Consider the following 55468-nt stretch of genomic DNA (forward strand, 5'->3'; position numbering starts at 1 on the left):
GAGCGGCACCGGCCGCCCAGGTGGGAGACCGTCAGGTTCCGGCCGAAGCCTCCGGCACCGCTTGTCCATCGGGGAGTCGGCAGAGAACAGTTGTACTCGACCGGCCGGTGATCGCGTCCCACTCCTTGTGAACGAGAGGACATCGTCATGACCGACGTGTACGAGCCCCCGACGCTGGACGTGTACGAGCCCCCGATGCTGATCGAACTCGGTGACTTCGCGGACCTCACCCGGGGCTTCGACATCGGCAACCAGTCCGATGTCCACGGCTACTACCTCGCCCCCTGAGGAACCGGCCGATGAGCGGTCACCCGCGGACCTGGTTCGTGGTCCTTCCGGACACCGAAGCCGGGGCCGCGACGGCCGCGGTGTGGGGCACGGCCGAGTGCCGTGCCCTGCACCACCCCAGCGGGCGTCCCTGGATCCTCGGCCACTGGCCGGCCGACGAGCCGGTCACCGCCCAGGCCGGACCGGTCGCGCTGGCCGTGTTCGGCACCTCCGACGCCGACCCGCACCGCCTGCGCCGCCACGCCGAACGCGTTCGCGACCCGCGGGACGTGCTCGCCCTCGGCGGCGACCTCGCAGGCAGCTTCCACCTCCTCGCCACCGTGCACGGCACCGTGGCCGCGCGCGGCTCGCTGTCCGGACTGCGCCGACTCCACCTGGCCGAGGTCGACGGCGTCCCCGTGCTGTCCGACCGGGCCGACGTCCTGGCCGCCGCCGCCGGCCTCAGCCCGTCCCTCGACCGGCTCGCCCTCAGGCTCGCCGAGCCGCTGCCGCACCCCGTCGACGCGCTGCCCCTGTGGCCGGGACTCGCCGCCGTGCCGCCGAACCACGCGGCCGTGCTCGCCCCCGGACGCCCCGCCCGCACCCTCGCCCACTGGCACCCGCCGGCCCCGCAGCGAGCCCGGCCCGAAGCCGCGACGGCGCTCGGCCAGGCCCTGCGCCGGGCCGTCGACACCCGGACCAGGGACGGCGGGCTCATCGCCGCCGACCTCTCCGGCGGGCTGGACTCCACACCCCTGTGCTTCCTGGCCGCCACGGGCCCGGCCGAACTGCTCACCGTCACCATCGGCTCCGTCGACCCCCACCACGAGGACGCCGCCTGGGCGCAGCGAGCCGCGCACCACCTGCCCGGCCGACGACTCGTGCTGGCGGCCGAGGACATTCCCGCGATGTTCGCCGACATCGACACACCCGGACCGCAGGGCGACGAACCGTTCGCCTGGACCCGGACCAGAGCCCGCGACGAAGCCGTCGCCCGGCTGCTCGCGACGCACGGCGCCCGGCTGCGGATCAGCGGCGAAGGCGGCGACGAGGTGCTGCAGGCCCTGCCCGCCTACCTGCGCACCGTCCTGCCACGGCACCCGGCCACCGCCGCCCGCCACCTGCGCGGACACCGGGCCCGCCTGCGCTGGACGCTGCCGGACGCCCTGAGCGCCCTCAGCGACCCCCGGCCGTATTCGGCCTGGCTCGCCCGCGCCGCCGACCGCCTCACCCACCCCGACCCGCCGCGCACCACCCAACTGCTCGGCTGGGGGATGGCACCCCGGCTGCCGCCCTGGGCCACCGCCCGGACCGCCGAACTGGTACGCGAACAGCTGCGGGCCGGCCAGGGCTCGGAACCGCTGGCGCCGGAGCACGCCCAGCACCAGGCGCTGCGCATGGTCCGGCACAGCGCGGCGGCCATGCGGCAGCTGATCGACGCCACCGCCCGCGCGGGAACGCCGTACAGCGTGCCCTTCCTGGACGACCAGGTCCTGGACGCCTGCCTGGCCGCCGACCCCGCCACCCGCGGAACGCCCTTCGCGTACAAGCCGCTGCTCACCGCGGCCGTCGCTCCCGACGTGCCGGCCGACCTCCTCCGGCGCACCGGCAAGGGCGACTTCAGTCCGGACACCTACCAGGGGCTCGCCCGCCACCGCGCCGAACTCGCCGCGCTCATCGACGACAGCGCCCTGGCCCGCGCCGGACTGGTCGACCCCGCCGTCCTCCGGCAGGCCTGCCTCGGGCTGTACCCGCCCGGCACCTCCTACGCGGCCCTGGACGCGACGCTCGCCTGCGAGCACTGGCTGCGCGCCCACGGGACGAGCCGGCACCCCGCCTCCCCGACCACCGCCCAAGGAGCTTGAATGGCCACTCGGTTGCGCCCCGACGTGACGCTCACCCCGACCGACGACGGCGCCGTCGTCCTGGACGAACGCTCCGGCCGCTACTTCCAGTTGAACCGCACCGGGCTGCTCATCCTGCGGTCCCTGCTGGAGGACCGGACCGCCGACGAGATCGCCGCCGACCTCGGCGGCCGGTTCCCGGTCACGGCGGCCCGGGCACGTTCCGACGTCGACCGGCTGCACGAGAGCCTGCGCACCGCCGGGCTGGTCACCGGATGAGCCTGCACGCGCACGCCGACCACGTGGGCCGGCCGCCCTGGCACCTGCGGCCGGCCGTGCTCGCGGCGATCGGCGCGGCGCGGCTGGTCGAACGGCTCCCCCCGGCCCGGATCCGTCGGCTGATGAGCGCACTGCGGCGCGGCGCCCGCCCCGCCGGCCGGGCCGAGGCGCTGGCCGCCCGGCAGGCCGTGGTCGCCCTCAGCATGCGCTGCGCCGGCCAGGGATGTCTCCAACGCTCGATCGCCGCAGCGCTGTTGTGCCGCACGCGCGGCACCTGGCCGACCTGGCGCACGGGCGTGCGAACCGCCCCGTTCCGCGCCCACGCGTGGATCGAGGCCGACGGCGAACCCGTCGACGAGCCCGCCGAACTCGCCCACTTCCACCCGCTGATCACCGTCGCACCGGAACACCGACCGGGCCCGTGACCTCGTCGCCTCGCCCGGGTCCGGCCGTGGGTGGGTGCCGGTGGTGTGGTCGGGGTTACTTGCCTGCGGCCGTCATGGAGGTGACGGCGTCGGTGACGGTGGCGCGGTAGTTGCCCAGGTGGGGGTTGAGGACGCGGGTGTCGCTGGTGAGCGGGAAGTTGTGGGTGGCGGCGAGGGGCATGTTGGTGTCGTCCTGGTCGGCGAGGACGTTGAGTTCGTTGATGTCGGGGGTGGTGCCGGTGGTGGCGCCGCCGGGGTTGAGGTCGATGACGGCGTAGGCGTTCTGGCCGGCGGGGACGGGGAAGCGCTGGGTGCCGCTGGCGAGTACGGGCCGGATGTTGTTGCTCTGGTCGCGGGCGGTGGAGTTGCCGAGGTTGACGCCGGGGGAGGAGCTGAGGCTGCAGGCCTTGGTGCCGGTGTTGTGGACTTCGATGACCCGCTGGCTGGGTGCTCCGGGGCGTGCGGTGACGTGGATGGAGAGGTCGTTGATGTCGCAGGGGGTGGCGTCGGTGGGGGCGGGTGCGTTGCCGGTGCCGGGTCGGGCGCTGGTGGAGGGGCTGGTGCCGGACGGTGTGCGGGGTGCGCCCGTGGGGGTGTGCGAGGCCGCGCCCGTGGTCGGTGCGGTCGGTGCCCCGGTTGCGGGGGCCGCGCCGGTGGGGGCGGGTGTGACGGCCGCGGTGGTGGGGGAGGCCTTCGGGCCGGCGGCCGGGTCGGTGTTGTCGGGCCCGCAGGCGGTCAGGACGAGTCCGGCGCCGACGGCGAGGACGGCGGTGACGAGCAGCGGGCGACGGCGGCGGACGGACATGGTGGCTCCCCGATGACGGTGCGTGCTGGCTTGCTGGACACCCACCATGACGGTCGGTCAGTGGCTTTCGGTGGCATGCGCGGCGTCACAATCGCCAGGACATCGCGAGGATCGGACTGTGACAATCGGTCGGGGCGCCGCGGGTTGACACGGCGTACTTCGGGCCGGTCAGAGCCAGCCGTTCTGGGCGGCCTTGATGCCGGCCTCGAAGCGGCTGCTGGCGTTGAGCCGCTCCATGATGGAGGCCATGTGGCGGCCGACGGTGCGGGAGGAGATGCCCAGGCGCTGGCCGGCGGTGTCGTCGGTGAGACCGTTACCGAGCAGGCGCAGCAGTTCGCGCTCGGTGGCGGTGAGTCCGGTGGTGGGGTCGCCGGGGGAGGCGGCGCCGAGCGGGACGGCGGTGTTCCAGGCCTGCTCGTAGAGGTCGAGCAGGGCGGTGAGGATGCCGGGTTCGGTGACGTGAAGTGCGCCCTTGCGGTGGTCCTCGGGGTCGATGGGGACGAGGGCCTCGCGGCGGTCGGCGATGACGATGCGCTGGGGGATCGTGGGGGCGGTGCGGACTTCGCCGCCCTGGCTGAGCAGCCAGTGGGCGTATCCGGTGACGTGCGGCTGGTGGCGGGTGGAGTCCTGGTAGAGAGTGCGGATGGTGATGCCGCGGGCGAGCGCGCCGGCGTCGCCGGGGCGGGAGGAGTCGAGGTCCTCGGGGTGCTGGTTTCCGGGCTGGCTGCTGAGGGCTTCCGTGGTGGTGGTGCGGCTCATCTGTTCCAGGCGGTGGTGGACGGCGTCCATGCCCAGCAGGCGTTCGCCGTGGGCGGCGTGGTGTTCGGCGCGCTCGGCGACCATGCGGGTGACGGCGGCGCGGGACGCGGCGAGGGCGGCCTGGCGGGCGGCGAGGTCGGCTTCCTGACGGGCGAGCATCTCGGCGAGGCCGACGGCCGGGTCGACGGCGCGCATCCGGCCGGGGTGGTCGGCGGAGGCGCGCACGAGCATGAGGGCGCCGAGTTCGTCGAGGCAGTCGTGGACCTGGGTGGCGGTGGTCGCGCAGCGCCCGGCTATCGCTTCGACGTCGTCGGCGGGGTGGTCGAGCAGGGCTTGGTAGACCTGTTCGGCGCGGGCCGATAGTCCAAGCGCCTGCAACATGGTGTCCCCCTTGTGTGATGATCCGTGAGCTCTCGTGGCTGTGACAGCACACGAAGCTTCATGATCCTTTCATGGGATGACACGGCCCTCAAGGTCGAATATCCGGCCTCGACGGCAGGCCGCCCCACCCGGTTCTGGTCATGTCCATGACGGCCTGTCCGGAGTCGGACAGGCCGGTTGGCGACACCCGCAAGGCCTTCCGAGCCGCCCCCCGACCGGCAAAGCTAGTGATCGCCGCCAGGAAGACAGCCCGGACGGCAGCCGGACGGAGCGTCAACCGCGGGACGCACCGATCGGAGAAATCCCTTCGTGTCAGCAACAGTTGAGGACAGCCGATCGTGATCCAGAACCGTATCGCCAAGGCCGCCGCGGCCATCGCCATCTCGCTGGGCGCGCTGCTCGCCGCCCCCGCCGTCCTGTCGGTGAGCACCCCGGACACCGCCGTCAACGCCAGCTTCGGCTGGGGCGGCTGACCCGCGGATGGACGTCATCTACGCCGCCCTGCACCGCAGGCAGAGCGCCGGGCCGGTCCCGTCCGGCGAGGCGGCTGGGGCGGCTGAGGCGGCCGAGGTGGACAAAGCGGGCGAGGCGGCCGAGGTCCGCGCCGTCCTGTGGGCCCACGCCCGCCCCGACGACGGCCTCCAGCACATCACTGTCCGAAGCGAGGCCGACCGCGTCGACCTGCTCGTCTACCTCGCCAGCCGTGACCTCGCCGTCGACCAGGACACCCTGAGCCGGGCCCACGTCCTGATCGCCCGAGGCCACCAGGCCTCACCCCTGATGCGCCGGCGCTACCAGCCACCGGCGCCCCCCGGCTGCTGAACCCACGCCGCCGCTGAACCCGCAGTACCGCTGCGCCCGCACGACGCTGTCCGGCATCCGACGCCGTCTCGACCTCGCAACCCGCAACCAGCAAGAGGAGTTCCGCCATGCCTTCGTCCACGCTGTCCAGGCTCGCCCACGTCGCCCTCGCCGCCTCCCTCGCCGCTTCCGGTGCGATAGCCGCGACGGCCGTCACCACCACCGCGGCTCACGCGGCCACCGCCGCTGTCTCCGCCTTGTCCTCGATCGACGGCAAGGTCACCCGCAGTGAGGTCATCCAGCGGGCGCAGTACTGGCTGGGCAAGTCGATCCCCTACAACCAGGGCGGCTCCTACCCGGACTCCAGCGGCCGCAACTACCGTACGGACTGCTCGGGTTACGTCTCCATGGCCTGGCACCTGGGCGCGAGCCCCAACACCCAAGGCATCGCGGACTCCTACACCTACGAGATCCCGCGCAGCGAGCTCAAGGCCGGCGACGTCCTCAACAGCTACTACAACCACGTCCTCCTCTTCGAGAAGTGGGACGACGCCGCGCACACCACCTTCTCGTACTACTCCTTCGGTTCCACCCCGGTGAAGCACGTCACCGGCGCGTCCATCAACGGCACCCTCGACTCGCACCCCAACAGCGAGTACAAGGCCCTGCGCTACAAGAACATCGTCGACGACGTCCAGACCCGGGCCACGAAGGCCGGCGTGTACCACTCGTCCACGCAGACCTTCTACGAAGGCGACAACGCGGGTTCCACGCTGGGCTCGGCGAAGTTCGGTAACGCGGGCTGGACCCCGCTGGTGGGCGACTGGAACAACGACGGCGTCGCCAGCGTCGGCGCGTACGACCCGGCCACCGCGACGTTCTACCTCAGCAACGACAACAGCACCGCTGCCGTGACCGCGAAGTTCGGCAACCCCGGTTGGATCCCGCTGGTCGGTGACTGGAACGGCTCCGGCAAGGACAGCGTCGGCGCGTACGACCCCGCCACTGCCACGTTCTACCTCAGCAATGACAACAGCACCGCCGCAGTGACCGCGAAGTTCGGCAACCCGGGTTGGATCCCGCTGGTCGGCGACTGGAACAAGGACGGCAAGGACAGCATCGGTGCCTACGACCCGGCGACCCAGACCTTCTACGAGAGCAACGACAACAGCACCGTCGCGGGCTCGGTGAAGTTCGGTAACGCGGGCTGGACCCCGCTGGTCGGCGACTGGAACAACGACGGCGTCACCAGCATCGGTGCCTACGACCCGAACACCCAGACCTTCTACCTCAGCAACGACAACAGCACCACCGCCACCAGCTTCGTCTACGGCAGCCCCGGCGACGTCCCGATCGCCGGCCGCTGGTAGTCCGCCCCCAACCGACACGAGAGGAAGTCAGTCGAGCATGCCCGAGAACAAGTCGACCGCCCGTCAGACCGGTCACACCCGTCGCACCCGCTCGCTCGCCGCTGTCGCCCTGGGGGCGGCCGTCCTGTCCGTCGCCTCCCAGGCACCGGCCCAAGCCGCCTCGGTGGCCACCTGGGACAAGGTCGCCCAGTGCGAGAGCACCGGAAACTGGAGCATCAACACCAACAACGGCAACTACGGCGGCCTGCAGATCACACTGCCCACCTGGAAGGCCTACGGCGGCGTGGCCTACGCCTCCCGGCCCGACCTCGCCTCCAAGAAGCAGCAGATCCTCGTAGCGGAGAAGATCCTCGCCGGCCAGGGCCCGGGTGCCTGGCCCAACTGCAACGCGGGCCTGAGCACCGACCACGCCAAGCCGTACTCGGACCGGATCGGCGCGTACGACCCGGCGACCCAGACCTTCTACGAGAGCAACGACAACAGCACGGTTGCGGGCTCGGTGAAGTTCGGTAACGCGGGCTGGATCCCGCTGGTCGGCGACTGGAACGGCGACGGCGTCGCCAGTGTCGGCGCGTACGACCCCAGCACCGCCACGTTCTACCTCAGCAACGACAACAGCACCACCGCCGTGACCGCGAAGTTCGGCAACCCCGGCTGGATCCCGTTGGTCGGCGACTGGAACAAGGACGGCAAGGACAGCATCGGCGCGTACGACCCGGCCACCGCCACCTTCTACGAGAGCAACGACAACAGCACCGTCGTGGGCTCGGCGAAGTTCGGCAACCCGGGGTGGACCCCGCTGGTCGGCGACTGGAACGGCGACGGCGTCACCAGCATCGGCGCCTACGACCCGAACACCCAGACCTTCTACCTCAGCAACGACAACAGCACCACCGCCGTGACCATCAAGTTCGGCAACCCCGGCTGGAAGCCCCTCGTCGGAGACTGGAACGGCTCCGGCAAGGACAGCGTCGGCGGCTACGACCCGGCCACCGCGACGTTCTACCTCACCAACGACAACAGCACCGCCGCCGTGACCACGACGTTCGGCAACCCGGGCTGGATCCCCCTCAAGGGAAGCTGGTAACCGCTCACCGACCGGCTCACCTGGACGCGAACCGGGGCCGACGGCGGGACTTGAGGACCGCGGCCTGACAACGCCGCGCACACCGGGCGGCGGCCTGCACCACGAGGTGCAGGCCGCCGCTTTTGGCGCGAGACTGGACGGTCAGACAAGGGAGGGCACCGATGTTGACCGATACGTCGACCAGCGCCGGCAGGGCGGTCCTGCTTCATGACCGGTACCCCACGCTGGAAGAACTCGCCGACACAGCACACCTGCTGGCCGCCAGACACCCGGAACTCTGCCGCGTGCGCACCGTCGGGACATCCCGCGCCGGCCGGCCGCTGGTGCTCCTGACGATCGGCCACGCCGCCGCCACCGCCAACGTGCTGATCGTGACGGGTGCGCACGCCGACGAGTTCTCCGGCCGCGTCGGCATCGTGGAACTGGCCCACCGCGTCCTCGCGCAGCCGTCTCTGCACCAGGCGGTGACCTGGAACTTCCTGCTCTGCCTCGACCCCGACGGAGCACGCCTCGCAGAAGCCGGCGCCGGCACCCGAAGCCTGCCCGAGTACTTCGAGCACTACTTCCGCCCCGCCGCCGAGGAACAGCCCGAGTGGGCGCCGGCGATCGGCGGGAGACTTCCCGAGAGCCGGATCCTCCTCGACCTGATCGACGACCTCCGGCCGTCCCTCCAGTTCTCCCTCCACAGCGCCGACGTCGGCGGGACCTTCCTCCAGTCGACCTGCGATCCGGCCGGCCTCGCCGAGCCGTTCGCAAACTCCGCCGCCGGACTGGGGATCCCGGTCGAGACCGGCCCCTACGACGCCTTCTGGCTGCGCGAAGCGGGCCCGGGCGTCTTCATGATGGCGCCGCACCACATCGACCAGCAGGAAAGCAGCACCGGAATGCTGGCGCCACCTCGCCCCGGCCAACCTCGCCCCGGCCAACCTCACACCGCCCAGCCCCAGCAGGAGACAGGAGGCGTCCGCGCCACCACCTGGTTCGCCCCCCAGCGCTACGGCGGCGAGACGGTCATCGTCGAGACGCCGGCCTGGGCCGGCGCCCACCTCGGGGACACCCGCCCGGCCGACGACCCCTACGCGCGCCTGACCGCCTGCGCCGGCCAGGTCCGGGAGCGAGGGCGCCTGCTCACCGACCTGATGGACGAAGCTCTGCCCCACCTGGACGACACCGCCCTGCTCCGGGCCGCGCGCACGCCGCTGACGGCAGCGCGACAACTGGCCCACGCATGGGACCCGCGGGCCGCCGGACAGCGCCTCCTCCACCCGACGCCCATGACGGAGGCGAAACTCGCCGGCATCGAACTGTGGGCCCACCGGATCCCGGTCCGCGCGGCGGCGCTGCTCCGCCGCGCCGCCGAGGCGGCCAAGGCACCCACCACACCGGCCACCGCCCGACTCGACCACCTCCTCCAGGACTGGTGCGCCCAGTACCAGCGGCGCTTCCAGCCGACCTGGCTGCCCGTCGCCCGCCAGGCCGAGCACCAGGCGAACACCGTCCAGGCAGCCGTGGCACTCAGCCGCCCGACGACGCCCGGCCCTCGGCGCGACCGGTAGAGCACTCCGCTGCCTCGGCACCGTGGTTGCGGCCGCCGGTCGAAGCCGTCTCAGTGTGCTGAGGGGCGGTCGGCTCCCAATGCCCGTCGCGTGGCGGCGGCGAGGAGTGTGAGGGGGGCCGGGGCGGCGTGGGCGGTGCGCCAGGCGATCACGTGGTCGGGACGGACCAGCAGGGCGCCGTGGTCGCCGATGCCGCAGGTGTCGGCGGGCCGTTCCGTTGCCGGGGCGGCCCGGCGGGGCAGGAGTGCCGTGTCAAGGAAGGCGTTGTGCGGATCCAGCTCGCGTGCGGCCCGGATCCAGGGGTGTCCTTCGGGTCCGGCGAGAACCAGGTAGCGGCCGGCGTGGACCAGGTCGAGCGTGGAGCGGGGCCGGTCCGTGTCGGGGAGTGGCAGGTGCGGCAGCCGGGTGCCGGGCTCGCCGTGCCAGCGTTCCGGCTCGTCGGCCGCCGGGAGGGCGGCGGCCGGGTCGTCGCCGGGGACGGGGTAGCGGTAGCCGATGGCCACTGCCGCCTCGCTGAGCAGCGGGCGGAACTCGATCGGGACCCGGGCGCGGTCGCGGGCGCGCAGGAGTGCCTGGTCCACGGTGATCCGGCCCACTGCGCGGCGCTCGGTTTCGTAGTCGTCCAGCAGCCGCGGGTCGGCGTGGCCGCGCAGGACCGAGACGAGTTTGGTGGTGAGGTTCCAGGCGTCCTGGATGCCGGTGTTGGCCCCGAATCCGCCGGTCGGCGGGGTGACGTGGGCCGCGTCGCCGAGCAGGAAGACGCGGCCGGCGCGGTAGGAGTCGGCCAGCCAGCCGCCCATCTGCCAGGGCCGGTGTCCGGTGAGCGTGAAGTGCGATGGCGCCAGGCCGAGCGCGCGCGAGACGATGCCGCGGCAGCGCTGGACGTCGAACGCGGCTGGATCCGTGGTGTCGGGGTCGTAGGTCACCGACACCGTCCCGCGGTCCTGCGCCGTGTTCCAACTCAGGAACGCGTGCTCGGGTGGGCCGGTGAAGGCGAGGGCGAGCCGGCGGCCGTCGAGCACCTGACGCAGGTCGGCTTCGAAGCCGATCTCCATGACGTGCGCGACCACCTCGGTGCCGCTGCGGCCGATGCCCAGGTGCTCGCGGACGGCGCTGCCGTTGCCGTCCGCGGCCAGCAGGTAGTCGGCGGCCACGGTGTAGGTGGCGCCGTCGGCGCCGCGGATCCGGGCCACGGTGTGGTCGTCGTGGCGGCGCAGTTCGAGAAGGCGGTGGCCGAGGCGCAGGTCGGCGCCGGCCGCAAGGGCGTGGGCGCGGACGACCTCCTCCAGGTCGGCCTGTTTGACGAAGGCGCTGGGGCAGGGCGAGAGGCGGCTGAAGTCCGTTGCGGCCGGTAGCCGCCAGCGTCGCAGCTCCGGGCCGTTGAGCGAGGTGACCACCGCGGCGTGGTCGGCCGGTGGGAGTCGGTGCTGGACGGCGTAGACGTCCTGGTCGGCCCCGACCGAGCGGTAGGCCTCCATCGTTCGCGGATAGAACAGCTTGGCGCGCAGCCTGGTCGAGACCGCGGAGTGCTTCTCGACCAGGACGGGGGTGATGCCCCGGGCCGCGAGGAACAGGGCGGCCGAAGCCCCGACGATGCTGCCGCCCACGATCAGGACGGGGACGCGTGCGGGCGGTGGCGTCGGGGCGGCAGCGGACGAAGCGGTCTTGCTGTCGGCCCTGGTGGCGGGAGCGATGGGACCTGGCACGGGCATGGACCCTCCAAAAGAAACAGAACAGCTCTGTTCCATTATTGCCCGCTGGCGGCCCCCTAACGCAACAGGCCTGTATCGTTACTGGCGTGACCACGGAACTCCCCGGCCGCCGCGGGGGCCGACAGCGTGACCCCGCCACCGACACGGCCATCATCGATGCGGTTCTCGGCATGGTCGCCTCGGGCGCCACCCTCACCGGCCTGTCGCTGGTGACGATCGCCAAGCAGGCCGGGGTCTCGCGCAACAGCGTCTACCGGCGCTGGAAGACCAAGGACGAGCTCTACCTCGACGTGCTGGAGACGATCAACGAACCGCGGCCCTTGCCGGCCGGCGCCGACACCCGCGCCGACACCCGCGCCGACCTCGCGGTCCTTCTCCAGGCCCTGGCCGAGCGCGTCGTCGACGAACGGGCCAGCAGCATGCTGCGCGCTCTCAACGCCGAGGCGGCAACCTTCCCGCGGCTGCACAGCCGTTACTTCGAAGAGATCGTCACTCCCCGCCGGAATGCCATGAACCATGTCCTGCGACGCGGCGTGGAACGAGGAGAGATCCGCCCCGACATCGACCTCGACCTGGTCTCCGAACTCCTCGTGTCCCCCCTCCTCGCCCGCATGGCATCGGGCAGCACCGACCAGCTGGACCCGGAACGGGCAAGCCGGCGGATCATCGACCTCGTCCTCGACGGTGCGGCGCCCGCGCCGAGCTGAGGAGAAGAGCGGACTGGGCCGCGGCCTCCGCCGCGCCGACACCGCCTCCACGTGCGCACGGGCGCGCCCGTCCGGCACCGCGTCGTTCACCGGCATCGGGTGTCGCCGGGCCCGGGTGGGGCATTGCGTGTCAACTGCCTTGCTGACATCCTCAGTTGGCCGTACCGGTCCCGGCGGTCGGGCAGGCCCTGCATCGCGGGCGCGGCTCGTGCGGCTCGTACGGCTCGTGCGGCTTCGTGGCGGGGGCGGTGGGCGCAGCAGCAACAACGGTGGGCGGCGGTCGTGGTGCGTGCGCGGGGAGGCGGCGTGTGGGGTGTGGCAGCGCGTGCGGCGGTGCGTGTGGCGGCGGGGATGCTGGCGGTGGCGCTCCTGACCGGGGCGGTGTGGCTGGCCTGGTGGCTGAGCGCGGAGCGGATGGGCGCGGCCATGGGGCTGGGCCCGCCGGACGGCGTGGTGCTGGTGGACCGCTGTTACGAGGTGTCCGACAGCGAGGGCAACAGCGACGGCACCGACTGCCAGGGGCGGTTCACGCCGGCCGGCGCCTCCGCGGGCGAGGCCCGCCCGATCGTGGTGAACGGCACGACCGGCAAGCACCGGGGCGGCACCCGGCTCCCGGTGCGGCTGGTGCGGGGCGTGGCCTACGAGCCGTCGTCGGCGCCCGCCGTGAAGTACGGCATCGGCGCGGGCATGATTCTCGTACTGGGCGCGGTGCCGGCCGGCTGGCTGCTGGTCGGAGTCCGGCGTGGTGAGGCCCCGGAGGCCATGACCCTGGTGGTCGGCCTCCTCATCGGGCTTACGGCCGTGGCGGTCCTGGGCATCGTCGTCGGCTTGCTCGCAGGCCTCGTCGAACTGGCGCTCTGAGTGGGACCGGCGGGTGCCCCGTCCCGCCGAAGGCCGGGCCCGCGCCCCGGTGGTCGGTGCCCCGTCGGTTCGTTCTCCTCAGGGGCTATGGTGCGCGGGCCGTGGTCATTCCCCCCGTGTACGGGGCAGGGCCGTCGACGCGGTGCTCACCTGGTGATGTCGCCGTCCGGCACGTCCCGGACGGTGACCTCCTTGCCCTGTCGGCCCAGGATCTTGGCCACCACGTCACCGATCCCCTTCGCGTCGCCCGTCGGCTCGGGGACCGACCCGTCGGTGTACCGCTCGATGGCCTTCTGAAAGTAGGAGGGGTTCCAGGCCCCGACGGCCCCGCTGACGTCGACGGCCGCCACCCGTCGGCCACCGACGGCACGCTTGATGGCCGGCAGGACCTCGTCCGAGTAGTACTTCCCCGGGACCTGGAACAGGCTGGCATGGCCGCCGACCTTGCCGCCGTCCCACAGGTAGACGGTGACGACCAGGCAGCTGGTCACCGACGGGTAGGTGATCGTCCCGTGCGGACCCACCTCGCCGACCTCGCCCTCCGTGATCGAGAGGGTGGTCGCGGGCGCGTCGGCCTGCCGGACCTCGGCCACCGGGCCGGACGCAGCGCCGGGCCCGGTGAGGTCCATGGTCCCGGTAGCCCTGCCGAACGCGGCCCTGACGGCCCTGACGGAGCCGACGGAGCCGACGGAGTTGAGGGAGCCGACGGAGTTGAGGGAGTCGACCGCCTCGGTGGGGGCCGGGCCGTACGCCTGCTTGCCGGCCCCCGGCCAACCGGCCGACGCTCCATCGCCCCCGCCTGCCGCGCAGGCCGCCAACACCAGCACCGCGCCGACGGCCAGCCCGATCCTTCCCACGCACCGCTCGGACACCACGAACCTCATGACCCCACACCCCACGAATCCGGTCTGCACACACCCGCGCACGCACGCGGCGACACATGCTCCCGGGCACGAACGATCTCGTCAACCCAACACCCAAGACCCAACACCCAACAACCGACGGCCGACGGCCGGGGGTCACCGCCGCCGGTCGTGCAGCCGCCGGCAGCGGTCGCCGTGGTCGACCCGGCCGGGGGAAGGGAATCGGCTCCGATCGTCGCCGGGTCAGGCGTTGGGGGAGTCGGTGATCCACCGCAGGATGTCCTCGGCGACCTCCACCGGGGCACGGTCGGAGCTGGTGAAGGCCGTGGGGACGAGTTCGCGCAGTTCGTCGGCGTCCTGGACGGCTTCCTCGACCTGCTCCGCGCTCCAGCCGCGGGCGGCCAAACGGACGCGGCGGTCGTGGTCCGCGCAGTCCAGCCGCGCCCAGACGACCTCCGGGGCGTCCGGCACATCGGCCGCGGCGGCCTCCCACTCGGCCGGGGTGATGGGGCAGGACACCAGGACGGGCCCGCCTCCCCGCGCGAGCATGCCCGCGATCCGCACCCACAGGCGGTTGTAGTCGGGCCAGATGCCGGACGCGTCCGGGGAGGTGATGTCGATACCGAGCAACCGACCGTCGTCGTCGGGCAGTTCGTCGAAGTCGACCACCGTGACCGGCCGTTCCCGCAGCCGACCCAGAAGTGTCGACTTGCCCGCCCCCGGTGCCCCGGTGATCAACCGCACCACAGACCTGACCATGACGATTCCAGCCCCGCTTCCGTCGATGACCGGTACCCCGGATCCCGAGTGCCCAGCCGACCATAGCGGGACACCTGCCCCTCGTTCCTCAGGGTCCGGCCGCAAGCCGCCCTCCGGCGCCGCAACATCCGTGTTCTGTCGGCGAGTTCGCGCTGATCCGGTGACGAACCGGTCGGGGGCAAATCACCGATCGGGCTGCGCGTCCCGGCCGGGCTGGCGGAGACTGGTGCGCGGCACGGGGGCGGGGAAGCGGCGTGCCATCGGCTCGACGGTGCCTCCGTGACGTCAACGAGAGACAGGAGCTGCACATCCCATGAGCAAGCGCACCTCTCGCACAGTCGCGGCGGCCGTCGCCGCCGCCACGGCCGCGGCCCTGGCCGTGGGTTCGGCACCGGCGGCGGCCGCCAACCCTTACCCCGGGGGTATCTCGGTCGGGTCGCCGCCCATCGAGCCCGGTACCTACTCCAGTGAGCTCAAGGCCGCCAACGGCAACGGGGACAGCGTCTCCTTCGTCATCGTGGGGGACCTCACCCGTAACGAGAACATCAGGACGTACATGTTGCTCTGGAGGGCGGACTGGTCGACCGAACCACTCGCGCTGCTGCCGGGGGACGCCGGTGGTAGTCCGGTCGGGATCAACAACGCCCGTACCGTGGTGGGGACTTCCGCCGCGCAGGTCGGGGGCCGGCAGCACGCGGTGCGATGGACTTCCCCGTCCACACCGACCGAACTGCTTCCGCTGCCCGGCGACACGACGGCGGCCCCCGCCGCGATCGGTGACAACGGCACCGCGGTGGGGTCCTCCTGGGGCGCGGCGACCGCGAAGCACGCCGTTGCGTGGCCGCCGAGCGGTGCCCCCGTCGTACTGCCGCCGCTGCCGGGTGACACCGAGAGCGAGGCCGTCGCCGTCAACAGCTCGGGTACGGCGGTCGGCTACTCGTACCCGGTCGGCGGTATCGTCTCCCGGCGGGCGGTGGCGTGGAGCCCCGACGGGACCGTCACCGCGCTCGACGTGCCGGCGGGCTACGTGACCAGCAGCGCGGCCCGCATCACCGACTCCGGCGTCGTGATCGGGGCCGGCCGGCCGGGCGGTGAGCCGGGCGCGGACCACGCCCTCGTCTGGAACGCCGCCGGCGCCGTCTCCGACCTGGGCGCGGGCAGCCAGGCGAAGGCCGTGAACAACGCGGGCACGGTGGTGGGCAGCCTGGGAGGACAGGCAGCGCGCTGGGCCGTCGACGGCACGCCTTTGCCGCTCGCGCCGACCACGCTCACGAGCGTCGCCACCGGTATCAACGACCAGGGCGTCATCGTCGGGTACACCAGTGACCCGTGGCCGGCCCGCGCCCAGCTCTACGCGCAGCGCTGGAACCCCGACGGGTCCGTCATCGCGCTTCCCGAGTGGTCGAAGGACTTCCCGTACTCCATGCCGTTCTTCGTCACCGACAGCGGAATCGTCCTGGGTGAGCTGCTCCTTCGAGGCCTCGCGGGCTACGGCAAGCCGTTGACCATCCGCTGGACCATGTAGCCCCTGCAACGGCCCCGCCCTGACCCGTGGGGTGTCACCCCGCTACCGGAGGAGCGTGTATCGGTGGGATGACCGATGTGCGAGGGACGGGTGCGCGGACATAGTCCTCGGGAGAGCGTTTCCGGGCGGCCGTGGTGCGCCCGGTCTTCGAAAGGGGCCTTTCTGTGCACACGTATGCGGACCTGGTGTTTCTCGACGGGCAGGTGGTCACGGTCGATGCGGAGTTCTCCGTCGCCTCGGCCCTGGCGGTGACCGGCGGGCTCATCAGTGCCGTCGGCGGGCGCGACGACGTCGCACCGTTCATCGGACCGGGCACCCGGGTCGTCGATCTGCGGGGGGCGACGCTGCTTCCCGGTATCAACGATTCGCATCTGCACGGATGCGCCTTCGGCATGGCGTCGCCGCCGCTCTCCCTCCACCTCGGCCACCCCGCCGTGCCCTCCCTCGCGGACGTGGCCGAGGCGGTGCGGGAGGCCGTCGGCCGGGTCCCGGACGGGCAGTGGATCACGGGGCACGGCTGGGACACCGGCTACCTCGACGAGTGCGTCGCCGATCCGTCGCGGCTGCCCTCGCGGCTCGATCTCGACGCCGTGAGCCCGGACCACCCGGTCGTCCTGTACTCCTTCTCCGGGCACGCCACCTGGGTCAACTCCAAGGCGCTGGAGCTGATCGGGATCGACCGGCACACCGTCGCGCCGCCCGGCGGGGCCATCGTCGTGGACGAGGCGGGGGAGCCCACCGGGCTGCTCCACGAGGGCGCCCAGGACCTCGTCCAGAACGCGCTGCCGGCGCTCAGCCGACAGGAACGGACCGACGCGGTCAGGTCGGCCCTCGCCACGCTCGCCCGGCTCGGCGTGACCAGCTACACCGAGCCCGGGCTCGGCCCCGGCGGCGACGGCATCATGCGGGGCGCGCTCGGCACGGAGACCCTCGACGTCTACCGCCGGCTGCTGGCCGACGGTGAACTGACCGCCCGCGTCGGCGTCCTGCTCCTGCCCACCGGAATGGCCAGTACCACCGAGGAGTTCACCCGCGGCCTCGCCGTGCTCACGGCCCTCGGCGAACCCGGCGGGTCCGGTGGGTCAGGCGGGTCCGGCGAACCCTTCGAACCCGCCGCCCCCGGCGGCGCCGATCCGCGCCGCCTCGCGATCCACGGCGTCAAGGTCTTCGCCGACGGTGTCGTGCCCAACAAGACGGCCTGGATGCACGAGCCGTACGTCGGCGGCGGCTGCGGCTCGCTGTGCGTCGGCGGCCGGAGCGACACCGAGCGCAGTGCCGAGATCGCCGCCATCATCCGACACGCCCACGCCGCCGGGCACCAGGTGGGCGTCCACGTCACCGGCGACCGGGCCATCGACACCGTCGCGGACGCCTTCGCCGCGGCCATGGCCGAGCACCCGCGGCCAGATGCCCGCCACTACGTCATCCACGGCGACTTCCTCACCGCGTACGGCATGAAGGTGCTGGCCGCGCACGGCTTCGGCGTCAACATGAACCCCACCATCAAGTGGACCGTCGCCGACATGGAGGAGGACTTCGTCGGCGCCGAGCGAGCCGCCTACGCCTGGCCCTACCGCGACGCCATCGACGCCGGGGTGCGGGTCGCGAGCGGGTCGGACGCCCCGGTCACGTTCCCGGACTGGCGCCAGGGCGTGGCGACCATGGTGCTGCGCGAGTCGAAGGCCGACGGCCGGGTCAGCGGTCCCGAGCAGCGCATCGGTCTGGCCGAGGCGATCCGCACCTACACCATCGACGCGGCCTGGCAGGACTTCGCCGACGACTGGAAGGGCTCCCTGGAGGTGGGCAAGGTCGCCGACCTCTGCGTGCTGGACGGGGACCTGCTCGCCGCCGATGCCCACGACATCCCGGCGATGCCCGTCGTCCTGACCGTCATGGACGGGCACATCGTGCACGACACCCTGCGCGATTGACGCAACCCGGGCACATGATCATCCTTGGATGATGGCAACACAGCGCGGCGGTGCGGACATCCTGGAGGCGGCCCTGCGCGTGCGCGAGGCCGCCAGGAGCGCCACGAGCGGTGCGAGCGGCGTCGACGCGGTCCTGGCGGCGCTGTCGGAGGTGGTGGAGTACGACCACGCCTCCCTGACCAGGTGGGATCCGCTGCGCCGGCGCCACACCACCCTGGCCGGGAGCTACCCGGACGACGCCACGGCCTACATCGAGACCCGCCTGCACCGCGACCCGGTGTTCCCGGTGCTCCGCAGGCCGGCCCGGGGCGCTCTGTGGCTCGGGGACGTTCCCGGGCGGCTCCTGGCGGCATCCCCGGGCTTCCGGGAGGTGCTGTGCCCCCTCGGTATCGAGGACGGCGTGGCCCAGTGCCTCTTCGCCGCCGACGGCCGGTACGTCGGCATGCTGAACGTCAGCACCCGCGGGCCGCGGCGCGCGCCCGATCCGGCGCGCGCCGTGGTCACCCTCCTCACCGAGGCCCTCGCGGCGGCCGTCACCGCCCACGCGGGCCCGCCACCCGAGGCGTTCGCCGCGCCCGGCCCGGCCGCGAACGCGCCCCGGCCCGGCGGGCTCTCGCCACGCGAACTCCAGGTGCTGGCCGAACTGACCGCCGGCCGCACCAACCGGCAGATCGCCGAGCGCCTGCACATCACGCCCCGCACGGTGGGAACCCACATCGAGCACATCCTCGCCAAGCTCGACCTGCCCAACCGCGCGGCCGCGGCCGCCCGGGCCGCCGCCTGGGGCATCGGCCCCTCCCGCTGACACGGCCCCACCAGCACGAACCGCCTCACCGGCCCCGCAGACGCACGCCCGCCCCAGCCGGGCCAGGCCGGGCGGACGTGTGCCTACGGCCGGTACTGCTCGGCGAGGTCGCCGTAGCCGCCGGCCGTTCAGACCGCCTTGCGGAAGTCCGCGAGGACGAGTGCCTGGGTGCCCTGCCCGGCGGTGGGCGGGAAGTGAGCGGTGCCGCACCGGGCGCAGTACCAGGCCTGGTTCCAGAGCCGCTCGGCCTGCGGCCGGCCCTCCAGACGCCGCCGTCGGCTGAGGAGGAGCGCGGTCGCGCCCGCCAGCAGGGCGATCGCGGCGGCTAGGATCACGACCCCCAAAGCGGGACCAGGGCGTCGTTCGCGTCGGCGAGCGGGGCCGTCCTGGTCGACCGCGCGACACCTCAGCCCGAAAGAGCCGTTCTTGAGTGCCGCTCACCCCCTGACGCGCCTTGCCGTGACCGCAGCGACCCTCGCCGTCCTGGCCAGTTGTTCGTCCTCGCACGGCAAGGAGCCGCACCGGCCCGGAGTCGAAGCCGCCACTCGGCTCGGCCCAGGCGAAGGCCCGGACCTACCGCCCCCGGCTGGCACGGCAGCACCCTCCAGCGCCGCCCCGAGCGTGGGGAGTCCGGCGGACTGGCCCACCGAGCCGGTGGCCGCCGCCGAGGCTCCGACGGTCAGGAGCCAGGTGATCGAGCCCGGGTACACCGGCGAGTCGTATCTGAACCACCTGGCCACCACCTGGGGCATCACCATGAAGGCCCGGGAGAAGGTCGACTTCCCCGGCCGGCCGACGGTCTGGCACGCCTCGGGCGTCAAGCAGGACGGGAACACCGCGATGTGGATCGCCGCGGCGTGGACCATCGACGGCGACTTGACGACCTGGTCCTGCCACGTGACGGCCACCGCCGCGAAGCCAAGCCGATTTCCTCCATGATTGCGCCGGCCTGGATCACCCAGGAGCGGAACCGGAGTCCACCAAGACCTGGCTGGACGCCATGAAGCCCCGAGTGGACACCGCCTTCGCCGCCGGCCGGGCCCCCATCGACAGCCCGCTCCACCGCTCCGGCCCGGTGGCCTTCATGCTCCAGAAGGGACCCGACGGCACGTACAGCGGCGACTACTACGAACTGCGGACCTTCGGCGTCGGTTCGAGCTGATCGGTTGACTCGGTGTGGAGGAAGCGGGTGTACCGGGGATCGGAGGCACTCTCCATTGAGCGGAGCGCGCGCGGCGTCGGGCCTGCGGGGAACCGCCCGGGCAGGACGCCGTTCTGGTGCCCGGCGCCGTGCCCGCCTGCTGTTTTGCGGTCTGCGCGGTCTGCTCACGAGTGGCGTGCCGCCCCTGGTGTTTCGGTGGTGGGTCACTTGCATGAGGCGCCCTCGTGTTTGGTCGAAGGGGATGGGTGGAGAACCCGTGCTGGCGCCGCGTCGGCCACTGCCACCTGGAAGGGCGACATCAAGTCTCAGATGTTGAAAAGGCGTTCAGCGTTGGTGTGCGCGATCTTGTCGCGGTCCTCGGGGCTGAGCGGAGCGGTTTGCAGGAACGTGGCGTGTTGGACGGGGTCTCCGAAGGGATAGTCCGTGGAGAACATCAGCCGGTCGGCTCCGAACACCGTCAGCGCACATTGCAGGGGAGCGACGGTGGTGTACCCGCTGATCGTGAGGTGGACGTGGGAGCGCACCGTGTCGGCGACGGACTCGTGCCCCGGCCGCAGACGGCTGAGAACCTCATCGGCACGCAGCAGGGAGAACGGCAGGTTCTCCCCCATGTGCCCGACAATGACCTGCAGACGCGGGTGCCGGTCGAACACACCGCCCAGCACCATGCGCAGGACGTGCATCCCGGTCTCGGCGTGCCAGCCCCACCCTGCTGTCACCAACAACGCAGCGACAGTCGGGTCGAGACCTGCTCCGTATGCCTTGATGACAGCAGCCGGCGGATATGTCGGGTGCAGGTATACGGGGACCCCGAGCTCCTCCGCCGCCGCGAGGACCGGTTCGAACTCGGCGCTGTCGAGGAATCGGCCACCGGTATGGCCGTTGATGATGACTCCGCAGAACCCCAGATCGCGCACCGCACGGAAGGCTTCGGCTGCGGCGGCTTCAGGGACGGGCATGGGCAGACTCGCCAGCGCGCGGAATCGCCCCGGGTACTGCCGGACCGCCTCTGCCGCCCGGTCGTTCAGCGCCCGCGCCAGGTCAACCGCACGCGGACGAGGTACTTCCTGAGCGGCCGGAGCGACCACCGACAGCACCTGGACATCGATGCCGGCCGCATCCATGACCGCTATCCGACCCGCGCCGAGATCCGCCAACGGGCCCGCCGCAGCGGGTGGCAGGCCATACCCGGCCATCACCTCCTTTCCGTGCTCGGACGGCAGGAAGTGCTCTTCGACAGCGATCAGTCGCATGCGTTCCTCGTTTCCTCGACGGCGGCGGCCGCGCAGGCCCGCGCCGGCTTGCGCACCGAGTATCCGGATCGGCCCGGATCGGTCGCAACGAGTCCGCGGGCGTATGCCGGATACCGCGCGAGAGAGAGCCCGGATGCATGGAATCCATCGACTCCACCCGCGCACTCGCCGCCGACCCCGGCCCGGACCTCGAACTGCGCGCCGAGCTGCTTCGGGAACTGGCCTCCTGCACCTCGCCCGCGCCGGGCTCTCCTCTCCCGGCCCCCGGACCGTCCCCAAGCGATCCCCCCTGCCGCTGACCACCGCCCCCTCGCAGTGCGGCGACGAGCTCGCCCACGGACACGGCACGCGTCACCGCCGCTGCCACGGCTACGGCCCAGCCCGGCCCGGGCCTCGGCCACTCAGCGGGACCGGGAGAACCCGCCGGATGCCGCACGGTTCTGCGGCACGGCCTCCGGGGCACGATCGTCACATGCGAATCCTCGTTCTCGGCGGGTCGGTGTTCCTCGGCCGCGCCTTCGTCACGGAGGCCCTGGCCCGGGGCCACGAGGTCACCGTGTTCAACCGAGGCCGTTCCGGACCCGACCTGCCGGGCACCGTGACGGTGCGCGGCGACCGCCACAATGCCGGTGACCTGGCCGCGCTGGTCGAGCGGGCGCCGGGCCCCGACCGGGCCTGGGAGGCGGTGATCGACACCAGCGGCCAGCAGCCGCACGCCGTCGCCACCTCGGCCCGGTTGCTGCGCGAGCACGCGAGCCACTACGTCTTCGTCTCCTCGGTCCACGCCTTCGCCCGCTGGCCCGACCGGCCGGTCGACGAGGACTCGCCGCTGCACGACTGCCCGGCCGACTCGCCACCCGGCCTGCCATTCAGCACCGCGCTCAAGGCGGGCTGCGAGCGGTCTGTGCTCGAACAGTTCGGCACCGATCGATCGACCGTCCTCAACTGCGGTCTGCTGATCGGCCCGCACGAGAGCATCGGGCGGCTGCCCTGGTGGTTGGAGCGGACGGCGCGCGGCGGGCGCGTGCTGGCCCCCGGCAGGCCGGACCTGCCGATCCAACTGGTCGATGCCAGGGACTTCGCCGCCTTCGGGCTGGACCTGGGGGAACGCGGCGTCGGCGGCCGGTTCGTGACCACCTCGCTGCCGGGGTCGAGCACCTACGGCGAACTGCTCACGGCCTGTGCGGCGGCCAGCGGTTCGAACGCCGAACTGGTCTGGGTTGAGGACCAGCGGCTGCGCGCGGCCGGCGTCCGGCCGTGGAGCGAACTCCCACTCTGGTACCCGGAGTTCGATGACAACGGGAGCGCCGGCGCGATCTGGCGGGCGGACTCCCGGGCAGCTGCGGCGGCCGGGCTGCGCTGTCGCCCGCTCGCCGAGACGGTGCATGACACCTGGGCCTGGCTGCAGGAACGCGGCCCGCGCGAGGAGCCCTACACCCAGGGTCTACAGGGCGACGTGCTCGGCATCGATCCGCAGAAGGAGCGCCGGATCCTGGCGGGCGAACTCTGACGGCGAACCCTGGCGGGCCCGCCGAATTCCCATCGCGGCGGCGGCCCGGGCCTGCCATGACGGCCCGCCATGGCCTACGAACTGTTGCTCATCGGTGGTGGTGCGGGCGTCGGAAAGACGACGGTCGGCTGGGAGGTGTCGGCAGTGCTGCAGGAGACGAGCACGGCGCACTGCCTGATCGAGGGCGACTTCATGGACCAGATCCACCCCGCCCCCGTCGGCGACCCTCACCGCTCGGCGATCACCGAACGGAACATCGCCGCGCTCTGGTCGAACTACGCGGCGCTCGGCTAGCACCGCCTCATCTACACCGACACGGTGAGCATCCTCGAAGCGCCGATGATCAGCCGGGCCATGGGCGGCCGGGGGACCAGAGCCACCTGCGTGCTGCTCACTGCCGAGGAGGCGACCGTGCGCGGGCGTCTCGCCCAACGGGAGATCGGGTCCCAACTGAGCGCCCACATCGAGCGCAGCCTGCGGATGGCACGGCAGTTGGACGAGCAGGCCCCGGCCGGTACGGTCCGCATCCCGACCGACGGCCGATCGGTTCAGGACATCGCCGCGCACGTCCTCCGGACCGCCGCCTGGTAGCCGGGGACGGGCGTCCTCTCGGTGCTGCCGTTCGAAGGCCGCACCCGGTGCCGAGAACGGACACCGGGCACCCCGCTACGACGTCGGCAGGACCGTCCGGCGCCCCGAGGTGCTGAGACGTCGGCGGCCCCGGAAGATCCTGACGGACGGAGAACGCGCTCAGTTCGGGCAGATGCCGCGGGTGTGGTCGACCGTGGCGGCGGCCTGCGAGTAGCGCCACTCGGGTGCCAGCAGGTTCGCGTCGAGCTGGGCGGCCGCGTCCGGGCTCTCCACCAGGTAGCCGAAGTCCTGCAGCCAGGCGGGGTAGAGGTTCTTCGAGCCGACGAAGAACGCCGAGCCGTCGACCGCGACGACCTTGTGGTGCAGTGCGTACGGGTGACCGTCGGCCCAGGTCGCGGTCGGCGCCGCGCGGAAGGAGGCGAGCTGGAGGTTCCGGCACATGGTGGCCCTCGCGCCGGACGCGTCGCCGGTCCGGGCCGCCAGCCGGGCCTGGAGCGCGTCGCTGATCTCGGAGAGGGATTTGATCTGCGAGTAGCCGCCGCTGCCGACCGTGCCGCGGTTGGCCGGGTCGCTCACCACGATGCGCACCTTCACGTCGGCGGCGAGCTTGGCGGCGAGCAGGTCGTAGAGGCGCAGGTCGTAGCGCGGCAGCGGCGGGCAGGTGCCGTTCGGGTCCTGCTGGGAGATCTCGATGTGGCTGGTGGCGCCGGCCACCAGGGCCCGGAGCGCGCTCTCCTCGGGGTTGACCGTCTCGTAGTCGCGGTCGCCGTTGGTGTTGTCGTGCAGGGCGACCAGGCCGCACTTGGCGTCGGAGGCGGCCGGCAGGTCCGGCTGGTGGGTGGAGGCCGGGTCTGCGCTCCGGATGCCGACGCCGAGGCCGCCGATCGCGATCACCGGCAGGTTGCCGGTGGCCGGCACGGGGCCGGGGTTGGCGTCCTTCTCCAGGTTCGGCAGGCAGGGCGCGCCGTTGCTGGAGGCGAACCAGGCGCTCGACAGCACTCCGGTGTTCTTGCAGGTCCAGCCCCACAGGGTGTCGAGGTAGGAGCCGGCCGAGGCGGCGGCGGGGCCGGTCAGCGCGAGGTCGACGTCGGACACCGGGTGGGTGGTGTCGATGTAGTCGTCCTTCCAGTTGTTGATGCCGCCGGTGATCACGCTGCGGCCGTCCACCACCAGCAGCTTGGAGTGGTTCCAGGACAGGGCGGTCCTCGAGGTGGTCATCGAGGCGACGTTCAGCGTGACGCCGGCGGCGGCCGGGCCGAGCCGGGCCAGCAGGTCGTCCCGGTAACTGGTCGGCAGCGCGGTGATGTTGTAAAGGGGGGCGGCCCCCACCAGGACCCGCACGGTCAGCTTGTTGCCCGCCGCCACCGAGGCCTTCAGGCCCGAGACGATCGCGTCCTGGAACGCGCCGTCGGGGAACGGCGCGAGGGTGGAGATGTGAGGCCCCTTAAAAATACCCGATAGTAACTTGAGGGTGTGTCAGGGGCCTGTCGGGATCCGCCCGCTGGGGCTGACGGCCCGGCTGCGCCGAGATCGCTCGTCGTCGGCAGGTGTCCGGAGATGGGGAGGAATTTCTTTCCGACCGCCTGCAACCTTTGGCCGGGCTCCACGTCTATGACAGTGAGAAGCGGGGCCGTGGTCGCCCCCCGGCCGCACACAAACCTGCTGCGGCCCGCTCGCCATCAGTCATTCAGTCATCAGTCATCAGCGCGCTGCTGCGGCCTGCCCGCAGAACGGTTTCAGGGGAGAACTGTGTCCGCCATCGTTCATGTTCGTCGTACCCGTCGTGCCATCGTCGTCGCCGCCGCCCTCGGTGTGGCCGCAGTCTGCGGATCGGTCGTGGCCGCCGCCCCGGTGGCCTTCGCGGGAGAGCCGTCGCACACCTCGCTCTCCGTCCAGGCCCCGGCCTCGGTCGGATTCGCCGGTGGGCCGGTCGAGTTCACCGAGGACATCACCAACTCGGGCCAGGAGAGCACCGGTTACAACCTGGAGCTGCAGACCGTCACCGAGGTCGGAACGCCGCCGGACGCGATCGTCATCGACTACAGGGACCCGGCCGACGGTACGTGGAAGTCGGTGCCGCTGGTGATGACCGGCACCTCCGGAGGCGTCGTGTACGACGGGACGGTGCCCGGGCTCACCGTCCCGGCCGGGGGGACTCTCAGGGTCGACCTGCGGATCGGCGCGCCGATGGGCCTGCCCCACAACGGCGCCACCAACGGTGGCTTCCGGTCCATCGCCCTGCGTTCCGCCGTCGTCGTCGACCCCCACGAGGCGGCGCAGGCCGAGGTGACCCGCACGATCAAGGTCACCTCGATCACGAGCTCGCTCGACCACGTGCCCGCGACCGTCGTCGCGGGCGGCGCGCCGGTCGAGTTCGACGCCACCCTCGACAACCCCACGCCGTCCGACTACACCAACCTCGGCAACGTCCTGTTCGTGGACCGGTACGCGACCGTGCAGGTGCGTACGGCGGACGGGGCCTGGCGGACGCTGGACAAGGTGGCCGGAATCGCGCCCGACGACCCCTACGGCGTGTACCTCCAGGGCCGTGACTCCAGCCTCCGGTCGGGTGGCAAGGCCGTCGCCCGGGTGCGGGTGTCGTACGACGCGAAGACTCCGGCGGGCACCACCACGCTCGGCCCGTGCGTGTTCGTCAACGAGGGCCAGCCGTTCCGGGGAACCACGAACTGCGGTACCCGCTCGACGATTCAGGTGCTGCCCGCCGCCACGAAGGCGCCCGAGCCGAGCCCGTCCTCCTCCTCGGCGCCGTCGGCCCCGGCCGGCGCCGCCGTGCCGGTCTCCGCGTCCTCCCCGAGCGCCCCGAGCGCCCCGGCTCCGGCGGAGCCGTCCACCACCTCCACCGCGCCATCCACCCACCAGGCCCGCGTCGCCGACGCCGCGCAGCCTGCCGCGCCGTCATCCGTGCAGCTCGCCTCCACCGGGGCCGACCACACCGCGGGCCTCGCCTTCGGCGGCCTTGCCCTGACGGCCGCCGGGGCCGGCGCCCTCTGGCTGCGCGGGGTGCTGCGCCGGGCCTGAGCACGCGCGGCGAGACCGAACGCGAAGGAGCCCGCCATCCTCCCCGGGTGGCGGGCTCCAGCCGCGGGCGGCACGTCGGGCGCGCGGCGTCAGCGCCGGCGCGCGGATGCTGGCCAGTACCCGCCCACCGAGGAGGCCCAGCCGGAGCTGCGGGCCGCTCTCTCCCGCCCGGACGCCGACGACCGGTCCGCCGCCTGGGCGGCCCTGTTCCGCGGGAACGGGGCCGCCCGGGGGAGCCGGTCAGCGTCAGTCGCAGTGCGGCAGGGACTCCTGGCTGCTGTCGTAGCTTCCGTTGGAGAAGTTCCACGTGACGGTCTGACCGTTGCAGTTGTGGCCGCCGGCGGTGAAGTTCCAGTTGCCGTGGTAGAGGCGGGTGTTCGAAACACCGGTCACCGGAATGTATCCGGAGTCCCACCACCACGAGCCGACGTTCGGCTGGGGCGAGCCCGTGTTCGAGTTGTAGTTCGAGCTGGACTTCACGTCGATCAGTCCGCCGTGCCAGTTGCCGTTGACGTAGTTGGTGTTCCAGAGGTTGATCTCGGTGTAGGCCTGCTTGCTGCAGGAGTTCCAGGCGAGGTAGGCCCGACCGATCGACTGGCCGCCGGCCACGATGGTGCGGGCAGGTCCGAGCACCTGGCCGCAGTCGGCCGCGCTGGCGGTTCCCGCTCCGACCGTGGCGAACGTGAGGCTGCCCGCGCTGGCGGTTCCCGCTCCGACCGTGGCGAACGTGAGGCTGCCCGCGATGACGGTGAGCACAGCCGAGGCGGCGCGCATACGCGTGCTGATCCGCATGACTCTCCTTGGGGAGAACTTCGAGGTGACTGTAGGTCACCCGTTGGCACCAATGCTTCCACCGGACGCGCACGCGGTCTATACGGATGACGTCAAGGGCCCGCTGGGGCGAGTTCACCCGGACGCCGCGACGAGGATGACGCCGGGCCGGGGCGCCGGGACGCAGAGTGGAAAGTCTGAAAATAATCTCGCGAAAGGGACGTGGCAGTGTGCGCAAGAGCCGGAGCGGGCCTCAGGGTGGGATCCGTCCTGGGCGGCCTGATGCTGACGGCGTGTTCGACCCCCGCCCCGCATGCCGTGGACGGCAGCGGCGGAGAGCCCCGCGGCAGTGCGGTGGTCATCGCGGCTGATCAGGAGGCCGGGCGGGCACCCGTGCCGGGTGGTCCGCCGCTCGCTGCGGCCGACCCGGGGCCCGGGCAGACCGACCCGGGGTCCGGGCAGGCCGGCGTTCGGGGCAGTGCGCTGATCGTCGCGGTCGATCAGGCGTCCCGGCAGGTTCTCGTCCTGGACGGCGAGACGGCGCGGGAGGCCGAACCCGAGGCCGACCGGTTGCCGGTGGTGTGGTCGTGGACCGCTGACGGCGACGATCGGCTGGCCGACCTGGAGCCGGCCCGCAGCTGGGCCAGGCCCACCGAGGCCAGGGACGTGGTGCTCGACGGTGAAGGCTCCCTCCTGGTCACCGCCTCGGGTGGCCTGGCAGCCCTGGTCGACACGGCGACCGGCACGCCGATCTGGGCCACGGACCTCGGCACCGCCGTCAACCCCCACAGCGCGGAGCTCCTACCGGACGGCAACGTCGCCGTGGTCGCCAGCACCGGTGGATGGGTGCGGCTGTACGCGGCCTCGGAGGGGCCTCGCAGCACCACCTATACCGAGCAGGAACTCGACGGGGCCCACGCCGTGCAGTGGGACGAGGGCGCGGAGCTGCTCTGGGTGCTCGGGGACGACACCCTGCTGGCCCTCCGGGTCGGTGGCACGCCCGACATCCCCTCCCTCACCCCCGAACGCAGCGTCCCCCTTCCGGAAGTCGGGGGACACGACCTCGCACCTGTGCGCTCCGCGCCGGGGACGTTCTGGCTCAGCACCGGCGACCGCCTGTGGCGCTACGACTCACACCTCGACCGCTTCGAAGCCGTCGGGCTGGGCGCGGAGGACTCGGCCCGCGGGATCAAGAGCGTGGGCAGTGAGCCCGTCACCGGTCGCCTGCTCACCGTCACGCCCGATCACGCGGGGCCCTGCTCCTGGTGCACCTCCGCCGTCACCTTCCACCACCCCGACGGGACGCTCGCCCTGACCGGAACCGAGCTGTACAAGGCCCGCTGGTGGACCACGCCGCTTCCTGGTCTGGGCCCGACGAACCGACCCCGGTAGCGCGGTCCTCCGGCAGCCGCGGGCCACGCTCGACGCCGAGGCGGGGCCTGCGGCGTCCTCGCCGGCGCGGCGGCCGGCGCGGGCGTCCGACCTGGCGGCAGTCCGACCCGCGGCAGTCGCCGTGGTCGTGCCGCGGGTGTGCGGGTCCTCAGCTCCGCGGCTCCTCAGCTGATGTACACGGCGGCCCCGCCCCGGCTTGCCACGTCTCGCCCGTGTCAGCGGGGGAGAGCGGACTTCACCAGGTCGTTCGCTGAAATGAGCCCCAGCCCCGGGACGGCGTCCCGCAGCACCTTCACGGCCCGGACCGGGTCCAGCACGGGGTCGACGTCCGCCGCGGACAGGATCCGGCTCGCCCACCGGCGGACACGCTCCTCGTCCGCCACGATCATCTGGCGATCCACCACACGCAGGGCTGCCTCCAACCCGGGTCGCTCCGCCGCGCCCGCCGTCTGTATTTCCGCCAGGAGCTCGGCGCGGACGTCGTCCAGGTCGTGCAGGACCACGACGGGGTGTGTGTTGTTGGTGAACACGCGAGTTCTCCGATCAGAGCACGAAGCTGAGCACGAAGCAGGGCAGGAGGCGGGCGACTGCTTGGTGGGCTCTCGTGTCAGACCTGTCGCCGGCTTCCCGTGGATTCCAACCTAAACCACCATGCGAACCTCCCGCTGCTGCGCCAGTGGCAGACTCCCTCGCCACGGAAACGGCCAGATCATCCGCACCACCGCGAGGTCGGTCCCGGCGAACTGATGTTCCCTCAGTCCGCGAGTCCCATATCCTCGCGTACGAGGGGAGGCCAACGGACCGTCATGACCGCCTCCCGCCTCCGCACACCGCCGTCGCACCGCTGCGCGACACGAATCCACTCGAACGAACCACGCCGTCAGCCGTGCAGGCCTTGGTCCGGCGTGCGTCGTGCGACGCCTCGTCCCGCCGCCGTCACCTTCGTCGACCACGTCGCCGACGTCCTGGGCGAGTCCTCCACCAGCGATGAGCCCGCGACCCCGGATGCCGCCACGCTGTCGCCCGGGCGCCTCGCCGAGCCTCTGCGACCACCATGTACTGGAGATTCCGATGCCCGCCCCCGGACCGACGACCAACGCCCCGCCGGTGAACGGGATACCGCCCGGGCGTCCGTTCTCCTGGCGATTCACCACCCCGTTGTTCGTCGGTTCGGCGCTCAACCCGATCAACAGCTCGCTGATCGCCACGGCCCTCGTACCGATCGCCCACGGACTCGGCGTGTCGATCGGGCAGACCGCCGCGCTGGTGACGGCCCTGTACCTGGCCAGCGCGATCGCCCAGCCCACCGCGGGCAAGGCCGCCGAGGTGTTCGGCCCACGACGGGTGTTCCTGGCCGGAATCGGACTCGTCATCGTCGGAGGACTCATGGGCGGCGCCGCCGACAGTCTTCCGATCCTCCTGATCAGCCGAGTACTGATCGGGTCGGGCACCTCGTGCGCCTATCCGACGGCCATGCTGCTGATCCGCCGCCGCGCCGAGGACGCCGGTCTGGACAAGCCGCCGGGCGGAGTGCTGGGCGGCCTGCAGATCGCCGGCATCGCCACCGCCTCGCTCGGGCTGCCCCTGGGCGGTGTTCTGGTGGCCGCGCTGGGCTGGCGATCCGTGTTCTTCATCAACGTTCCGGTCGCACTCGTCGCGCTGGTCACGACAGTGGCCTGGGTCCCACCCGACAGCCCACCCGACAGCCCGTCCGACAGCCCACCGGACAGCCCGTCCGACAGCCCACCGGACCGCAGCCGACGCGCCCGTGACGTCGCGGCCGCCCTGGATGTGATCGGCATCGCCGGGTTCGCCGCCGCGATGATCACGCTGCTGCTGTTCCTGTTCGCCCTGCCCGACGCCCACTGGTACCTGCTGGCGATCTCCGCCGTGCTGTGGATCGCCCTGGTGCTGTGGGAGCTGCGAGCCGGCACCCCGTTCCTCGACCTGCGCCTGCTCGCCGGCAACCGGGCCCTGACCAGCACCTATCTTCGCTACGGCCTGGTCCTGGTCTGCGCGTACGTGGTGCTCTACGGCGTCACCCAGTGGGCCCAGAGCGTCCGGGGCCTGTCCGGGACCGAAGCCGGACTGCTCCTGTTGCCCATGACGCTCATGTCCGGCCTGGTGATCTCGCTCGTCTCCCGGCACAACCCGGTGCGCGGACCGGTCATGGCAGCGGCCCTGGCCTGCCTCATCGGATCCGCCGGCGTACTGCTGCTCAGCACCTCGGGCTGGATCGGATGGGTCGTGGTGGTCACGCTCATCTTCGGCGTCGCCATGGGCACGTCCGGCGCGGGCAACCAGACCGCCCTCTACGAACACGCTCCCGCCGAACAACTCGGCACCGCCTCCGGCCTGCTGCGCACCTTCGGCTACCTCGGCTCGATCGTCGCTTCCGCAATCACCGGCATCGTCTTCCGCACCCACGTCTCCGACCGCGGCATGCACCTCATCGCCTGGATCATGGTCGGCGTCGGCGTCGTCCTGGTCCTGACGACCCTCGCCGACCGCACCCTGCGCACCCGGCCCGCCCCCTGAGCAGGTACCTGTGCTCCATGGCCCCACAGGTTCGCTCGACTTGTGTGTGGGGGGAGTCGAGGTGTTTCGGGAAGACGTCGTCGACCCGGCCACCTGCGAATGTGAACGGGGGAGTGGGTTCAACGCCTCTTTGCTGCGGGGGTGTTTCGTTCCCATGTACATATGCCCAGATCACTGGCGTCGCGCACCAGTCGTACACAGACTCGCATCTGCACGATCGTGCACCCGGCTCTCGCCCCAGAAGGTTTCTACCTGCATGCGTACCTCCTCCAGACCCGACGTTCCCCAGGCGCACCCGCCGCACCTGGTGGGGAGGTGCCGTCCGTGCTCCGGTACGTGACACGCAGGGCGGCGGGCTGGTTCCTGGTGATCGCCATGGCCACCAACGCCACCTACTTCCTCGCCAGTTGGTTCCTCGACCCGCGCTCGAACTTCAAGGAACTGCGTCCGGTCCGCACCGAGGAGCAGATATCCCGGGCCCTGGCCCCCTACAACCTCGACCCGCACGAGCCGCTGCTCCACCGCTGGTGGGACTGGCTGACCAGCGTGGTCCTGCACTTCGACTGGGGCCGCTCCCCGGTCGGGGTCCAGGTGAACGGGGAGATCGGCTACCGCTCCCTCGTCAGCGCCGAACTGGTGATCGGCGCGACGGTCCTGTCGGTCGTCGTCGGTGTCGCCCTCGCGGTCCACACCGCCTCGCGCCAGTACGGCTGGAGGGACCGGGCAGCCCAGGCCCTCTCCATGGCGCTGTTCAACGTCCCGGTGTCCATCGCCGCCCTCGCCCTGGTGCTGCTGGCCATCCGGCTGAACGAGCAGGCCGGTTGGCACTTCCTGTACGTCGCGGGGGAGAACTCGCCCGGCGTGGAAGGGTTCTGGGCGACGGTCGGTGACCGGCTGCTGCACCTGATCCTGCCGACGCTGACGCTCACCCTGACGGGCTACGTGGGCTACCACCTCACCCAGCGCTCCCTGCTGCTGGACGTCATCGGTTCCGACTTCGTGCGCACCGCCCGGGCCACCGGGCTCACCCGTGCCCAGGCGATCCGCCGGCACGCCCTGCGCACCGCCCTGATCCCCACCGCACAGTCCGTGGCCTTCAGCATCCCGGCCGTCTTCACCGGCGCGGTCCTCACGGAGACGATCTTCGGCTGGAACGGCATGGGCCAGTACTTCATCCAGACCATCGGCAAGAACGACGTGCACGGCACCGTGGCGACCGCCGCCTTCGCCGCCGCCCTGACCGCGATCGGTGCGATCCTCGCGGACATCGCCACCGTTCTCCTCGACCCGAGAGTGCGGGTGAGCTGAGATGGGCACCCCTGTGAGCCCCGACGCGACCTCCGAAGGCGTACTCGCCATCGCACCCGCGCGAGCCGCCGATCCGCCGCCCACCGGGCACGATGGGCGCGACAGGCATGACGTGCATGACGGGCACGACGGGCACTATCTGGGCCGGCGCCGTCTCTACCTACGGCGCTTCCTGCGCAACCGGATCGCCGTCGCCGGCGTGGTGATCTTCCTGCTGCTCGTGCTGTTCAGCGCGCTCGGCGACCTGTTCACCCCGTACGGCTACGCGGACGCCGACTTCTCGGCACTGACCCAGGCCCCCAGCGCCGAGCACTGGTTCGGCACCAACCAGGGCGGCAACGACGTCTACGCCGCCGCCGTGCACGGCCTCCAGCGCTCGCTGGTGATCGCGGTGAGCGTGTCCGTGCTGACCGTCGCCATCGCCGCGGTCGTGGGCGCGGGCGCGGCCTACTTCGGGGGCCGGGTGGAGAAGACCACCCTCGCCGTCATCCACTTCCTGCTGATCGTGCCCTCCTTCCTCATCCTCGCCCTGGTCTCGCACCGGCTGGCGGGCGACTGGCGGGTCCTCATCCTCGTGCTGACGGTGTTCGGCTGGATGTCCACCGCGCGCGTGGTCTGGTCGGTGTCCACGTCCCTGCGCGAGCGTGACTACGTGCGCGCCGCGGAGTACATGGGCGTGCGCCCCCTGCGCATCGTGGTGCGCCACATCATCCCGAACCTGGGCTCACTGCTCATCGTCAACCTCACCCTGGGCGTGGTCTCCACCGTGCTCAGCGAGACCGCCCTGTCCTTCCTGGGCTTCGGCGTGCAGACCCCGGACGTGTCGCTGGGCACGATGCTCGCCGACGGCGCGGGCACCATCACCAGCGCCCCATGGCTCTTCGCCTTCCCCGCCGGGCTGACCGTCCTGCTCACTGTCTCGATGACCTTCGTCGGCGACGGCCTACGCGACGCCCTCGACCCCACGTCCACCACCGGCGCGGCAGGAGGCCGACGATGACCCTCGCACCCGCCCACCACACCGGGCCCGTGGCCGGCTCCCCGGCCGGGCCCACCGAGCCCGCACCCGTCCTGTCCGTACGCGACCTGAGCGTCTCCTTCCCCTCCGAGGCCGGACCGGTGGAGGCCGTGCGCGGCATCGGCTTCGATCTGCTGCCAGGGCGCACCCTGGGCATCGTCGGCGAGTCCGGCTCCGGCAAGTCCGCCACCGCCCTCGCCGTCATGGGCCTGCTGCCGCCCACCGCGCGCCTCGGCGGCCGGATCCTGCTGGGCGGCCGCGACCTGGCGGCGATGGACGACAAGGGCCTCTCCCGGGTGCGCGGCAAGGACATCGGCATGGTCTTCCAGGACCCGATGTCCGCGCTCACGCCCATCTTCAGCGTCGGTCGGCTGCTCTCCCAGGCCCTGCGCGTGCACCGGGAACTGTCGAAGAAGGACGCGTGGGAGCAGGCGGTGGAACTGCTCGACCTGGTCGGCATCCCCGACCCGCGCGAACGCGCCAAGTCGTTCCCGCACGAGTTCTCCGGCGGCATGCGCCAACGCGTCGTCATCGCCCTGGCCATCGCCAACAAGCCCTCGGTCCTCGTCGCCGACGAGCCCACCACGGCGCTCGACGTCACCGTCCAGGCGCAGATCCTCGACGTGCTGCGCCTGGCCCAGCGCGAGACCGGCGCCGGCCTCGTCCTGATCACCCACGACCTGGGCGTGGTGGCGGGCCACGCCGACGACGTCGCCGTCATGTACGCCGGACGGATCGTCGAGCACGCGAGCGTCGACGAGCTCTTCCGCCGCCCCACGATGCCCTACACCGCCCGGCTGCTGGCCAGCGTCCCCGCCGTGGACAGCGGCGTCGAACGGCCCCTGATCCCGGTCGGCGGCGAGCCTCCCTCCCTGGTCGGCCTGCCCGGCGGCTGCCCCTTCGCGCCCCGCTGCGCGGTGGCCCAGGACGTGTGCCGGACCACCGAACCGGACCTGACCGCGCCGGACCTGACCGCACCGGACTCGACCGCACCGGTCGGGCAGCGCGGCCGCGTCGCCTGCCACCGCGCGCGGGAGATCGCCGACGGAACCCTCGACCCGGCCGGGCGCGCCGCTCCCGTGCCGCCGTCCCGCGCCGGAGAGCGGACCGCGGGCGAGGTGGTCCTGCGCGTGGAGGACCTGGTCAAGACCTTCCCCGTCACCAAGGGGGCCCTCCTCAAACGCCGGGTGGGAACCCTGCACGCGGTCAACCACGTCAGCTTCGAACTGCGCGCGGGCGAGACCCTGGGCCTGGTGGGGGAGTCCGGCAGCGGCAAGACCACCACGCTGCGCGAGGTGCTGCGGCTGCGCGCCCCCGAGGGCGGTCGCATCGAAGTGGCCGGCACCGACGTCGCCACGCTGCAGTCGGCCGCCCAGGTGCGCGAGCTGCGGCGCGACGTCCAGATCGTCCTCCAGGACCCGACGGACGCCCTGGACCCCCGCCTGACCGTCTTCGACCTGCTGGCCGAACCGCTCCAGGCCGCCGGTGCCGACCGGACGGCCATCCGGTCCCGGGTCACCCGTCTCCTGGACCTGGTGGGCCTGGACCGCGCCATGGGCGACCGCTTCCCCGCCGCCCTGTCCGGCGGCCAGCGCCAGCGTGTCGGCATCGCGCGCGCCCTGGCCCGCGAGCCGAAACTCCTGGTCCTGGACGAACCGCTGTCCGCGCTGGACGTCTCCGTGCAGGCCGAGATCATCAACCTGCTCGCCCGACTGAAGCGCGAACTGGGCCTGGCATACCTGGTGGTGGCGCACGACCTGGCCGTGGTGCGCTACGTCTCCGACCGCATCGCGGTGATGTACCTCGGGCACATCGTCGAGTCCGGTGCCACCGAGGAGATCTTCGCCCGACCCCGGCACCCGTACACCCAGGCCTTGCTGTCGGCGATCCCGGTGCCCGACCCGGAGCGCGAGCGCCACCGCGAGCGCGTCGTCCTCGCGGGCGAGCAGCCCAGTGCCACCCGGCTGCCGGAGGGCTGTGTGTTCGTCGACCGCTGCCCGCTGTACCGGGAGGCCGACGAGAGCGTACGGACCCGCTGCCGCACCGAGCGGCCGGCGACCATCGGCGCCCCGGACGGCTCCGACCACCAGTACGCCTGCCACGCGGTCTGACACCCGCCCCGTCCCACCCCCTTCTCACCGATTCCCACCAAGGACAACCCATGCGTCGGAAGCTCGCCCTGCCCCTCGCGCTCGCCGCGGCCGTCTTGGTCGCCGCCACCGCGTGCTCCTCCTCGTCCTCCTCCTCGTCCTCCTCCTCGTCTGCCTCCGGCGGATCCCCCGGCGGATCCTCCGGGCCGAACGCCGAGAACGCCGCCAGGGTCGCGTCCTCGGTCACCGACTACAACCCCCAGCCGTACGAGAACATCAAGGACGGCGGCACCTACACCACCGCGGGGACCTTCGACGAGCAGGGCAACCCCTTCAACGTCAACGGCACCCTGAACTCCTCGCGGATCTGGTCCTGGTACAACGCCCACGCCATCACCTACTCGCCCACCGGCGAGGTCCAGTACAACCCGGACTACTACAGCGACGTGAAGGTCTCGGTCGAGGGCGGCGACCAGAAGGTCGTCATCACCCTCAACCCCAAGGCCGTCTTCAACGACGGCACCCCCATCGACTGGCGGGCCATCGAAGCCACCTGGAAGGCCAACAACGGCTCGGACAAGGACTACGCGGCCTCCTCCACCGACGGCTACGACCGCATCACCTCCGTCACCCGGGGCGCCGACGACAAGCAGGCGGTCATCACCTTCAAGGGCGTCAACGCCTCCTGGTCCGCGCTGTTCACCACCTTCCTGCACCCCCAGGCCGCCACCGTCGACAACTTCAACAAGGCGTACGTCAAGACGGCCCACCCCGAATGGGGCACCGGACCGTACACCGTGGGCACCTGGGACGAGCACTCCGGCAACATCACCTTCGTGCGCAACCCCAACTGGTGGGGCCGGCCGGGCAAGCTCGACAAGCGCGTCTACGTCAACCTGGAGAGCGCCGCCTCGATCAACGCCTTCAAGAACGGCGAACTCGACTACGCCCCCGTCGGGACCGCGGAGAACCTCAAGCAGGTGAAGACGGTCAAGGACGCCGAGATCCGCAGCGGCGGCAGCCCCTTCGAGTACGCGCTGTACCTCAACGCCAAGTCCCCGTTCCTCGGTGACGTCCAGGTCCGCAAGGCGGTGCAGGAGAGCATCGACCGTCCGCAGATCACGAAGATCCGGTTCCAGGGCCTCGACTACACGGAGCCGCTGCCCGGCTCGGCGGTGCTCTACAGCTTCCAGCAGGGCTACCAGGACAACGTCGCCGCTGTCCTGAAGTACGACCCGCAGGAGGCGCGGAAGACCCTGGACGCGGCCGGCTGGAAGCCCGGAGCCGACGGCATCCGCGCCAAGGACGGCAAGCAACTCGAGCTCGGCTACACCGTGCTCGGCGACGACCCCATCGAGAAGGCCACCGCCGGAGCGCTCACCGCGATGCTCAAGGCCGTCGGCGTGAAGGTGAACGTCAACAAGGTCTCCGAGAACGACTTCTCCAAGGTGCTCAGCGACCGCCGCTTCGACCTGTTCATCTCCGGCAACCGCTCGACGGACCCCTTCGGCGCGCGGTACCTGTGCGACTTCTACTGCTCGGACCGCGACTCCAACATCACCGGAGCCGGAACTCCCGAGCTGGACAAGGAGATCCGCGCCACCGGCGAGATCGCCGACCTCGGCCAGCAGGTCGCGGCCGTCAACAAGGTCGAGCAGAAGGCCCTCCAGCAGTACGCCTTCCTGCCGCTCTACAGCGGCCCCTCCACCTACGGCATCAGGAAGGGCCTCGCCAACGTCGGTGCCACCATCTTCTACAGCCCGCTGCCCGAGACCATCGGCTGGCAGAAGTAGCACCGGCGTTCCGGCGCCCCTGCGGGGCTCGCGCGTGAGCAGCACCATTTGACGAGCGGGGCCGAGGACGCCGCGGCCCCGCAGCTCGCCGCCGCCCCCGGGCGCTCCCACCCGGGGGCCGGGGCGCCTCAACATCGGCCGCGCGCCTCCGGGTGGACGGCGCCGGGGGTGTGGAGCGGTGGCCGGGTGTCCGTCCCGCGTGGTGGAGAAGGGGGGATCTGCACCACGCGGGGAGGGGGAGCGGGTACGGGCGGGGGCCGGGACCGAGCGCGGGGCGCGCGGCCCGTCCGTGGGCGTGGGTGCGGGTGTGCAGGGAACGCTCCGCCGGCCGGCGTGAGGTGTGGACCGGCCGGCGGGGGAGGGTGATCAGGCCTGCGAGCGGCGGCGCGAGGCGACGACCGCGCCGGCGCCCAGCACGACGGCCGCGCCGGCGGCGGCGCCGAGCTGCCCGAGCGGGGCGGTCGAGCCGGTGGCGGCCAGCGAGCCACCGGCGGCGCTCCGGCCGTCCGTGGTGGCGGTGGTCGTCGTCGCGGTGGTCGTCGTGCCGCCGGCGGCCGAGACGGGGGCGACCGTGGCGTCGGGGGTCACGGTGGTGACCGCCCGGGTGGTACCGGAGCCGCTCCGCGAGGTCTCCGTAGCGGTCTCGGCAGTGGTCTTCGCGGCGGCCTGGTCCTTGGCCCGGGCGGTGAACTGGCCCTCCTTCAGGAAGGCCCGGACCTCCGCGATGCCGCCGTCGAGCGCGGCGAGGCCGGCCTTGCGGACCTCGGGCCCCCCGGCCTCGACGAGCTGCGAGACGTGGATCCGGTCGTCGCTCGCCCGCAGCGGCTCCAGCTGCGTCTTCAGGAAGTTCTCGACGTCCGCCGCGCTGCCGGCGAGCGCCTTCTCGGCCGCCTCCCGGACGTGGCGGCCGGTGCCCGCGTCGGCGAGGACGTCCTGGACCTTGGCGCGGTTCTCGTCCTCCGCCCGGGCGACGTACTGGCCGGTCTTCAGGAAGGCGCGGACGTCCTCGATGGTGCCGGACATCGCGGCGTTGGCGGCCTTCTTCACCGCCGGGCCGCCGTGGGACATGATCTGGCTGAGCAGGACCCGGTCGTCGTGCTCGGCGGCCGTCTTCAGCCCCGTGTCGAGGAAGCGCTCGACATCCGCGGCGGTTCCCGCCAGCGCCTGCTGGGCGCCCTCGCGCACACCCGGTCCGCTGTTCGGGTCGTCGAGGAGGTGCTGCAGCTTGGCGCGGTTCTCGTCCTCGGTCCGGGCCGTGTACTGGCCGACGTTCAGGTAGGCGCGGAACACGTCGAGGTCGTTCGAGCCGAACGCGGCGTTGGCGGCCTTCGTGACGGCCGGGCCGGCGGCGTTCATGGTCCGCAGGATCGCGATCCGCGCGTCGTCCCGGCGGATCCTGTCCGCCTCCACCGCGAGGAAGTGCGCCCGGTCCGCGGGGGTGCCGGCGAGGGCCTGGCCCGCGTGCTCGCGCAGGTAGTCGCTCGGAGCCGTGAGCAGGTAGTCGTTCGGGTAGACGAGCAGCCTCTCGATCGCCGCCCGGTTCTCCTCGTCCGCCTTGGTCTCGGCCGGGTCGGTCTGCTCCTGCCCCGTCGGGACGGTGTCGGCGAACGCCGGGGCGGCGCCCAGGGCGACGGGCGCGGCGGCTGCGGCGAGGAGGACGGCAGCGAGCGAATGACGGATCTTCAACGGTCCCCCGGGATCTGCAACACGGATGAGCCAGTCGCGGCCTCGCGACGGTCGGCCGAGTGATCGTATAGCAACGGTACCCCCCGCTGGCGAACACATTTCCGTCACGTCCCACGCTTCGGCTTCGTCGCGCACCGCCTGGTCACACCAGCCGGGAGAGCTGCCCGGGGTCCCCGTCCCTACCCGTTCGGGACGCCGTCCCGGTCCGCGCCGTCCACACCCCGGGCCCGGCACACCCGCCGCCCGCTCCGCACCGGCCCGGTCGGTGCGGCTCCGGTCGGCGCCCCCGTTCCGACCGTGACCCTCGACAGCTTCGGCTGGGGCGGCTGAGCCGGCCGTGGAGATCGTCTACGCCGACCTGATCCCCCGACAGCCCGGCGAAGGCGTCCGGCCGAGCGGCGAGGCCGAGCCGGGCGACCCGAAGGCGGCCCGACGCCCCGCGCACCACCGGGGAGGTGCCGTCAACCTCGCCCGCCGGGAACGGAGGCGAGGCGGCCGAGCATCGCCATCACGGTGATCCGCGCGTCCTTGTCGTTCGTCACCGCACAGTGGGCATCGACGCCTCGCTCGTCCGGTGCTTCATCCGGCTCGGTCAGGCCCACCCGGACCAGGTCGACGGCGTACTCGCGGCACCGGGAGTAGTCCGCTACGGCGCGCACCGCCTCGACGTGGTCGATGCGGCCGGGATCCGCAGCGCGCAGCAGCGCGGGGGTGGGCAGCGGGCCCAGCACCTCCCCGATCCACCCCGCGACGGTCTCCCGGGGGCAGCCCCGCTCCAACCGCGAAGCGCTCGCCGCGGCGAGCGCCAGGTGAATGAGGAGCGACCCGAACCAGCTGGCGGCCTCGGCCGGAGGCGTGTCCGTGCCCGCCGGCGGCATCACGGCGCGGTACAGCGCAGCCGGGTCATCGGCGTGTGCGGCGGCGGCGACTGCCTTCACGGCGCTGCCGAGGGCAGCCTGGTCGATGGTCACGTCGGTGCTTCTTTCCATAGTCGGCAGCCGTCAACTTACCGCTCCGGCACGGTCGAAGGACCGTCAACCGCATCATTGTGTGGAATCAGCTCCGTCAGGCAGCGGTCGTCATCCGGTGGCTGTCGTGATCTGCTGTGCGGCTGCTGCTCGTGCAGCGGCCTCTTCCACCTGGCGTCGGCGGGATTCACCTCGGCTCCGGATGAATGCGCGCCGACGACGTGGCGCGTCGCTGCTCCGGTTCCGGAACTCCTTGACCGCGACGCTGTCGGACAGCCGCCATCGGATGGTGCGGCCTGATGCTTCGGGGACGGCGGTGAGGCTGTCGAGTTGCTCGGCGCTTCGGTGCAGTTCGAACCCCCGGTGGCCGTGGCCGTCGCGGGTTCAGCATGGACCTCCCGGACCGCACTCTCGGGGACGGGCGGTCACGTTGACGATCGGCAACAGCGTCGCGGTGGCTGGGACGCCGGTCTGACGTGGCGTAGGCCCTGCTGGCGGTGCGCAGCGGCCTTCGGCCCGGGCCCTGGCCGAAGGCCGCCGGGTGCTACTGGGCGCTATCGGGGTCGGTGCGGTCGGTGCGGTCGGTGCGGCCGGTCGCCGGGTTCCTGGGTGGGGAACTGTTGGCCCGCGCCCGGAAGGGCGGGCGCCGGATAGTTCGACACCTCGTACTTGGCCAGTTCGAGCTGCTCGGCGGTCGGGGGCAGCGCCGGGGCCTTGCACACGCCGCCGTTGAACTGGAAGGCCGAGGTCAGGTCCCCGAAGGCGTTGCGACGCCAGTCGGTGACGGTGGCCGACCGGACCCCGGTGAACCGTTCCAGGAATTGCAGCACCGAGGTGTGGTCGAAGGCCTCGCCGGCGACCCAGCCGCCCACCGTCCAGGGCGAGATGATGATGCACGGCACCCGGAAGCCGCCGCCGATCGGCAGACCGCCGACGAACTCGCCCGGCGTGGCGGCCGGGGGCACCGGTGGCGGCACGTGGTCGAACAGCCCGTCGTTCTCGTCGTAGTTGAGGATGAACACCGTCTTCGCCCAGACCTCGGGGTTCGAGGCGACCGCCTCGATCTTGGAGGCGACGTAGTCGGCACCGGCGGCGGGCAGGTAGTCCGGGTGCTCGGACTGGTAGCCGGTCGGCAGGATCCAGGAGACGGCGGGCAGCCGGTTGTTGCGCGCGTCGTCCTCGAAGGTGCCGGCCGGCCGGGCCGTCATGCCCTTGCGGTGCAGCGCGCTGCCGGGCGCGGCCTGCTGGAAGCTCTTGAAGAGCGAGAGCATGTTGGTGCCGTAGTTGTCGGCTTCCTGGTAGACCTGCCAGCTGACGCCGGCCGCCTCCAACTGTTCGGGGTAGGTCTTCCAGGTCAGCGGCTCGGGTGCCGAGTTGCTGATGATCGGGCCGCCCTGGCCGCCCTGGCCGCCGTCGGCTCCGATCGAACCCGTCATCCAGTACAGCCGGTTGGGCCAGGTCGGTCCCTGGACCGAGCAGAAGTAGTTGTCGCAGATGGTGAACGACTCGGCCAGGGCGAACTGGAAGGGGATGTCCTCCCGGGTGTAGTACCCCATCACGTACGGGCCGTTGACGCCGTCGGCGGACCGGTGCGCGGGCAGCCACCGGTCCATCTTCCCGCCGTTCCAGGCCCGGTGCTGCACCGACCAGGAGTGGCTGGTGGACGGGATCGCCTGCGCGCTCGTGGTGAGGGTGTCCAGGTGGAACGGCAGCAGGTAGCCGTCCGGGTTGACGCTGTCGGGCTGGTAGAACACCGAGCGCCCGTTGTCCAGCCGCAGCGCGTTCGGGTCCGCGAAGCCGCGGACACCGGCCAGCGTGCCGAAGTAGTGGTCGAAGGACCGGTTCTCCTGCATCAGCAGGACCACGTGCTGGACGTCCCGCAGCGAACCGGCCTTCGGTACCCCCGCCGCTACCGCTCGTTGGACACTCGGTGGCAGCAGGCTCATCGCCGCTGCCGCTCCCATCGCGCCGGCCGCCGATCCCAGCAGCCTCCGTCGGGTTATTCCGGACATCAGCCCCACCCTCTCCGTCGCGCCGGTGCGCGTGCGGGATGTCACCGCACCGGACCACCTGTGGCCTTCCCCCGGGAGCTTCGAGGCAGTGGAGACGGCGGATGAACAGCCAAGGAATGTCAGGTACCCGACAGGCACTGAAGGCGCCCCCGCACCACGCTGCTGACAGCTCCGAAGGGATGCCCGAACGCCGGGCGGGGGGCGGTCCGTACGCTGTTCGAAGCCGGGCCTCCGGGGCACGGTCACCACGGTGACCTTCTACCAGAGGCCGGCAAAGTCGGGTGGTGACCGCAGATTCCCGATCATTCGCCCGTCGTTCAGGAACAACGTGGACCACCGCTCACCTGGTTGCCGAGGCCCTGGTGCGCGGGGTGGCGGCCGGGCAAGCTAGTTTGTCCGGGTGAGTCTCCTCGATGATGTGGCTGAGCGCGACGGCTGGCGATGCTGGGTGTGCGACGAACCGGTCGACCCCGACAAGTCGGTGAACGATCCCAGGGGGCCCAGCGTTGACAGCCGGACCGCCGACCGGAAGGCCAAGGTCGCCGAGCGGCTCGCGCACCGCGGGTGCAACACCCGCAAGGGCGCGGTCAAGGTGGTCATCGCCTGGCCGGACCGCCTGTACGTGGCCGAACCCGCGCCGCTGATCACCGTTGCCACGAGGCTGGAGCGCAAGGGGGGCCGCGAGATGGTGGGCCGTTGTCCGACCAGGCAGGACGCCCAGGACGCGGCGGATTGGTTGGTGGACCGGTTCTCCCGACTGGCACCGGGGCTGCCGGTGACCGCCGACATCGAGGCGGGCGGCGGCCAGTTCCTCGTCATCCTGGCCACCGGCCGCCGCTGATCGGGGACCACCAGCGCACACTCGCGTCGAGCCGAACCGTCGACCCACATCGACCCGCCCTGACAAAGGCTGGCCCACGGGCGCGTGACGGGCTGCGACTGCTCGACCGGCGGGCGACCCAACCGAGCGACCCACCCCCGCGCGTGCGGGGCCGACGCGCCACCGTGCGCTGCCAACGGCCGAACGATCTTGTCGCTGGCCTCCAGTAGTCGGCCGCGTCGTCAGCTGGCGGAGATCAGGATGTCCACGAGCGGGCGGGTCCGGTTGATCGCGCAAGGTGAACTTCGACCTCAGGACAGTTTCGCTTCGGGGGCGAAGGCCGGCAGCTTCTCGAGACTGCTGCGCACGGCCTCGGCGCCGTACTCGAACATCTGCCGCTCGTAGTCGTCGACCGCACTGAGCAGATCCTGGCGGCCTTCGCGTGCCTCGATCAGGCAGCGGCGCAGCAGGTCGGCGTCGCGCAGTGCGGTGTTCGCACCGTTGCCGCCGGTCGGGGAGATGGCGTGGATCGCGTCGCCGAGCAGCGTGACCGGACCGGACGCCCAGCGCTCACCGGGCTTGACCACCCGGATGGACAGCAGGGTGCTGTTGTCCGGGTCGGCCTGCTCGATCAGCGTGCGTAGCTGCGGGTGCCACCCTTCCATCCTGGACAGCACGGTGTCCTGCGCGGTCAGGTTCTCCGGTGAGCCGTTCGGCGGCAGGATCATGGCCCAGCGCACGTAGTCGCCGATGTCGGGCAGCGTGACTTCGGGGGCCAGTTGCTGGGTGGCCTGCTTCGGCGGGGTACGGAAGCGCATCGCGCCGAGCAGCAGGCTGACGCCGTCGCCCGCGATCTTCGAGCCGTATGCCTTGGACAGGCCGGCGAACTCGTCGGTCAGCGGGGTGCGGCCGATGACGAACCGGACGCCGGTGTCGGTCGGGGTGGTCTGCGGCGACAGCACCTCGCGGACCGCGGAGGTGACGCCGTCCGCGCCGACGAGCAGGTCGGCGGTGGCCGGGTCGCGGCGGGCGAACTGGGCTTGGACATTGCCGTCGGCCAGCACGTCGTAGCCGGTCAGCGCGGCATCGGTGTGCACGGTGAGGCCGGTCAGCAACAGGTGTCGCAGTACCTGCCGGTCGACCACGATGCCGGTCCGGCCCGCGCCGAGCCTGCCGATCTCGTTCAGCTGCGGGTCCAGGATCAGCTGCTCGGCGGAGGCGTCCATGACGATCTCGTCCAGCAGCGGGTGCCAGCGCGTCGGCAGGCAGTCGCGCACCGCCTGGAAACCGATCGGGTCCAGCACGAGCCGGTAGCCCTGGAATCGTGCGGCGATCCCCGGGTCACGCTCGAACACGTCGGCCTCGATCCCGGCACCGCGCAGACCCTGCGCGAGGGCCAGGCCTCCCAGGCCTGCTCCGACAATGGAAACTCGCATCGCATACCTCCGGAACATCGGTACGAACTTAGTTCGTTTCGGTGATCTAAGTTCTACTCAACGAACTTAGATCGCGTCAAGGTATAGTGGTCGGCATGTCCGCCGATCCCCGCCAACGCCGCGCAGCTCGCCACGCCCAACCCGCAGCGGAGGTCGCCGCGTCGGCGCCACGCAAGAAGCCGATCACCGTCGAACGGATCACCGACGCCGCCCTGGAGGTCGTCGCCACCGAGGGGTATGACGCGCTGACCATCCGCCGGGTCGCCGCCGTGCTCGGCACCGGTCCGTCGTCGCTGTACGCGCACATCGTCAACAAGGACGACATCGACGATCTGCTGATCGGCAGGCTCTACGCCGAGGTCATGCTCCCCGAACCGGACCCGGCCGCCTGGCGCGAGCAGCTGCTCGGGGTGTACACACAGATCCGCGACCTGTACCTGGAATACCCTGGAATCTCGCGCGCCGCGCTGGCCATGGTGCCGACCAACCTGGAAACGCTGCGAGTCGGCGAAGGAATCCTGGCGATCCTGCTCGCGGGCGGCATCGAACCGAGGACGGCCGGATGGGCCCGCGACGCGCTCTCCCTCTACGTCAGCGCCTATGCACTGGAGCAGTCGCTGGTCCGGCAACGGCGCCGGCACCAGGATCACGAATGGGTGCTCAGCCACGAGGAGTTGCTGGACCGCTTCACCGCACTGCCCGCCGAGAAGTTTCCGCACACCCGACGCCATGCCGCCGAGCTGATCTCCGGCACCGGACACGACCGCTTCGAGTTCGCCCTCGGCCTGCTCATGAACAATCTGCGGCCCACATCCGGTTGACCCGCGGCGTGCGGTGGCCACATGGCGCCGAGACGATCACAAGGCACGTGGAGAAGAAGTCCCTGGCCATCCACTCCCAGCTGATCAACTGCACCGCCTCCGAGGTCGCTGCGATGATCGAGGGCACGATGCGGCACGACACCACCATGGACGTGGAGGCCAACTACACGGACTCGCACGGCCAGTCGGAAATCGGGTTCGGCGTCACGAGGCTGCTGAACTTTGATCTGCTGCCGAGGACCAAGCGGATCAACAAGGTGAAGCTGTACCGGCCGGGCCGGCGAGCCGGACGCCTACCCGCAGCTGGCCCCGGCGCTGACCCGCCCGATCCGCTGGGAACTCATCACCCAGCAGCACGATCAGATAGTCAAGTACGCGACCGCGATCCGGACCCGTACCGCGTCCACCGAGGCGATCCTGCGCAGGTTCACGGGCCAGCGCTCGGCCGTCTGACACGCGCCCGCGGAGTCAGCGGTCAGTGTTGAAAGCGGTAGCGGGTCTGGCTGTACGTCTCGCCCTTGCCGAAGGCGAATCCGGCCTCCGGGTCGATGCGGTACAGCAGGACCTTGCCGGAGCGGATGGTGCCACCGAGGCCGTGCCAGGTGCCGTCCGGGCTCGTCAGCAGGTCGCCGTACTTGCTCTCGTAGGCGTCGGCGGTGGTGCTGCGTTCAGCCGGATCGCACACCAACTCGGCACGTCCCTCGATGGTGATGTCGATACCGTCGAGGACGTTCGTGCCGGTCGTCATGACGCAGTGGTCGTTCGCGTGGAGGTTACGCGTCTTGCGCTCTTGGTCACCGGTGGCGAAGTACAGGGCGCCGCCGGTCCAGACGGCCAGCAACGGTGTCACGTGGGGCCGGCTGTCGGGCCGGACGGTGGACAGCCAGAACAGTCGCGCCTGCTCCAGCTCACGCAGTGCGGTCGGCCAGGGGGTCGCGTCGGCGCCTGAGTCGCTGAAGGGTCCGATCTCGGCGACCGGGTCACGGTCTGACATGGAAGCTCCTCAATGGGTCAGTTGGAAATGGGGTCGGTCACGATCTGGTCGACGGGAGGCGTCGCGGTCTCTCTGGTGACCGGTGCCGATCGCTTGCCGAGCACGGCCAGAGCGATGACCACGCCCACTGCCGCGACGAGGCCGATCACGCCGAACGCGGCCTGATGACCGGGAACCAGCGTCTGCGGCGCGGCGATCCCAGGCGTGGGTGCCTGCGCGGCGACAACGCTGCCGGCGATGGCTACGCTGAGGGCGGTACCAACCGCGAAGCAGGTATCGGCGAGTCCGGCGGCCAGACCGGAGTGCCGTTCAGCGACACCGGTGAACGCCGTGATCTGCGTACAGACGGTGGCGGTGCCCATGCCCGCCCCGAAGACCAACAGGGCAAATGTCAGCAGTTCCGGTGAGCTGTGCTCGGGCACCACCAGGGTGAGTAGCAGGCAGGCTCCACCGAGCAGGGCAGTGTCGACGGTCGCGACCGGACGCACGCCGATCCTGGTCACAACCCGCTGGCAGACCAGAGCGCCGACGACGGCCGCCACGGTCATCACCCCGGCCGTGAGGCAGTATCACCGGCGCGAGGATCAGCACCACCACCCCGACCGGGACGTCGGTCCAGAAGACCCACTGCCAGCCGAGCGTACTGGTGATCAGGCCGCCGAGCAGCAGCCCGGCGGTGGCACCGAACCCTCTGATCCCACCCCCAGATTCCCAGTGCCCTGTTCCGCTCGCTGCCTTCGGCGAAGGCGTTCATCACCATGGGCAAGGCTGCGGGGGCGATGATGGCGGCCGACACACCCTGCAAAGCGCGGGCCGCAACCGGGGCTTCGACCGTCGGGGCGAACCCGCGTCCCAACGAGGCCAACACGCGCAGCGACATCCCGGCCAGGAAGACCCTGCGGCGGCCGAGCAGATCCGCGGCGCGGCCGCACAGCAGCAGCAGGCCGGCAAAGGCCAGCGCGTAGGCCGTGACCGCCCAGTGGACGGTGGTGCCGTGCACCCGAAACTCCCGCTCGACGGCCGGCAGGGCGGTGAGCAAGCTGGTCCCGTCCAGGATGGTCATGAAGAACGCCGTGCCCAGCAACACCAGCGCCCGCCACCTCAAGGCGGCCGCCCGCGGGCTCACTCGCGCCCTCCCGTACCCAGCTCGACGCCCAGCGCGTCAAGCCAGTCGCCCGTGCCGTGCTTCCGCCAGGAGGGCTCCTCCCGGCCATCGAGGAAGGCGCCCTGCTCGGTGAGGACCAGCCGGGTGCCCCCATCGGCCGGGCAGAACGCCACGGTCGTCAGCGATACCGTCGCCAGGTCGTCTTCCACGTGCAACATGGAGGTGTAGACGATGCGCTCGTCCCGGACGATGTCGCGGTACAACGACTCAAACGTCATCGACAGGCCGCTGTCCGGGTGGCTGCGGTTGACCTCCCGGCCCCCGACCCGGAAGTCCAGTTCATGCTCCGCATCGGGGGTGGAGAACCAGCGGGCCTTCGCCTTCGGGTTGGCCCATGCCGCGAACACCCGGGCCGCCGTGGCCGGGTAGAGGCGTTCGAGGGTGAACGTGGCGTGCGTGACAGAACGGTCGATCATCACAAGTTCCCTTGCTCCGGTGTGCCGGGATCATCGAGCAGGTAGTCGCCGAGCTGGTCCAGGCGCCATTCCCAGGACGTGCGCTGCTCGGCAAGCCAGTCCTCGGCCGTCCGCAGTACCTCCGGCTCGATGCGGCAGGTGCGGACGCGGCCGACCTTCTCGGATCTGACCAGCCCGCACGCTTCCAGCACCTGGATGTGCTGTATGACCGCCGGTAGCGACATCTCCAGTGGCCTGGCCAGTTCGCTGACCGGCGCAGGCCCACGGATCAGGCGCTGCACCATCGCCCGGCGCGTTCCATCCGCCAGCGCCTGGAACACCCGGTCCAGCGATCCACCATAGTTAGGCATGTACTTAACTATGAGTCGGCACATATTTACAGTCAAGTGCTTCCTTGCTGCGTAACTCGCGCCGGATAGTGTTCGGATGCAACGGATCAGGCGATTCCGCCGGGCGGCGCCACGGCCCGCGGACAGGGGGAGGTCAACGTGATCGTGGGTACCGGCCGGAGGCTCGTCCTGATCCGTCATGCGCAGGCCGAACGGGAGACGGCGGTCGACAGGGAACGGCGTCTCGACGAGTGGGGGCGGGAGGAGGCGTCCCGGGCCGGACGATGGCTCGCGGGTTCCGGCATCACGCCCGATCTCGCGCGGGTGTCCGGCGCCCGCCGGACCAGGGAGACCTGGGAACGTGTGGGCGCCGCGTTGCCGCGGCTCCCCGAGACGGTCCACGAGCAGGGGCTCTACGACCTCAGTGTGGAGATCCATCGGGGGGAAGCGGGGATCGGCGAGCTGGTCGCGATGGTGCGGGGGAGTTCGGACGACGTGGGCGACCTGGTCGTCGTCGGACACAATCCGAGCCTGTCCGAGCTGGTCCGGCTCCTCGTCGGAACGGCCGACGGCGACCTCTCGCGGCGGGTGGAGGAGTCTGGGTTCCCGACCGCCTCCGTGGCCGTCCTCGAGTTCGACGGTTCCTGGCAGAGGATCGGGCCCGGAGTCGCGAGGATCACCGCGTTCTGGACGCCGTCGCAGGGTTGAGACGGTGCACCTCGAGGCGTCGGTGCGTCCGGCGTCCCACGCCCCACCACCCTGGCCGGGCCCGCCGGCGGCCGGAAGGTCTACCGGTTCCAGACCGCCCGGTGACCTCGTCGCCAGCGACATCCGGCGGTCGACGTCTGTCCGATGGGGTGTTCAACTGCTCATTTGTCTGGTCATTCGTCGGACAGGACTCAGGGCCCGACGCCGTCGTGCCTGGACGACAGCGTCGCAGGCGTGCCGTGCTGAGCCTCACTGCACGGCGGGGGCTGCGATGCTGTCGAATCGTCGGCAGACCGAGGAAGACCGGCGAGGCTGCGTTCCTGCCGAGCCAGTCTCCAGCGTGTCCGCCTCGGTGCGAAAGACCCAGACGGTGAGGGCCTGGACACCCAGGCCGCCGCGATGGGCCAGCGTCCACAAGCCCGGCCATGGCCTGTTCCGGCGCGCCACCGGGCGGGAGCTGTGGCATCTGGTCCTGCCGGGACAGCGCAACGATCGGGCGACCCGCGACGCCGTGGTCGACCTGGAGGCCGCGGGGAGGGTACGGGGAGGGTGCGGGAGGATCTGCGCCTGCCGGACAACCGCAAGCTGTGGACCCTGACCGCGACCGGGCGCCGCGAGGCCGCCGCCCTGCTCCCAGCCGGGGCGAAGCTGTCCGCGCTGCGCCCCGAGCGGGACGGCCAGGGCAGGGTGTTCTCCGAGCACGCCCTGGACGTCGTCGCCACTGCCGGTGGCCTTCTGCGATGCCTGGTGGTTTGCGGGGGCGGATCGGGGTGAGAAGAGGACCGGTGGTCGAGAGCGTGGTTCGGACGGTGGACATCCCCCTCTTCATCGTCCGGACCCGTGCCACCGGGGTTCAGAGCCCGGCCACCGTGGCGGTCATACACCGGTGGCCGGGCGCCCCATGGCCGGTGTCAGGGCCGCCGGCCGTCCCGGCGTCAGTCGAGTTCGAGTTCGAGTTCGAGCGCGGTGCGTGGGGGTGCGTGGGTCGGCGACGGCACCTCAGCCCTGTCCGACAGGCGGGCGGATAGGGCGTTCAGCCGCTCGCCGACGGTCCGAAGCCGGTCCAGCGGTGGCGACGGTCTCGGCGGGTCCCTTCGGGCGCCATCGGCCGGGAGTTGAACTCAGGTCAGACCGGGTTCGGGACGAGGCCCGTGGCGTACTGCCGAGTGGTGTCACCCGCTCCCGGTCGAGGACGCGGGACCGAACCTGCTCAGCCGAAGCCGACCTCGGTGAAGCAGCAGCCTCCGCGCTCGGCTGCGGACAGGGCCTGGACCGACGTGAGCCGCGGGGTGTCGCGGAAGTACTGACGGAAGCCCGACGCGCGGAACTTCAGGTCGAACGAGTGGCCTTCGACGTGCCATTGCGGCCAGTCCTGCCTGCCGTCGTCCGGCGCCAGCCGGCGCACCGAGTCGATCTCCAGCTCCGGATGCATGCCCTTGAAACCGAGGTCGCCCTCAAGGTCCCAGACCTCTTCGAAGACGAGCGTCGCAGGGGCGATCCAGAAGGAGAAGTTCTTTGCCGGCCGGACCGGGTGGACCCAGCGGACGATGTAGTCGAGGTCGAGCAGAAGCCGAGGCAGGACGTCTTGCGTCTGCTGCACGTACAGGCCGTGTACGGTGGCGTCGTGCCATCCCATCTCCTCGAAGTCGGTGTCGCTCCAGACGCTCTTCGAGAGGCCCGATTCCTGATGGCTGCCGCTGTTCACACCTGTATCCAAGCAGGCCGAGCGCCAGTGCGTCGACGGCGGTGGCTTTATAGGTGAGTTGTGGTTCTGGCTCAACTTCCGTGGTCCACACACGCTGAGTGACGATCTAGAAGACCTGTGGGCGTCGGGAAGTTGCCCGGAATTCGCCAGTGGCCGGGGCATGGTGGCTGACAGTGCGGGACCGTGGATGATCTGGTGCCCCGGTTGGAGTGTCAGCGGACACGGCAGACTGGCTCTGGCGCGAGTTCCGTGATCGGAGCCTGATCCTCCTCATCCGGCCCTGGTGGCCATGGGGCATGCTGGTGCGGTGAGTGATCCCCAAACGGCGTGGCAGGCGTGGCTGAGCGGCCTGGATGCCAAGTCACAGGCCTTGGCACTGTCGTTGCGTGCCCAGTTCGACGCTCTTGGTGCGGCTGACGCCGCAGACTGGGTCAAGTCGGAGTTGAGCGAGGACCTGCCGCATCTCGCCCGGTTCATGCTGCTCCGAAGCCTGTGGTGTAGTCCGATCGACGACTGGGCCGACCCGGGCGCGCTCGATCAACTCCCAGCCGCCAAGCGGCTCCTTGCCGCCGGCGCGGACCGGGCCGACCTGGTTCTCCTGGCCCGGGCAGTGGCCTATGAGGCGGTGTTCACGACGCTTGACGAGCTTGACGCCGGCGGCGATGTGAACATTTCGGGCGTCGATGTCGGCTGGAGGGTGATGGAGACCGGAGAGGACCTCTCTCCGACGGGACGAGTCCTCGCAGGTCTGCACGAGGATCTCCTCACGATGGATCCAAGTGGGCGTGACGGAGCTGACCTGTGGCGATAGGGCAGCCACCTGACTGACTGCCCAGCCCTCACGGCTGGGTGAGGAGTATGCGCTTGCGGAGGAGGTCGAGTTTCGCGCGGCCGAACATCTGGCGCTTGAGCATCTTGATCTTAAGATGCTCAAGCGCCAGATGTTCGGCCGAGCAGGCTTCCATCTCCTCCGCAAGCGCGTCCTGCTCTACTCATAGGACATCGCCTTCTGATCGCGTCCATGCACGTCGCAGGGCGAACAGACTCAGACCGCCATGAATCGGCCCAGCTCGCGCGACTTGTACTGAAGGGCAGCCACCCAAGCCGCATCAGAGGAAACCGGGGCCGCCGGCACCTGAAGATCCTTGAGGCTGCCCTCGGCAGAGCCTGATGGCTGCCAGTTCACCTCGATGCCTGCCCTTTCCACCAGGACCAGCACCGTGGCGACGAAGCCCTCGGACAGGGCAGCCATGACTGCGTGGGTTGTTCTCCGATGCCACGCGAGCAGGGCGTCGACGAACTCCTTGAACACGACGGGGTCGATCTGGCACTCGTCAGCCTGCATCGGTCCGATACCGGACGGCAGACCCAGTTCCGCCTGGTAGAGGCTCACCTGGCCCAGGAACAGCCGGGAGGCCCCGTTCGATGGGTTCCACAGGGTCTCGTCGCCTATGTCGTAGTACTGGCTCATGCGGCCCCTCCCTGCTGGCCATACCGGCCAGTGTCGCGAGCACATGAGACTACGGTCAGTCACCCCTCCACGAAAAGTGAGCCAGAACCCGTTCTCATGGACAAAGCCACTCGTCGACCACGGCACGAGACTACAGCGAGTGGAATGGTCCACAGGAGCACTCTTCAGACACCTGACCGATGAACTCCGCCCCTTGGCAGCCCAGGCCGAACTATGCGATGCCAACGCTGGTCACACTCCGTTGAGCCGGGCCGGTGGTGCACGCAAGCCCGTACGCACTGGAGCACTCAGATCAGTACGCGGACACCAGGCAGCGACCGGAGCGACCGGGGACGAAGACGTCCACGCCGCCAGCGCGGAGGTGACCCGGCGGCGGCCGTCAGGCAGATCTGGCAGCTCGCGTCCGTTCCGCCTGCGTGGAGGTGGCCTGTGGGAGTCGGGGTGCCGTTAACGATCGTGCCAGGGGCCCCAAACGGGCTGACGGCTACTCGGCGGCCGCGATGCGCGTGGCGTAGACCCGGTAGGCCTTGCGCTCGGCGGGCCCGGCCGTGTCGGCTGCGAGGGCGGCGCTCTGCTGCGGCGCGGTGCGGTGGAGGTTGAGTGGGGCGGTGATTCGGAGCGAGTGGCCCTGGCCGCGGCGGATGGTCCGGCCGGAGGCGAGCGTCTGGCGGACGGTCTCGTCGCCGACGGTGGCGAGGTGGTCGGCGAGAAGTCCGGGCAGGTTGAGCACCACGTCCGGATCCGGCGCGGGGGCGGGCTGCTGCTCGTCAGCAGTCGGAGCGTCGAGCTGATCGGGGTCTCACCGGTAATGCTGCTGGATTGAACGTTAAGGCCATCGCGCCGCCGAAGCGGCTTAGTGATCTTCAAGAAGCCAAGCACCGAACATTAGCCAGACACACCGTCGGACTGCCGAGACCGCACGGGGGTCGCGTCTCCGGGTCAGTCAGGCGTCGCCACGGCCCTGCGATGCAGCACGAGGTATCCGTCCCCGGCCGAGACCTCCTCATAGGTGGAGGCAAGGCGACGAGTGAGCGCGGGTACCCATGACGGGCCTCCATACGTGGAGGTCTGTTCGTCGAGCACCACCCAGTCCGGTGTGAGGGGATGCCCGGCAGAGTCGGTGAATTCAGGGGTGAGCAGGTAGCCCGTGGTGCGGTCGACGAGGTGCGGGAGCAGGTAGGTGTCGGCGGCGACCGTCGCGCCGTCCGGGATCACGGCCAGCGCCGGGTACGTGGCGCGGCAGCGCGGACAGTCGTCTTGGGGGGAGGTGACGGTGGCGAGCGGCCCGCAGGCAAGGGCGGCAGCCGTCATCCAGGCGATCAGTGCCCAGACCACGGGTTCGGCTCGGGTGCGGTGCTGTAGCGCATCGACAAGGGCAGCGAAGAGGGCCACCTCGATGAGCAGGTTGTAGTGGAAGCCCGGTCCCCAGTACGCGGGGTTGGCGTTCGCGGCTCGCGCGAGGAAGGGGATCAGGGCGGCCCAGATCAGTGGGGAACGCGCCCCGATGACTCCTGCGCCCGCCAGCAGAAGAACAAGAGTCCGCGACGCAGTGCCATCGGTGACCAGGCTGGTGCCGAGGCTGTGGGCACAAGCCGTGAGGAGCGTCCATGGGCCCTCGGCCTGCGGAGCGTAGGTGTAGCGATGCCAGTAGCTCATGGACGGGATGACGATCGTAAGAACTATTGCGAGGCCGACCACTGCCCAGGTCGCTAGCGCGGCGGCCAGGGTGCGTCGGCCTCGTATGGCCAGGGCGATGGCGATGCCCAGCATGATGAAGGCGGAATCCTCCTTGATTAACAGGAGTCCGGCCGTGAGGGCGGCGCACAGGCGCCATTGGCCGAGTAGGTAGGCCCGCAGGGCGAGCGCCAGCAGGGGGGCGGCAAAGGCGACTTCGTGGAAGTCGAAGTCCACGGCGTTCTGGACGCCGACCGACGTTCCGAGCGCCGCACCGACCGACAGTCCTCGCCATTGGCCGAGCGTGACGGTCGCGATGTTGGCGATGATGGCGACAGCCACTGCTACGAGCAGTGCCTGGATGCAGAGCAGGACCCGGATGTCGGGCCAGATGCGGTAGAACGGGGCTGCGAGGGCGATGGCGGGGTCGAAGTGATCACCGAAGGCCAGGAAGCCGGGGGCTTTGAGTTCGACTACCGGGGCCTGGCCTGCGGCGAGGTGTTTGACGGCCTGCCCGAAGATGGCGAGGTCCACGCCGGAGCCGAAGCGGTCGTACCGGCGCAGTGACAGTGTCAGGTAGGCCAGTAGGAAGGCGCTGCCCAGGGCAGTTGGCGCCCCTCGTCGGTGACGGGGTGGGTGTGGGGGCTGGGCGGGGGCTGCGGCAGGGTGCGGGTGGGTGAGCGGTGTTCGAGTGGTCACCCCGGGCAGGCTGGTCGCGCGGCTTGTTCGGGGCGTCACCGCCGTGTGTGTGCGCGGTTGTGGCTCCGTGTGGGGTTCCCATGACCTGGGTCGGCCACGGGAATCGGCCTGTCACTGTTTTGGTACGGTCAGCGTGAACACGGCGCCCGGCTCGTTGGCGAGGGTCAGCGTGGCGTGGTGCAGTCGCGCGTTCTCCCGGGCGATCGCCAGTCCGAGCCCGTTGCCGGCGCTGCCCGGGGCGCCATGGCCGGAAGCGCGCGCGGGGTCGGCCCGTACGAAGCGATCGAAGACCTGTTCGCGCAGTTCCTCAGGTACACCGGGCCCGGAGTCGGCGACACGGACGACCACGCTGTGTTCCACCCCGCGGACCGTCACCTCCACTGGTGCGGCGCCGTGACGTAGCGCGTTGGACACCAGGTTGGTGATCACGGTGTGCATCCGGCGCGGATCGACGTCGGCGCTGGTGTCGCCCTCGGTCCGGACGGTCACCGACTCGGGTGATTCGCTGTGGGTGACGACGTCGGCGACCAGGTCGGCGAGATCGACCGGCTGCGGGACCACGGTGGCCTCGCCCGCATCCATGCGCGAGATCTCCAGCAGATCCTCGGTGAGCGTGGCCAGCCGCCGGAGCTGAGGGGCGATCAGCGTCGCGGCGCTGTCCCTGGTGGCGGGGTGCTCCAGCGCGGTCGCCGCCGCCAGGAGCGAGGCGGTTGGTGTACGCAGCTCATGGCTCACGTCCGCGACGAACTGCCGCTGGCGCGCCTGGTGCCGGGTGAGTTGGTCGATCGTCTCGGCCAGGCGGTCGGCCATCTGGTTGAACGAGGAACTTAGATCGGAGAGTTCATCATGTCCGGACACCGGCAGGCGGGCTGTCAGGTCTCCGGTGCCGAGTGCGCGTGCGGCCGCGCTGGCGGCAGTGACGGGTCGTTGGACCCGGCCGGCGACGAGCCAGGCGAGCAGGGCGCCGACCACCACCGTGGCCGCAGAGACCAGAAGGAGACTGCGCAGATCAGCACTCGCCTCATCGTCGACCGGCTGGAGCGAGTGGTACTCGACTGCTACGACGGGGGCACCCGGGTACCGGTCGCTCGTTCCCTGGCTGCCGACGACGGCCCCGACGACCAGCCAGGGCTTGCCCGCGGGGTGTACGAGAGCAAGGTGCCGCTCGTCCAGCAGCGGCGGATAGTTGCCGGTCTTCAGGAACGCCGTGAGGGGGGTGGAAGAGATCTGCGCGTCGCTCGCGTCGGACACGCTGGTGGCCCTGAGGCCGGGCCAGGTGCTCGGATCCTGATCGGGACCCGGCGGCTCGTTCGGGTCGGGGACCGTGTACCCGGTGCCGTTCGGGTTCGGCTTCATGGCGTA

Annotated in this window: 54 protein-coding genes and 4 pseudogenes (1 of these 58 cut by a window edge); 32 read left to right on the forward strand and 26 right to left on the reverse strand. The window is 71.2% G+C overall.

Annotation, left to right across the window (positions count from 1 at the left end; all coding sequences use genetic code 11):
• Nucleotides 1–147: 147 nt before the first annotated feature.
• From ACIOGZ_RS11845 to ACIOGZ_RS11860, 4 genes are read left to right on the forward strand one after another with little or no spacing between them, the layout of a single operon-like run.
• Nucleotides 148–288: a lasso RiPP family leader peptide-containing protein gene (locus ACIOGZ_RS11845; RefSeq protein ID WP_350878647.1), complete on the forward strand. Its 141-nt coding sequence runs from the start codon at nt 148–150 to the stop codon at nt 286–288.
• An 11-nt stretch (nt 289–299) separates the two neighbouring features.
• Complete coding sequence (locus ACIOGZ_RS11850; protein WP_400985720.1) at nt 300–2132, forward strand: asparagine synthase-related protein; 1833 nt, start codon at nt 300–302, stop codon at nt 2130–2132.
• On the forward strand, nt 2133–2390 hold the full coding sequence (locus ACIOGZ_RS11855) for a lasso peptide biosynthesis PqqD family chaperone (protein ID WP_363586890.1): 258 nt from the start codon (nt 2133–2135) through the stop codon (nt 2388–2390).
• On the forward strand, nt 2387–2815 hold the full coding sequence (locus ACIOGZ_RS11860; RefSeq protein ID WP_331745183.1) for a lasso peptide biosynthesis B2 protein: 429 nt from the start codon (nt 2387–2389) through the stop codon (nt 2813–2815). The genes ACIOGZ_RS11855 and ACIOGZ_RS11860 overlap by 4 nt, the downstream gene beginning before the upstream one ends.
• Nucleotides 2816–2870: 55 nt before the next feature.
• On the opposite strand, the gene ACIOGZ_RS11865 is transcribed toward ACIOGZ_RS11860, so the two are convergent.
• Both ACIOGZ_RS11865 and ACIOGZ_RS11870 read right to left on the reverse strand, forming a co-directional pair.
• Entirely contained in the window at nt 2871–3620 is a 750-nt protein-coding gene (locus tag ACIOGZ_RS11865) for a DUF4232 domain-containing protein (RefSeq protein WP_400985721.1), read from the reverse strand.
• Between the two features lie 168 nt (nt 3621–3788).
• Entirely contained in the window at nt 3789–4760 is a 972-nt protein-coding gene (locus tag ACIOGZ_RS11870; protein ID WP_363632735.1) for a helix-turn-helix transcriptional regulator, read from the reverse strand.
• Nucleotides 4761–5098: 338 nt separating this feature from the next.
• Here ACIOGZ_RS11870 and ACIOGZ_RS11875 point away from each other — a divergent pair, with 338 nt between their 5' ends.
• The 5 genes from ACIOGZ_RS11875 (at nt 5099) to ACIOGZ_RS11895 (ending at nt 9574) form a co-directional block, all read left to right on the forward strand.
• Nucleotides 5099–5233: a hypothetical protein gene (locus tag ACIOGZ_RS11875; RefSeq protein WP_363587130.1), complete on the forward strand. Its 135-nt coding sequence runs from the start codon at nt 5099–5101 to the stop codon at nt 5231–5233.
• A 7-nt stretch (nt 5234–5240) separates the two neighbouring features.
• Nucleotides 5241–5582: a hypothetical protein gene (locus ACIOGZ_RS11880; RefSeq protein WP_400985723.1), complete on the forward strand. Its 342-nt coding sequence runs from the start codon at nt 5241–5243 to the stop codon at nt 5580–5582.
• Nucleotides 5583–5689: 107 nt separating this feature from the next.
• A complete protein-coding gene (locus ACIOGZ_RS11885; protein WP_400985725.1) occupies nt 5690–6931 on the forward strand; it encodes a VCBS repeat-containing protein in 1242 nt (413 codons plus the stop codon).
• 37 nt (nt 6932–6968) lie between these two features.
• Complete coding sequence (locus ACIOGZ_RS11890) at nt 6969–8018, forward strand: transglycosylase family protein (protein ID WP_400985727.1); 1050 nt, start codon at nt 6969–6971, stop codon at nt 8016–8018.
• Nucleotides 8019–8179: 161 nt separating this feature from the next.
• Nucleotides 8180–9574: a M14 family zinc carboxypeptidase gene (locus tag ACIOGZ_RS11895; RefSeq protein ID WP_363587126.1), complete on the forward strand. Its 1395-nt coding sequence runs from the start codon at nt 8180–8182 to the stop codon at nt 9572–9574.
• A gap of 50 nt (nt 9575–9624) precedes the next feature.
• Here ACIOGZ_RS11895 and ACIOGZ_RS11900 read toward each other — a convergent pair whose 3' ends face one another.
• Nucleotides 9625–11286: an FAD-dependent monooxygenase gene (locus ACIOGZ_RS11900; RefSeq protein ID WP_400985728.1), complete on the reverse strand. Its 1662-nt coding sequence runs from the start codon at nt 11284–11286 to the stop codon at nt 9625–9627.
• 86 nt (nt 11287–11372) lie between these two features.
• Here ACIOGZ_RS11900 and ACIOGZ_RS11905 point away from each other — a divergent pair, with 86 nt between their 5' ends.
• Both ACIOGZ_RS11905 and ACIOGZ_RS11910 read left to right on the forward strand, forming a co-directional pair.
• A complete protein-coding gene (locus tag ACIOGZ_RS11905) occupies nt 11373–11993 on the forward strand; it encodes a TetR/AcrR family transcriptional regulator (RefSeq protein WP_363587123.1) in 621 nt (206 codons plus the stop codon).
• A 360-nt stretch (nt 11994–12353) separates the two neighbouring features.
• Entirely contained in the window at nt 12354–12854 is a 501-nt protein-coding gene (locus tag ACIOGZ_RS11910; RefSeq protein ID WP_363587122.1) for a hypothetical protein, read from the forward strand.
• A gap of 146 nt (nt 12855–13000) precedes the next feature.
• Here ACIOGZ_RS11910 and ACIOGZ_RS11915 read toward each other — a convergent pair whose 3' ends face one another.
• Together ACIOGZ_RS11915 and ACIOGZ_RS11920 are read right to left on the reverse strand one after the other, a co-directional pair.
• Nucleotides 13001–13738: a hypothetical protein gene (locus ACIOGZ_RS11915; protein ID WP_400985729.1), complete on the reverse strand. Its 738-nt coding sequence runs from the start codon at nt 13736–13738 to the stop codon at nt 13001–13003.
• Nucleotides 13739–13960: 222 nt separating this feature from the next.
• Nucleotides 13961–14476 carry an AAA family ATPase gene (locus tag ACIOGZ_RS11920; RefSeq protein WP_363587120.1) on the reverse strand — a complete coding sequence of 172 codons (516 nt, stop codon included), beginning with the start codon at nt 14474–14476 and terminating at the stop codon, nt 13961–13963.
• Between the two features lie 313 nt (nt 14477–14789).
• Between ACIOGZ_RS11920 and ACIOGZ_RS11925 the strand changes: the two genes are divergently transcribed.
• From ACIOGZ_RS11925 to ACIOGZ_RS11935, 3 genes are all read left to right on the forward strand, one after another.
• Nucleotides 14790–16001: a hypothetical protein gene (locus ACIOGZ_RS11925; RefSeq protein ID WP_400985730.1), complete on the forward strand. Its 1212-nt coding sequence runs from the start codon at nt 14790–14792 to the stop codon at nt 15999–16001.
• A 164-nt stretch (nt 16002–16165) separates the two neighbouring features.
• Nucleotides 16166–17932 carry an amidohydrolase gene (locus tag ACIOGZ_RS11930; RefSeq protein WP_400985731.1) on the forward strand — a complete coding sequence of 589 codons (1767 nt, stop codon included), beginning with the start codon at nt 16166–16168 and terminating at the stop codon, nt 17930–17932.
• Between the two features lie 28 nt (nt 17933–17960).
• Nucleotides 17961–18737, forward strand: coding sequence for a LuxR C-terminal-related transcriptional regulator (locus ACIOGZ_RS11935; protein WP_400985732.1), 777 nt, complete (start codon nt 17961–17963; stop codon nt 18735–18737).
• A 128-nt stretch (nt 18738–18865) separates the two neighbouring features.
• On the opposite strand, the gene ACIOGZ_RS11940 is transcribed toward ACIOGZ_RS11935, so the two are convergent.
• The gene (locus ACIOGZ_RS11940) at nt 18866–19072 is read right to left on the reverse strand and encodes a hypothetical protein (protein ID WP_400806564.1); all 207 of its coding nucleotides are present in this window, start codon (nt 19070–19072) and stop codon (nt 18866–18868) included.
• Nucleotides 19073–19196: 124 nt separating this feature from the next.
• Here ACIOGZ_RS11940 and ACIOGZ_RS11945 point away from each other — a divergent pair, with 124 nt between their 5' ends.
• Entirely contained in the window at nt 19197–19676 is a 480-nt protein-coding gene (locus ACIOGZ_RS11945; RefSeq protein ID WP_400985733.1) for a hypothetical protein, read from the forward strand.
• Between the two features lie 61 nt (nt 19677–19737).
• Nucleotides 19738–19899, forward strand: a complete 162-nt coding sequence (locus tag ACIOGZ_RS11950; RefSeq protein WP_400985735.1) for a hypothetical protein — start codon at nt 19738–19740, stop codon at nt 19897–19899.
• A gap of 305 nt (nt 19900–20204) precedes the next feature.
• On the opposite strand, the gene ACIOGZ_RS11955 is transcribed toward ACIOGZ_RS11950, so the two are convergent.
• Nucleotides 20205–21152, reverse strand: a complete 948-nt coding sequence (locus ACIOGZ_RS11955) for an amidohydrolase family protein (protein WP_400985737.1) — start codon at nt 21150–21152, stop codon at nt 20205–20207.
• A 137-nt stretch (nt 21153–21289) separates the two neighbouring features.
• On the opposite strand from ACIOGZ_RS11955, the gene ACIOGZ_RS11960 reads away from it, so the two are divergent.
• The 3 genes and pseudogenes from ACIOGZ_RS11960 (at nt 21290) to ACIOGZ_RS11970 (ending at nt 23253) form a co-directional block, all read left to right on the forward strand.
• On the forward strand, nt 21290–21451 hold the full coding sequence (locus tag ACIOGZ_RS11960) for a hypothetical protein (RefSeq protein WP_363587114.1): 162 nt from the start codon (nt 21290–21292) through the stop codon (nt 21449–21451).
• Nucleotides 21452–21624: 173 nt separating this feature from the next.
• Nucleotides 21625–22662, forward strand: coding sequence for an NAD-dependent epimerase/dehydratase family protein (locus tag ACIOGZ_RS11965; protein ID WP_400336092.1), 1038 nt, complete (start codon nt 21625–21627; stop codon nt 22660–22662).
• Between the two features lie 69 nt (nt 22663–22731).
• Nucleotides 22732–23253, forward strand: a pseudogene (locus ACIOGZ_RS11970) (hypothetical protein).
• Nucleotides 23254–23412: 159 nt separating this feature from the next.
• On the opposite strand, the gene ACIOGZ_RS11975 reads toward ACIOGZ_RS11970, so the two are convergent.
• A complete protein-coding gene (locus ACIOGZ_RS11975; protein WP_400985739.1) occupies nt 23413–24618 on the reverse strand; it encodes a phospholipase in 1206 nt (401 codons plus the stop codon).
• 384 nt (nt 24619–25002) lie between these two features.
• Here ACIOGZ_RS11975 and ACIOGZ_RS11980 point away from each other — a divergent pair, with 384 nt between their 5' ends.
• Nucleotides 25003–26292, forward strand: a complete 1290-nt coding sequence (locus ACIOGZ_RS11980) for a hypothetical protein (protein WP_400985741.1) — start codon at nt 25003–25005, stop codon at nt 26290–26292.
• Between the two features lie 246 nt (nt 26293–26538).
• Here ACIOGZ_RS11980 and ACIOGZ_RS11985 read toward each other — a convergent pair whose 3' ends face one another.
• Entirely contained in the window at nt 26539–27084 is a 546-nt protein-coding gene (locus ACIOGZ_RS11985; protein ID WP_363587107.1) for a hypothetical protein, read from the reverse strand.
• 237 nt (nt 27085–27321) lie between these two features.
• Between ACIOGZ_RS11985 and ACIOGZ_RS11990 the strand changes: the two genes are divergently transcribed.
• On the forward strand, nt 27322–28455 hold the full coding sequence (locus tag ACIOGZ_RS11990; protein WP_400985743.1) for a DUF6528 family protein: 1134 nt from the start codon (nt 27322–27324) through the stop codon (nt 28453–28455).
• A gap of 215 nt (nt 28456–28670) precedes the next feature.
• Here ACIOGZ_RS11990 and ACIOGZ_RS11995 read toward each other — a convergent pair whose 3' ends face one another.
• Nucleotides 28671–28985, reverse strand: a complete 315-nt coding sequence (locus ACIOGZ_RS11995; protein ID WP_363587105.1) for a hypothetical protein — start codon at nt 28983–28985, stop codon at nt 28671–28673.
• Nucleotides 28986–29526: 541 nt separating this feature from the next.
• On the opposite strand from ACIOGZ_RS11995, the gene ACIOGZ_RS12000 reads away from it, so the two are divergent.
• The 5 genes from ACIOGZ_RS12000 (at nt 29527) to ACIOGZ_RS12020 (ending at nt 37202) form a co-directional block, all read left to right on the forward strand.
• Nucleotides 29527–30993, forward strand: a complete 1467-nt coding sequence (locus ACIOGZ_RS12000; RefSeq protein ID WP_400985745.1) for an MFS transporter — start codon at nt 29527–29529, stop codon at nt 30991–30993.
• Between the two features lie 324 nt (nt 30994–31317).
• Nucleotides 31318–32301: an ABC transporter permease gene (locus ACIOGZ_RS12005; protein WP_363587103.1), complete on the forward strand. Its 984-nt coding sequence runs from the start codon at nt 31318–31320 to the stop codon at nt 32299–32301.
• A 1-nt stretch (nt 32302) separates the two neighbouring features.
• Nucleotides 32303–33301 (forward strand): ABC transporter permease, encoded by a 999-nt coding sequence (locus ACIOGZ_RS12010; RefSeq protein ID WP_400985747.1) that lies wholly within the window; start codon nt 32303–32305, stop codon nt 33299–33301.
• Nucleotides 33298–35430: a dipeptide ABC transporter ATP-binding protein gene (locus tag ACIOGZ_RS12015; protein WP_400985749.1), complete on the forward strand. Its 2133-nt coding sequence runs from the start codon at nt 33298–33300 to the stop codon at nt 35428–35430. The genes ACIOGZ_RS12010 and ACIOGZ_RS12015 overlap by 4 nt, the downstream gene beginning before the upstream one ends.
• A 50-nt stretch (nt 35431–35480) precedes the next feature.
• Nucleotides 35481–37202 (forward strand): ABC transporter family substrate-binding protein, encoded by a 1722-nt coding sequence (locus ACIOGZ_RS12020; protein ID WP_400985751.1) that lies wholly within the window; start codon nt 35481–35483, stop codon nt 37200–37202.
• A gap of 366 nt (nt 37203–37568) precedes the next feature.
• Here ACIOGZ_RS12020 and ACIOGZ_RS12025 read toward each other — a convergent pair whose 3' ends face one another.
• From ACIOGZ_RS12025 to ACIOGZ_RS12035, 3 genes are all read right to left on the reverse strand, one after another.
• Nucleotides 37569–38888 (reverse strand): ALF repeat-containing protein, encoded by a 1320-nt coding sequence (locus ACIOGZ_RS12025; protein ID WP_400985753.1) that lies wholly within the window; start codon nt 38886–38888, stop codon nt 37569–37571.
• 461 nt (nt 38889–39349) lie between these two features.
• Nucleotides 39350–39859: a hypothetical protein gene (locus ACIOGZ_RS12030; protein WP_363623780.1), complete on the reverse strand. Its 510-nt coding sequence runs from the start codon at nt 39857–39859 to the stop codon at nt 39350–39352.
• A 551-nt stretch (nt 39860–40410) separates the two neighbouring features.
• Nucleotides 40411–41868 carry an alkaline phosphatase family protein gene (locus ACIOGZ_RS12035; RefSeq protein ID WP_400985755.1) on the reverse strand — a complete coding sequence of 486 codons (1458 nt, stop codon included), beginning with the start codon at nt 41866–41868 and terminating at the stop codon, nt 40411–40413.
• 400 nt (nt 41869–42268) lie between these two features.
• Between ACIOGZ_RS12035 and ACIOGZ_RS12040 the strand changes: the two genes are divergently transcribed.
• The gene (locus ACIOGZ_RS12040) at nt 42269–42709 is read left to right on the forward strand and encodes a hypothetical protein (RefSeq protein WP_400985757.1); all 441 of its coding nucleotides are present in this window, start codon (nt 42269–42271) and stop codon (nt 42707–42709) included.
• A gap of 290 nt (nt 42710–42999) precedes the next feature.
• Here the strand turns inward: ACIOGZ_RS12040 and ACIOGZ_RS12045 are convergent, their stop codons facing one another.
• Nucleotides 43000–44124, reverse strand: coding sequence for an FAD-dependent oxidoreductase (locus tag ACIOGZ_RS12045; RefSeq protein ID WP_400985759.1), 1125 nt, complete (start codon nt 44122–44124; stop codon nt 43000–43002).
• A 95-nt stretch (nt 44125–44219) separates the two neighbouring features.
• On the opposite strand from ACIOGZ_RS12045, the gene ACIOGZ_RS12050 reads away from it, so the two are divergent.
• Both ACIOGZ_RS12050 and ACIOGZ_RS12055 read left to right on the forward strand, forming a co-directional pair.
• Nucleotides 44220–44945 (forward strand): TetR/AcrR family transcriptional regulator, encoded by a 726-nt coding sequence (locus ACIOGZ_RS12050; protein ID WP_363587092.1) that lies wholly within the window; start codon nt 44220–44222, stop codon nt 44943–44945.
• A gap of 44 nt (nt 44946–44989) precedes the next feature.
• Nucleotides 44990–45377: pseudogene (locus ACIOGZ_RS12055) on the forward strand (Tn3 family transposase); the annotation flags it as partial.
• Nucleotides 45378–45420: 43 nt separating this feature from the next.
• Here ACIOGZ_RS12055 and ACIOGZ_RS12060 read toward each other — a convergent pair.
• The 6 genes and pseudogenes from ACIOGZ_RS12060 to ACIOGZ_RS12085 all read right to left on the reverse strand — a co-directional run bounded on the left by ACIOGZ_RS12060 (nt 45421) and on the right by ACIOGZ_RS12085 (nt 47870).
• Nucleotides 45421–45939, reverse strand: a complete 519-nt coding sequence (locus tag ACIOGZ_RS12060; RefSeq protein ID WP_400336135.1) for a pyridoxamine 5'-phosphate oxidase family protein — start codon at nt 45937–45939, stop codon at nt 45421–45423.
• A 17-nt stretch (nt 45940–45956) separates the two neighbouring features.
• Complete coding sequence (locus tag ACIOGZ_RS12065; protein ID WP_400985761.1) at nt 45957–46481, reverse strand: MFS transporter; 525 nt, start codon at nt 46479–46481, stop codon at nt 45957–45959.
• A 37-nt stretch (nt 46482–46518) separates the two neighbouring features.
• A pseudogene (locus ACIOGZ_RS12070) lies at nt 46519–46635 on the reverse strand (hypothetical protein); the annotation flags it as partial.
• A 16-nt stretch (nt 46636–46651) separates the two neighbouring features.
• Nucleotides 46652–47002: pseudogene (locus ACIOGZ_RS12075) on the reverse strand (MFS transporter); the annotation flags it as partial.
• Between the two features lie 59 nt (nt 47003–47061).
• A complete protein-coding gene (locus ACIOGZ_RS12080; protein ID WP_400985763.1) occupies nt 47062–47520 on the reverse strand; it encodes an SRPBCC family protein in 459 nt (152 codons plus the stop codon).
• Nucleotides 47520–47870 carry an ArsR/SmtB family transcription factor gene (locus tag ACIOGZ_RS12085; protein ID WP_400985764.1) on the reverse strand — a complete coding sequence of 117 codons (351 nt, stop codon included), beginning with the start codon at nt 47868–47870 and terminating at the stop codon, nt 47520–47522. Before ACIOGZ_RS12085 ends, ACIOGZ_RS12080 begins: the two co-directional genes overlap by 1 nt.
• Before the next feature lie 144 nt (nt 47871–48014).
• Between ACIOGZ_RS12085 and ACIOGZ_RS12090 the strand changes: the two genes are divergently transcribed.
• Both ACIOGZ_RS12090 and ACIOGZ_RS12095 read left to right on the forward strand, forming a co-directional pair.
• Nucleotides 48015–48557 (forward strand): SixA phosphatase family protein, encoded by a 543-nt coding sequence (locus ACIOGZ_RS12090; RefSeq protein WP_400985766.1) that lies wholly within the window; start codon nt 48015–48017, stop codon nt 48555–48557.
• 549 nt (nt 48558–49106) lie between these two features.
• Nucleotides 49107–49331, forward strand: coding sequence for a hypothetical protein (locus tag ACIOGZ_RS12095; RefSeq protein ID WP_363623769.1), 225 nt, complete (start codon nt 49107–49109; stop codon nt 49329–49331).
• A gap of 436 nt (nt 49332–49767) precedes the next feature.
• Here ACIOGZ_RS12095 and ACIOGZ_RS12100 read toward each other — a convergent pair whose 3' ends face one another.
• Complete coding sequence (locus ACIOGZ_RS12100; RefSeq protein ID WP_400985768.1) at nt 49768–50262, reverse strand: hypothetical protein; 495 nt, start codon at nt 50260–50262, stop codon at nt 49768–49770.
• A gap of 307 nt (nt 50263–50569) precedes the next feature.
• On the opposite strand from ACIOGZ_RS12100, the gene ACIOGZ_RS12105 reads away from it, so the two are divergent.
• Nucleotides 50570–51073: a hypothetical protein gene (locus tag ACIOGZ_RS12105; RefSeq protein ID WP_400985769.1), complete on the forward strand. Its 504-nt coding sequence runs from the start codon at nt 50570–50572 to the stop codon at nt 51071–51073.
• A gap of 28 nt (nt 51074–51101) precedes the next feature.
• Here the strand turns inward: ACIOGZ_RS12105 and ACIOGZ_RS12110 are convergent, their stop codons facing one another.
• From ACIOGZ_RS12110 to ACIOGZ_RS12130, 5 genes are all read right to left on the reverse strand, one after another.
• Nucleotides 51102–51227, reverse strand: coding sequence for a hypothetical protein (locus ACIOGZ_RS12110; protein ID WP_400985771.1), 126 nt, complete (start codon nt 51225–51227; stop codon nt 51102–51104).
• Between the two features lie 80 nt (nt 51228–51307).
• Nucleotides 51308–51733: a DUF6086 family protein gene (locus tag ACIOGZ_RS12115; protein WP_400985773.1), complete on the reverse strand. Its 426-nt coding sequence runs from the start codon at nt 51731–51733 to the stop codon at nt 51308–51310.
• Between the two features lie 484 nt (nt 51734–52217).
• Nucleotides 52218–52466 carry a hypothetical protein gene (locus ACIOGZ_RS12120; protein WP_400985774.1) on the reverse strand — a complete coding sequence of 83 codons (249 nt, stop codon included), beginning with the start codon at nt 52464–52466 and terminating at the stop codon, nt 52218–52220.
• Between the two features lie 206 nt (nt 52467–52672).
• A complete protein-coding gene (locus ACIOGZ_RS12125) occupies nt 52673–53941 on the reverse strand; it encodes a DUF2079 domain-containing protein (RefSeq protein WP_400985776.1) in 1269 nt (422 codons plus the stop codon).
• Between the two features lie 276 nt (nt 53942–54217).
• Nucleotides 54218–55468: the 3' portion of an ATP-binding protein gene (locus ACIOGZ_RS12130; RefSeq protein ID WP_400985778.1), read on the reverse strand. The gene runs 261 nt beyond the window's last position; the window shows 1251 of its 1512 coding nt (coding positions 262–1512); its start codon lies beyond the right edge, outside the window — the gene reads right to left on this strand; the stop codon is at nt 54218–54220.

This window comes from Kitasatospora sp. NPDC088160, assembly GCF_044741445.1.
Taxonomy (GTDB): Bacteria; Actinomycetota; Actinomycetes; order Streptomycetales; family Streptomycetaceae; genus Kitasatospora.

Excerpts from the sequence above, each read along its gene's own strand:
- ACIOGZ_RS11920 (WP_363587120.1), bottom strand. The coding sequence starts at position 14,476 with ATGGTCAGGTCTGTGGTGCGGTTGATCACCGGGGCACCGGGGGCGGGC.
- ACIOGZ_RS11890 (WP_400985727.1), top strand. The coding sequence starts at position 6,969 with ATGCCCGAGAACAAGTCGACCGCCCGTCAGACCGGTCACACCCGTCGC.
- ACIOGZ_RS12080 (WP_400985763.1), bottom strand. The coding sequence starts at position 47,520 with ATGATCGACCGTTCTGTCACGCACGCCACGTTCACCCTCGAACGCCTC.
- ACIOGZ_RS11895 (WP_363587126.1), top strand. The coding sequence starts at position 8,180 with ATGTTGACCGATACGTCGACCAGCGCCGGCAGGGCGGTCCTGCTTCAT.
- ACIOGZ_RS11955 (WP_400985737.1), bottom strand. The coding sequence starts at position 21,152 with ATGCGACTGATCGCTGTCGAAGAGCACTTCCTGCCGTCCGAGCACGGA.
- ACIOGZ_RS12000 (WP_400985745.1), top strand. The coding sequence starts at position 29,527 with ATGCCCGCCCCCGGACCGACGACCAACGCCCCGCCGGTGAACGGGATA.
- ACIOGZ_RS12050 (WP_363587092.1), top strand. The coding sequence starts at position 44,220 with ATGTCCGCCGATCCCCGCCAACGCCGCGCAGCTCGCCACGCCCAACCC.
- ACIOGZ_RS11865 (WP_400985721.1), bottom strand. The coding sequence starts at position 3,620 with ATGTCCGTCCGCCGCCGTCGCCCGCTGCTCGTCACCGCCGTCCTCGCC.
- ACIOGZ_RS11855 (WP_363586890.1), top strand. The coding sequence starts at position 2,133 with ATGGCCACTCGGTTGCGCCCCGACGTGACGCTCACCCCGACCGACGAC.
- ACIOGZ_RS11950 (WP_400985735.1), top strand. The coding sequence starts at position 19,738 with ATGAAGCCCCGAGTGGACACCGCCTTCGCCGCCGGCCGGGCCCCCATC.
- ACIOGZ_RS12085 (WP_400985764.1), bottom strand. The coding sequence starts at position 47,870 with ATGCCTAACTATGGTGGATCGCTGGACCGGGTGTTCCAGGCGCTGGCG.
- ACIOGZ_RS12020 (WP_400985751.1), top strand. The coding sequence starts at position 35,481 with ATGCGTCGGAAGCTCGCCCTGCCCCTCGCGCTCGCCGCGGCCGTCTTG.
- ACIOGZ_RS11880 (WP_400985723.1), top strand. The coding sequence starts at position 5,241 with ATGGACGTCATCTACGCCGCCCTGCACCGCAGGCAGAGCGCCGGGCCG.
- ACIOGZ_RS11925 (WP_400985730.1), top strand. The coding sequence starts at position 14,790 with ATGAGCAAGCGCACCTCTCGCACAGTCGCGGCGGCCGTCGCCGCCGCC.
- ACIOGZ_RS12115 (WP_400985773.1), bottom strand. The coding sequence starts at position 51,733 with ATGAGCCAGTACTACGACATAGGCGACGAGACCCTGTGGAACCCATCG.
- ACIOGZ_RS12060 (WP_400336135.1), bottom strand. The coding sequence starts at position 45,939 with ATGTCAGACCGTGACCCGGTCGCCGAGATCGGACCCTTCAGCGACTCA.
- ACIOGZ_RS11985 (WP_363587107.1), bottom strand. The coding sequence starts at position 27,084 with ATGCGGATCAGCACGCGTATGCGCGCCGCCTCGGCTGTGCTCACCGTC.
- ACIOGZ_RS12015 (WP_400985749.1), top strand. The coding sequence starts at position 33,298 with ATGACCCTCGCACCCGCCCACCACACCGGGCCCGTGGCCGGCTCCCCG.
- ACIOGZ_RS12110 (WP_400985771.1), bottom strand. The coding sequence starts at position 51,227 with ATGGAAGCCTGCTCGGCCGAACATCTGGCGCTTGAGCATCTTAAGATC.
- ACIOGZ_RS11885 (WP_400985725.1), top strand. The coding sequence starts at position 5,690 with ATGCCTTCGTCCACGCTGTCCAGGCTCGCCCACGTCGCCCTCGCCGCC.
- ACIOGZ_RS11960 (WP_363587114.1), top strand. The coding sequence starts at position 21,290 with ATGGAATCCATCGACTCCACCCGCGCACTCGCCGCCGACCCCGGCCCG.
- ACIOGZ_RS11935 (WP_400985732.1), top strand. The coding sequence starts at position 17,961 with ATGATGGCAACACAGCGCGGCGGTGCGGACATCCTGGAGGCGGCCCTG.
- ACIOGZ_RS12010 (WP_400985747.1), top strand. The coding sequence starts at position 32,303 with ATGGGCACCCCTGTGAGCCCCGACGCGACCTCCGAAGGCGTACTCGCC.
- ACIOGZ_RS11860 (WP_331745183.1), top strand. The coding sequence starts at position 2,387 with ATGAGCCTGCACGCGCACGCCGACCACGTGGGCCGGCCGCCCTGGCAC.
- ACIOGZ_RS12045 (WP_400985759.1), bottom strand. The coding sequence starts at position 44,124 with ATGCGAGTTTCCATTGTCGGAGCAGGCCTGGGAGGCCTGGCCCTCGCG.
- ACIOGZ_RS11850 (WP_400985720.1), top strand. The coding sequence starts at position 300 with ATGAGCGGTCACCCGCGGACCTGGTTCGTGGTCCTTCCGGACACCGAA.
- ACIOGZ_RS11965 (WP_400336092.1), top strand. The coding sequence starts at position 21,625 with ATGCGAATCCTCGTTCTCGGCGGGTCGGTGTTCCTCGGCCGCGCCTTC.
- ACIOGZ_RS11915 (WP_400985729.1), bottom strand. The coding sequence starts at position 13,738 with ATGAGGTTCGTGGTGTCCGAGCGGTGCGTGGGAAGGATCGGGCTGGCC.
- ACIOGZ_RS11870 (WP_363632735.1), bottom strand. The coding sequence starts at position 4,760 with ATGTTGCAGGCGCTTGGACTATCGGCCCGCGCCGAACAGGTCTACCAA.
- ACIOGZ_RS11900 (WP_400985728.1), bottom strand. The coding sequence starts at position 11,286 with ATGCCCGTGCCAGGTCCCATCGCTCCCGCCACCAGGGCCGACAGCAAG.
- ACIOGZ_RS11845 (WP_350878647.1), top strand. The coding sequence starts at position 148 with ATGACCGACGTGTACGAGCCCCCGACGCTGGACGTGTACGAGCCCCCG.
- ACIOGZ_RS12035 (WP_400985755.1), bottom strand. The coding sequence starts at position 41,868 with ATGTCCGGAATAACCCGACGGAGGCTGCTGGGATCGGCGGCCGGCGCG.